The sequence below is a fragment of the Zavarzinella sp. genome, assembly GCA_041399155.1.
Classification (GTDB): Bacteria; Planctomycetota; Planctomycetia; order Gemmatales; family Gemmataceae; genus JAWKTI01.
This window is the reverse complement of record JAWKTI010000005.1, coordinates 115,344-173,014: the sequence shown is the minus strand read 5'-3', so window position 1 is coordinate 173,014 and position 57,671 is coordinate 115,344. Positions and strand designations below refer to the sequence as shown.

At 49.7% G+C, this 57,671-nt stretch carries 50 protein-coding genes, 1 other RNA gene and 1 pseudogene (2 of these 52 cut by a window edge); 29 read left to right on the top strand and 23 right to left on the bottom strand.

The window, feature by feature from the left end; all coding sequences use genetic code 11:
• The 3 genes from R3B84_21190 to R3B84_21180 form a co-directional block, all read right to left on the bottom strand.
• Positions 1–829: the 5' portion of an endonuclease/exonuclease/phosphatase family protein gene (locus R3B84_21190; protein MEZ6143086.1), read on the bottom strand. 779 nt of this gene lie to the left of the window's left edge; the window shows 829 of its 1,608 coding nt (coding positions 1–829); the start codon lies at positions 827–829; the stop codon falls past the left edge of the window.
• Between the two features lie 24 nt (positions 830–853).
• Positions 854–1,606, bottom strand: a complete 753-nt coding sequence (kdsB, locus tag R3B84_21185; GenBank protein MEZ6143085.1) for a 3-deoxy-manno-octulosonate cytidylyltransferase — start codon at positions 1,604–1,606, stop codon at positions 854–856.
• An 86-nt stretch (positions 1,607–1,692) separates the two neighbouring features.
• Positions 1,693–1,842: a hypothetical protein gene (locus R3B84_21180; protein MEZ6143084.1), complete on the bottom strand. Its 150-nt coding sequence runs from the start codon at positions 1,840–1,842 to the stop codon at positions 1,693–1,695.
• Between the two features lie 23 nt (positions 1,843–1,865).
• On the opposite strand from R3B84_21180, the gene R3B84_21175 reads away from it, so the two are divergent.
• Complete coding sequence (locus R3B84_21175) at positions 1,866–3,218, top strand: heterodisulfide reductase-related iron-sulfur binding cluster (protein MEZ6143083.1); 1,353 nt, start codon at positions 1,866–1,868, stop codon at positions 3,216–3,218.
• A 36-nt stretch (positions 3,219–3,254) separates the two neighbouring features.
• Here the strand turns inward: R3B84_21175 and R3B84_21170 are convergent, their stop codons facing one another.
• Entirely contained in the window at positions 3,255–4,772 is a 1,518-nt protein-coding gene (locus tag R3B84_21170) for an FAD-binding domain-containing protein (protein MEZ6143082.1), read from the bottom strand.
• 352 nt (positions 4,773–5,124) lie between these two features.
• On the opposite strand from R3B84_21170, the gene R3B84_21165 reads away from it, so the two are divergent.
• Both R3B84_21165 and R3B84_21160 read left to right on the top strand, forming a co-directional pair.
• Complete coding sequence (locus tag R3B84_21165) at positions 5,125–7,404, top strand: hypothetical protein (GenBank protein ID MEZ6143081.1); 2,280 nt, start codon at positions 5,125–5,127, stop codon at positions 7,402–7,404.
• Positions 7,405–7,998: 594 nt separating this feature from the next.
• Positions 7,999–8,571 carry a hypothetical protein gene (locus R3B84_21160; protein MEZ6143080.1) on the top strand — a complete coding sequence of 191 codons (573 nt, stop codon included), beginning with the start codon at positions 7,999–8,001 and terminating at the stop codon, positions 8,569–8,571.
• A gap of 32 nt (positions 8,572–8,603) precedes the next feature.
• Here the strand turns inward: R3B84_21160 and R3B84_21155 are convergent.
• Together R3B84_21155 and R3B84_21150 are read right to left on the bottom strand one after the other, a co-directional pair.
• Positions 8,604–8,756: pseudogene (locus tag R3B84_21155) on the bottom strand (ISKra4 family transposase).
• Between the two features lie 415 nt (positions 8,757–9,171).
• Complete coding sequence (locus R3B84_21150) at positions 9,172–10,146, bottom strand: hypothetical protein (GenBank protein MEZ6143079.1); 975 nt, start codon at positions 10,144–10,146, stop codon at positions 9,172–9,174.
• Between the two features lie 103 nt (positions 10,147–10,249).
• Between R3B84_21150 and R3B84_21145 the strand changes: the two genes are divergently transcribed.
• The 4 genes from R3B84_21145 to R3B84_21130 all read left to right on the top strand — a co-directional run bounded on the left by R3B84_21145 (position 10,250) and on the right by R3B84_21130 (position 11,748).
• Entirely contained in the window at positions 10,250–10,771 is a 522-nt protein-coding gene (locus R3B84_21145) for a hypothetical protein (protein MEZ6143078.1), read from the top strand.
• A 94-nt stretch (positions 10,772–10,865) separates the two neighbouring features.
• A complete protein-coding gene (locus R3B84_21140) occupies positions 10,866–11,096 on the top strand; it encodes a hypothetical protein (GenBank protein MEZ6143077.1) in 231 nt (76 codons plus the stop codon).
• The gene (locus R3B84_21135; protein MEZ6143076.1) at positions 11,090–11,416 is read left to right on the top strand and encodes a hypothetical protein; all 327 of its coding nucleotides are present in this window, start codon (positions 11,090–11,092) and stop codon (positions 11,414–11,416) included. Before R3B84_21140 ends, R3B84_21135 begins: the two co-directional genes overlap by 7 nt.
• The gene (locus tag R3B84_21130) at positions 11,413–11,748 is read left to right on the top strand and encodes a hypothetical protein (protein MEZ6143075.1); all 336 of its coding nucleotides are present in this window, start codon (positions 11,413–11,415) and stop codon (positions 11,746–11,748) included. Before R3B84_21135 ends, R3B84_21130 begins: the two co-directional genes overlap by 4 nt.
• On the opposite strand, the gene R3B84_21125 is transcribed toward R3B84_21130, so the two are convergent.
• The gene (locus R3B84_21125) at positions 11,714–12,229 is read right to left on the bottom strand and encodes a hypothetical protein (GenBank protein MEZ6143074.1); all 516 of its coding nucleotides are present in this window, start codon (positions 12,227–12,229) and stop codon (positions 11,714–11,716) included. The genes R3B84_21130 and R3B84_21125 overlap by 35 nt on opposite strands.
• Before the next feature lie 136 nt (positions 12,230–12,365).
• On the opposite strand from R3B84_21125, the gene R3B84_21120 reads away from it, so the two are divergent.
• The gene (locus tag R3B84_21120) at positions 12,366–12,611 is read left to right on the top strand and encodes a hypothetical protein (GenBank protein MEZ6143073.1); all 246 of its coding nucleotides are present in this window, start codon (positions 12,366–12,368) and stop codon (positions 12,609–12,611) included.
• An 80-nt stretch (positions 12,612–12,691) separates the two neighbouring features.
• Here R3B84_21120 and R3B84_21115 read toward each other — a convergent pair whose 3' ends face one another.
• Positions 12,692–14,233 (bottom strand): J domain-containing protein, encoded by a 1,542-nt coding sequence (locus R3B84_21115; protein ID MEZ6143072.1) that lies wholly within the window; start codon positions 14,231–14,233, stop codon positions 12,692–12,694.
• Between the two features lie 6 nt (positions 14,234–14,239).
• Positions 14,240–15,541, bottom strand: a complete 1,302-nt coding sequence (locus tag R3B84_21110) for a PhoPQ-activated protein PqaA family protein (protein ID MEZ6143071.1) — start codon at positions 15,539–15,541, stop codon at positions 14,240–14,242.
• A 345-nt stretch (positions 15,542–15,886) separates the two neighbouring features.
• On the opposite strand from R3B84_21110, the gene R3B84_21105 reads away from it, so the two are divergent.
• The 9 genes from R3B84_21105 to R3B84_21065 all read left to right on the top strand — a co-directional run bounded on the left by R3B84_21105 (position 15,887) and on the right by R3B84_21065 (position 29,843).
• The gene (locus R3B84_21105) at positions 15,887–16,891 is read left to right on the top strand and encodes a hypothetical protein (GenBank protein MEZ6143070.1); all 1,005 of its coding nucleotides are present in this window, start codon (positions 15,887–15,889) and stop codon (positions 16,889–16,891) included.
• Positions 16,892–17,087: 196 nt separating this feature from the next.
• Positions 17,088–18,287 (top strand): prenyltransferase/squalene oxidase repeat-containing protein, encoded by a 1,200-nt coding sequence (locus tag R3B84_21100; protein MEZ6143069.1) that lies wholly within the window; start codon positions 17,088–17,090, stop codon positions 18,285–18,287.
• 77 nt (positions 18,288–18,364) lie between these two features.
• Complete coding sequence (locus R3B84_21095; GenBank protein ID MEZ6143068.1) at positions 18,365–18,712, top strand: hypothetical protein; 348 nt, start codon at positions 18,365–18,367, stop codon at positions 18,710–18,712.
• A 324-nt stretch (positions 18,713–19,036) separates the two neighbouring features.
• Complete coding sequence (locus R3B84_21090; GenBank protein ID MEZ6143067.1) at positions 19,037–20,662, top strand: prenyltransferase/squalene oxidase repeat-containing protein; 1,626 nt, start codon at positions 19,037–19,039, stop codon at positions 20,660–20,662.
• A 1,000-nt stretch (positions 20,663–21,662) separates the two neighbouring features.
• The gene (locus R3B84_21085) at positions 21,663–23,951 is read left to right on the top strand and encodes a DUF1592 domain-containing protein (protein MEZ6143066.1); all 2,289 of its coding nucleotides are present in this window, start codon (positions 21,663–21,665) and stop codon (positions 23,949–23,951) included.
• A gap of 41 nt (positions 23,952–23,992) precedes the next feature.
• Positions 23,993–25,333 (top strand): DUF1552 domain-containing protein, encoded by a 1,341-nt coding sequence (locus R3B84_21080; protein MEZ6143065.1) that lies wholly within the window; start codon positions 23,993–23,995, stop codon positions 25,331–25,333.
• A gap of 486 nt (positions 25,334–25,819) precedes the next feature.
• Positions 25,820–27,274 (top strand): ribosome biogenesis GTPase Der, encoded by a 1,455-nt coding sequence (der, locus tag R3B84_21075; protein MEZ6143064.1) that lies wholly within the window; start codon positions 25,820–25,822, stop codon positions 27,272–27,274.
• Positions 27,274–29,307, top strand: a complete 2,034-nt coding sequence (locus R3B84_21070) for an FAD-dependent oxidoreductase (protein ID MEZ6143063.1) — start codon at positions 27,274–27,276, stop codon at positions 29,305–29,307. The genes der and R3B84_21070 overlap by 1 nt, the downstream gene beginning before the upstream one ends.
• A gap of 35 nt (positions 29,308–29,342) precedes the next feature.
• Positions 29,343–29,843, top strand: a complete 501-nt coding sequence (locus tag R3B84_21065; protein MEZ6143062.1) for a hypothetical protein — start codon at positions 29,343–29,345, stop codon at positions 29,841–29,843.
• Between the two features lie 40 nt (positions 29,844–29,883).
• Here the strand turns inward: R3B84_21065 and R3B84_21060 are convergent, their stop codons facing one another.
• Positions 29,884–30,654, bottom strand: a complete 771-nt coding sequence (locus tag R3B84_21060; GenBank protein ID MEZ6143061.1) for a hypothetical protein — start codon at positions 30,652–30,654, stop codon at positions 29,884–29,886.
• Between the two features lie 119 nt (positions 30,655–30,773).
• On the opposite strand from R3B84_21060, the gene R3B84_21055 reads away from it, so the two are divergent.
• On the top strand, positions 30,774–32,105 hold the full coding sequence (locus R3B84_21055; protein MEZ6143060.1) for a DUF1552 domain-containing protein: 1,332 nt from the start codon (positions 30,774–30,776) through the stop codon (positions 32,103–32,105).
• 26 nt (positions 32,106–32,131) lie between these two features.
• Here the strand turns inward: R3B84_21055 and R3B84_21050 are convergent, their stop codons facing one another.
• The 3 genes from R3B84_21050 to R3B84_21040 all read right to left on the bottom strand — a co-directional run bounded on the left by R3B84_21050 (position 32,132) and on the right by R3B84_21040 (position 34,430).
• On the bottom strand, positions 32,132–32,902 hold the full coding sequence (locus tag R3B84_21050) for a tRNA(His) guanylyltransferase Thg1 family protein (protein ID MEZ6143059.1): 771 nt from the start codon (positions 32,900–32,902) through the stop codon (positions 32,132–32,134).
• Positions 32,892–33,332 carry an ATP-binding protein gene (locus tag R3B84_21045; GenBank protein MEZ6143058.1) on the bottom strand — a complete coding sequence of 147 codons (441 nt, stop codon included), beginning with the start codon at positions 33,330–33,332 and terminating at the stop codon, positions 32,892–32,894. Before R3B84_21045 ends, R3B84_21050 begins: the two co-directional genes overlap by 11 nt.
• A 333-nt stretch (positions 33,333–33,665) precedes the next feature.
• Positions 33,666–34,430 carry a hypothetical protein gene (locus R3B84_21040; protein MEZ6143057.1) on the bottom strand — a complete coding sequence of 255 codons (765 nt, stop codon included), beginning with the start codon at positions 34,428–34,430 and terminating at the stop codon, positions 33,666–33,668.
• A 511-nt stretch (positions 34,431–34,941) separates the two neighbouring features.
• Here R3B84_21040 and R3B84_21035 point away from each other — a divergent pair.
• The 7 genes from R3B84_21035 to rnpB all read left to right on the top strand — a co-directional run bounded on the left by R3B84_21035 (position 34,942) and on the right by rnpB (position 39,040).
• On the top strand, positions 34,942–36,360 hold the full coding sequence (locus tag R3B84_21035) for a DUF1501 domain-containing protein (GenBank protein ID MEZ6143056.1): 1,419 nt from the start codon (positions 34,942–34,944) through the stop codon (positions 36,358–36,360).
• An 83-nt stretch (positions 36,361–36,443) separates the two neighbouring features.
• A complete protein-coding gene (locus R3B84_21030) occupies positions 36,444–36,746 on the top strand; it encodes a zinc ribbon domain-containing protein (GenBank protein MEZ6143055.1) in 303 nt (100 codons plus the stop codon).
• An 8-nt stretch (positions 36,747–36,754) separates the two neighbouring features.
• Positions 36,755–36,940: a DNA gyrase inhibitor YacG gene (gene yacG / locus R3B84_21025; GenBank protein MEZ6143054.1), complete on the top strand. Its 186-nt coding sequence runs from the start codon at positions 36,755–36,757 to the stop codon at positions 36,938–36,940.
• A gap of 4 nt (positions 36,941–36,944) precedes the next feature.
• Positions 36,945–37,475, top strand: coding sequence for an NYN domain-containing protein (locus R3B84_21020; GenBank protein ID MEZ6143053.1), 531 nt, complete (start codon positions 36,945–36,947; stop codon positions 37,473–37,475).
• A gap of 150 nt (positions 37,476–37,625) precedes the next feature.
• Positions 37,626–38,084, top strand: coding sequence for a DinB family protein (locus R3B84_21015; protein MEZ6143052.1), 459 nt, complete (start codon positions 37,626–37,628; stop codon positions 38,082–38,084).
• A gap of 41 nt (positions 38,085–38,125) precedes the next feature.
• Positions 38,126–38,617, top strand: coding sequence for a histidine phosphatase family protein (locus tag R3B84_21010; protein ID MEZ6143051.1), 492 nt, complete (start codon positions 38,126–38,128; stop codon positions 38,615–38,617).
• Positions 38,618–38,634: 17 nt separating this feature from the next.
• An RNA gene (rnpB, locus tag R3B84_21005) (RNase P RNA component class A) lies at positions 38,635–39,040 on the top strand.
• Between the two features lie 72 nt (positions 39,041–39,112).
• Here the strand turns inward: rnpB and R3B84_21000 are convergent.
• From R3B84_21000 to R3B84_20980, 5 genes are all read right to left on the bottom strand, one after another.
• Positions 39,113–39,634, bottom strand: a complete 522-nt coding sequence (locus R3B84_21000) for a hypothetical protein (GenBank protein MEZ6143050.1) — start codon at positions 39,632–39,634, stop codon at positions 39,113–39,115.
• 119 nt (positions 39,635–39,753) lie between these two features.
• Positions 39,754–40,680, bottom strand: a complete 927-nt coding sequence (locus tag R3B84_20995) for a PmoA family protein (protein MEZ6143049.1) — start codon at positions 40,678–40,680, stop codon at positions 39,754–39,756.
• An 85-nt stretch (positions 40,681–40,765) separates the two neighbouring features.
• Positions 40,766–43,594 carry a protein kinase gene (locus tag R3B84_20990; protein MEZ6143048.1) on the bottom strand — a complete coding sequence of 943 codons (2,829 nt, stop codon included), beginning with the start codon at positions 43,592–43,594 and terminating at the stop codon, positions 40,766–40,768.
• A gap of 188 nt (positions 43,595–43,782) precedes the next feature.
• Positions 43,783–44,646 carry a HEAT repeat domain-containing protein gene (locus R3B84_20985; protein MEZ6143047.1) on the bottom strand — a complete coding sequence of 288 codons (864 nt, stop codon included), beginning with the start codon at positions 44,644–44,646 and terminating at the stop codon, positions 43,783–43,785.
• A 167-nt stretch (positions 44,647–44,813) separates the two neighbouring features.
• Positions 44,814–45,338 carry a hypothetical protein gene (locus tag R3B84_20980; protein MEZ6143046.1) on the bottom strand — a complete coding sequence of 175 codons (525 nt, stop codon included), beginning with the start codon at positions 45,336–45,338 and terminating at the stop codon, positions 44,814–44,816.
• A gap of 447 nt (positions 45,339–45,785) precedes the next feature.
• On the opposite strand from R3B84_20980, the gene R3B84_20975 reads away from it, so the two are divergent.
• Both R3B84_20975 and R3B84_20970 read left to right on the top strand, forming a co-directional pair.
• The gene (locus R3B84_20975; protein ID MEZ6143045.1) at positions 45,786–46,901 is read left to right on the top strand and encodes a hypothetical protein; all 1,116 of its coding nucleotides are present in this window, start codon (positions 45,786–45,788) and stop codon (positions 46,899–46,901) included.
• A 29-nt stretch (positions 46,902–46,930) separates the two neighbouring features.
• Positions 46,931–47,824 carry a DUF1559 domain-containing protein gene (locus R3B84_20970; protein ID MEZ6143044.1) on the top strand — a complete coding sequence of 298 codons (894 nt, stop codon included), beginning with the start codon at positions 46,931–46,933 and terminating at the stop codon, positions 47,822–47,824.
• A gap of 6 nt (positions 47,825–47,830) precedes the next feature.
• Here R3B84_20970 and dnaE read toward each other — a convergent pair whose 3' ends face one another.
• Together dnaE and R3B84_20960 are read right to left on the bottom strand one after the other, a co-directional pair.
• Entirely contained in the window at positions 47,831–51,331 is a 3,501-nt protein-coding gene (dnaE, locus tag R3B84_20965; protein ID MEZ6143043.1) for a DNA polymerase III subunit alpha, read from the bottom strand.
• 100 nt (positions 51,332–51,431) lie between these two features.
• The gene (locus R3B84_20960; GenBank protein MEZ6143042.1) at positions 51,432–52,154 is read right to left on the bottom strand and encodes a hypothetical protein; all 723 of its coding nucleotides are present in this window, start codon (positions 52,152–52,154) and stop codon (positions 51,432–51,434) included.
• Positions 52,155–52,487: 333 nt separating this feature from the next.
• Here R3B84_20960 and R3B84_20955 point away from each other — a divergent pair, with 333 nt between their 5' ends.
• Positions 52,488–52,934 (top strand): GNAT family N-acetyltransferase, encoded by a 447-nt coding sequence (locus R3B84_20955; protein MEZ6143041.1) that lies wholly within the window; start codon positions 52,488–52,490, stop codon positions 52,932–52,934.
• Between the two features lie 3 nt (positions 52,935–52,937).
• On the opposite strand, the gene R3B84_20950 is transcribed toward R3B84_20955, so the two are convergent.
• The 3 genes from R3B84_20950 to R3B84_20940 all read right to left on the bottom strand — a co-directional run bounded on the left by R3B84_20950 (position 52,938) and on the right by R3B84_20940 (position 56,647).
• Positions 52,938–54,488, bottom strand: a complete 1,551-nt coding sequence (locus tag R3B84_20950; protein ID MEZ6143040.1) for a sigma-70 family RNA polymerase sigma factor — start codon at positions 54,486–54,488, stop codon at positions 52,938–52,940.
• A 234-nt stretch (positions 54,489–54,722) separates the two neighbouring features.
• The gene (locus R3B84_20945; GenBank protein ID MEZ6143039.1) at positions 54,723–55,007 is read right to left on the bottom strand and encodes a hypothetical protein; all 285 of its coding nucleotides are present in this window, start codon (positions 55,005–55,007) and stop codon (positions 54,723–54,725) included.
• Between the two features lie 386 nt (positions 55,008–55,393).
• Complete coding sequence (locus tag R3B84_20940) at positions 55,394–56,647, bottom strand: sigma-70 family RNA polymerase sigma factor (GenBank protein MEZ6143038.1); 1,254 nt, start codon at positions 56,645–56,647, stop codon at positions 55,394–55,396.
• Positions 56,648–56,829: 182 nt separating this feature from the next.
• On the opposite strand from R3B84_20940, the gene R3B84_20935 reads away from it, so the two are divergent.
• A protein-coding gene (locus R3B84_20935) for an ABC transporter permease (GenBank protein MEZ6143037.1) crosses the window boundary here: on the top strand, positions 56,830–57,671 show its 5' portion. The gene runs 538 nt beyond the window's last position; the window shows 842 of its 1,380 coding nt (coding positions 1–842); the start codon lies at positions 56,830–56,832; its stop codon lies beyond the right edge, outside the window.

Sequence of the window (57,671 nt, the reverse complement as noted above, 5' to 3'; positions counted from 1 at the left end):
TCCAGGCTGCCCGCACTTCCCACGTGGGGCTGCAGGCGATCCAGTCGATCCGTGCACCGGTACTTTTCTTCACTTCAAATGTGGAAGTCGAGGTGCCTTCGTTGGGCAGCACTTTCGGCTGATAAATGCGGTAACTGTCTTGTACAGGAGAAGTTACGTCGTTCTGTGCTGAAAAAAGTGCCTGATAGGGTTCACTGTTTTCGGCAGAGTTAAAATCACCGGTCAGAATCAGCCGACAATCTTTGCCCAATTCCAGCAGTTTCCTGCGAACCAGCACACTCGATTCTTTGCGGGCTACCTTGCCAATGTGGTCAAAGTGGGTGTTCATGAACAGAATCGGCTCGGTCACCAATTTACTTCGGTCTCGCAGTTTTACCCACGTGACCATCCGTGGGAGCGAACTATCCCAGCTTTTACTCCCTGCCACCTCGGGGGTTTCACTCAGCCAGAAATGGCCGCTGTCCAATAACTCAAATCGTGCGGTGCGAAAGAACACGGCAGTCATTTCGCCTTTTTCTTTGCCGTCTTCGCGTCCCACACCCACAGTGGTGAATTCCGGCAGACCTTTCGCCAGAAAATCACGCTGAAAACCGAGCGTTTCCTGCGTACCCAACAGATCGACATCGTGTTCCTGAATGGTAGCCAGCAGGAAATCCTTCCGTTTGTCCCAGGCGTTCGCCCCATCACGGGCGGTGCCGTAGCGAATGTTGTAACTCATTACGCGTACAGTGCTTGCACTGATTTCCATGGGTGCTTTCTCCTGAGCATCGGTGCTGCAAACACCACCCACGAACAGGCTAACCCAGATCCAAAACGTGCGACGAAACATCGTGCCACCTCAAATGATGAAAAATCAATGAAAACGCCCGGTACGGACATCTTCCACAAAACGCTGGTAATCTTCAGGCGTATCAATGCCTCTGCCGAAGTGCTGCACCACACCCACCTGGATGGTCCAGCCCGCAGCAATAGCACGCAACTGTTCCAGTTTTTCAATCAGTTCCAGCGGGTGGGGTGGCATTCCTGCTAATTTCAGCAAAGCCTCCCGCCGATAGGCATAAATCCCCAGGTGGTGCAGGTAGCGTGGGGGCTGAACTGTAAAATCTGCTGCCACATCACGTGAATAGGGAATGGGGCTGCGGCTGAAATATAACGCTTTGCCACCTTCTGTGCATACCACCTTCACACAGTTAGGATTGTGGTAGACTTCTTCGGTTTGAATTGGCGTTGCCAGAGTGCCCATTTCCGCACTTGGGTGGGCGTGCATCTGTTCGACCAATAACGAGACTGCTTCCGGAGGAGTGTAAGGCTCGTCGCCTTGTAGATTGACGTAACAATCGGCAGGATAAGAATTTGCGACTTCTGCAATTCGATCAGTGCCAGAAACATGGTCGGCACTTGTCATCACAACGGTGCCGCCAAACTGCTGCACCGCATTCATAATTTTCTGATGATCGGTGGCCACAATCACATCAGCCACGTTCGGCACTCGGATCGCACGCTCATAGACATGTTGAATTAATGTTTTGCCCGTTTCTGCCAACAATGCCTTTTCCGGCAAACGCGACGATGCCAGACGTGCGGGAATTATGATGACCGTTTTCAAGCGAATACTCGCAAAATTATGAGTTTGTTATCACATTTACCAGGTGGACAACCGACTGCACCGCTTTCGAGGACGATGCAGCTATCCTACGAAAAGATCGACAGCAAATAGGGTGGTGCGTATCCTGAACTGAAAGCAGAAGTATGTGTCTGCCTGCGCACGTTTGTGGCAGCGGCATCCTGCCGCTGGTTTTTCTTTTTCAGCGGCAGGATGCCGCTGCCACGAATTGCAAACAATTAGCCAACCCCACGGACCTCTCATGACAGTTGCTGCCGAAAAACACCCACTTCCCGTGGTTGCTGGGCACGGACCAAAGATCGATTATCAGTTGATTCTCGATTGTGTCCATTGTGGCCTATGTACCAGTGCCTGCCCGACTTACGTCGAAAATGGCAACGAAGCCGACAGCCCACGTGGGCGAATTTATCTGATGCGGAATGTGATTGATGGGAAGCTGCCACTCGACAATGGTGTGAAGCAACACCTTGACCTCTGCCTGAACTGCCGGGCTTGTGAAACAGCATGCCCTTCCGGGGTGCAGTACGGCAAACTGATCGAACCATTCCGAACTTACATGGGCGAACTGGAACCCGGTCGCCAGGTGGCAACGCTCAGCCGGCTACAACGTTGGTTGCTGTTCAACGTTTTTCCATCGCGTTTCCGCACCCGGCTGGCGCTGGCACCTGCCCGACTGGCACAATGGACTGGCCTCGACTGGTTGTGCCGCACCACAGGTGTGTACCGGTTGTTGCCAAAGAAATTACGCACCATGCAGGCAATGCTTCCCCCACTGCATGTGCACTATGGAAAATTGCCCGAAGTTCTGCCTGCAGAAGGAGTTCGGCGGGCCAGGGTGGGCTTGTTTCTGGGCTGTGTGGCCGATGCGATTTATCCGGAAACACAACTAGCCACTGCCCGTGTGCTGCAAAAAAATGGCTGTGAAGTGGTGATCCCACGTTCCCAGACCTGTTGTGGGGCCTTGCACTACCACGCTGCGTATGAGGATCCTGCCAAAGAATATGCCGCACAGAATCTGGCGGCGTTTGGCTTCAGCTCCGACCAAATGAATGATCTGGATGCGGTTATCATTAACGCTGCCGGTTGTGGGGCGATGGTTCAGGACTATGGCCATTTACTGCACGATACCCCCCATGCGAGTGCGGCAGAGCAATTTGTGAAAAAAGCGAAAGATATTTCTCAATTTCTGATCGATCTTGGCCCAGTTCGCCCCACAAGATCATTACCGATCAAAGCAACTTACCACGATGCCTGTCATCTGCGGCACGCCCAACAGATAGCCAGTGCCCCACGGCAATTACTTGAAATGATTCCCGGGCTGGAACTGATCCCACTGCCGGAAAGCGAAATCTGTTGTGGAGCAGCCGGAAGCTATAATTTGACGCAACCACAGATGGCACAACAACTGGGGGATCGCAAAGCGGCAAAAATTGTGGACACAGGTGCCCAGGCGGTGTTGATGGGCAATGTGGGCTGTTTAATGCAGGTGACAAAGCACTTGCAGGCACTGAAACCAGACATCTGGGTGGCCCACACGATCGATGCACTATGGGCAGCCTATGGTGGCCCACTGCCCAGGCAGTTTGAACAATAGCACTCAAACGATGCCAGCGGTTGTTTGAGCGGGCACTTAATCATCAAACAATGTGGGCTGATTCTTTGACTTCTTCTTCGGTGTGCGTCGCACGCGAAAACTGGTTTCTTTCTTCCGTGAACCATGTTTCTGATACACCGCTTTTGTGGCAGCAATCGCTGCAGTTGTTTTCCGAATGCTGTATAACCATTTACTCATCTGTTGACTGCGTCTGGCAAAGTCAACCACGGGTGGGGCGTAGTGCTCAACAGGCTCTTCCACATGATGCAGAATTCTGTGTGCTTGCACTGTCCGCAACTCTGGTAGCCAGCGTTTCACAAACCGACATTGGTTATCCCAATCCTGCAACTGCTTCGTTGGATTGTAAACCCGAATCGCGTTCCAGCCCACGACACCTGCCTGCATCTGCAGTTGGTTCAAGTGAATCCCAGGATCGTAATCTCGAAATACCCGCGCCAGGTGGGGATGGATTACACGCCAATCGAGGTGCAGCACATGGCAGGCAAAACTGACCACCATTGCCCGCATCCGAAAGTTCACAAAACCAGTTCTTGCCAGGCATCGCATCACCGCATCAACCAACGGATAACCGGTGGTGCCCTGTTCCCACGCTACCTGCAAGGTGGGGGCGTTTTCATAAGGAACATCACGATAGCTGGGATGGATGCTGCGAAATTCCAATTCTGGCTCACTTTCCAATCGTTGAGTAAAGTGATCCCGCCAGTGCAGACGGCTAAGGAATGCGTGCAGACTTGCCCGCCAGCGTGCGGTGTCCGGATCTTCAGGATCCATGTGTTGCAAGCGATGCTGCACTGCATGCCATATCTGGCGTGTGCTGATGGTGCCCCAGGCCAGATGCACGCTCAACCGAGAGCCGGCACGGTCCGCAGTGTTCGGCGAACTGATTCCCCCACGATACCACTTGCCACGGTGGGTGAGAAAATCGTTTAACGTCGCGTGGGCATCTGCTTCCGAAACTGACTGCCATTCGGGATGATCCCGAAACGCACGCCACCTGGGAAAACCAGTTGCCTGGGCAATCGCTGTTTCTTCAGGTATCTGTCTGATTTCCGGAATGGGCAATGGGGCTACATCGACAACCCTTTGTTGCCACCAGCGTTGCAAATGATCGCGATTCACTCCCCCACGTTTTACACTGCTTTGGGGAAATTCAATGTAACTCACACCTGCTTCGTGGCACCATTGTGCCACAGCACGGTCTCGCTGGTAGGTCAGATTGTTACCCACTTCCTCATGACTGCCCATGTGGGTAAATGGCAGCACCGCGTGCAGTTTGGCCAGTTTTTCTACCACGTCGCCGTGGGCAATCAGCAGATCCAGATTTCTGGCACGTAGTTGCTGTCGCAGCGAGCGTACCGCCTGCCACTGGGCATGGCAGTGCATGTCCGAATAATCGCTCGCATTGATGATCGTGGGTTCCCAGCAGAAGATAGGCAGCACCGTGGCACGCAACTGCTGTGCAGCGTGCAACACCGCATTATCGTGCAGGCGGGCATCGCGCTTGACCCACCAAATCATTCTGGGAGCAGTCATCGTAGCCCACAATTTCAGGTAAAAGATTCATAGTTTCCCACTCCATCACAAATATCTGAAATTTAATTCAGTATAATATAATAACGTACATACATCGAAAAAGTTTGTACACAAAGTTCGATTTTGACAAAATTTTTCATTCATCCTCGTAAGTTCATTGAAATTAAGAACTTACGGATAAAGATTTTTCTGGTACTTCATTTTCCACCACCAGTTCCGTGCCCGGAGCTGGGCTTGTCATAACTTCATAACTGGTGTATTTCGCCAACGTTTACTGTTTTGTCCCAAGGGAATGCTTCCGGTGAAGTGCAGCGTTTTCCATCCACGATGGCTGTTGGTCGCATGGGTTCCCATGCTGGCTGGAATCGTTGGTTGCGCGGGCAATCCCGTATATTTTCCGTACTTTTTGCCACCTGGCACCGCAGAACAGACCCACGCCAAGCCACCCGGAATAGGTTATTACAGCGATTACGATCCAAAAGCCTGCCAGATTCAGGTGCGGCCAGATGCGGTCACCAGTCCGGTGCGTGGGACGCAACTTCTAGTGGCGACCGTGTTTGATGCGGATGGCTTGCCACTGCGGAACCGTCGTGTGGAATGGACCATTGAAGGGCCTGGCAGCATTGTGGAAGTGGATGAGAGTGGCTATCTGCCCGGTCGCGGTATGAAAGTAGACAGTAAATATGCCTACAGTCACACCGATTATTTCACCCACACCTTACCAGGCAGTGCGAACAAACAGGAAATCACCCCCGGCCAGACCTGGTGTTTAATTACATCGCCCGTGGAAGGCCAAACCAACGTCATTGTGCATGTGCCTGCCATTGCCAACTGGCAGAAAAATAAGGCATTTGTGAAAATCTTCTGGCTGAATGGCGAAGTAGTCTATCCCGATCCTGCGAAAGCGCGTTCGGGCAGTGCCTATACGTTTCGCACGAAATTGCCCAATTCTGCCAGTGCCCGGGACTACCGCGTTCGTTACCGCGTCATTGACGGCCCACCTGTTCTCATTCGCACCGCACAAGCGAACGATAGCAGTAAATCGGAATTGTTAACGACAGCCGACGACCAGGGGGTTGCCCCACTGCAAATCAGCCAGGTGCAGCAGGCTAAAGGCACCAACCGCATCGCTATCGAAGTGGTGAAGCCCGATCCAGTAAAGCCAGACCAGATGGTGGTGGTATCCAAGGGCGAAACCACTATCCAGTGGCTGGAACCGGAGCTTTCGGTGCAGGTGAACGCACCCAAATCGGCGGGTTTGAACAACGAATTACCAGTGAAATACGACATTCGCAGCACCGGCGACCTGGAGTTGGGTTCAGTCACGGTGAATGCCACGATTCCAGCTGGTATGGAACTGGTGCGGACAGAACCAAAAGCAGTTGCAGATGGAAACCTGCTGATCTGGAATATCAACCAATTGCCCGCGGGACAGTCAAAAACGGTCGAAGCAATCTATCGGCCGGTAAAACTTGGCCCCACAGTGCTGCAGGCCCATGTGCGATCTTCCGATGGCCTGTCTTCTGATGGTGAAACCAATGTCGATGTCAGTCAGACGGACATTAAACTGTCGATAACTGGTCCCAGCGAGGGGATTGTGGGGCAATTGTTGCCGTTCGATCTGGTGGTCACCAATGATGGGGGTGCCACCGCACGGAATGTGCGTGTCCGGGTGAAACTGGGCGATGGACTGGAAACGGAACAGAAAAAAGTGATTTTTGAAGATACAATTGAAGAACTAGCCCCAGGTGGCAACCGTGCGTACCAGTTAAAGTTCTACGGAATCAAACCGGGTGAAACGAAAGTTTACGCTGGCACGATGGCGGACAATGGCAAACCTTCGCCCACGCAGGAAAAGGGGCTGGTAATTCACGAATCGAAGCTGAATACCGCATTATATGGTCCAGAATCAGCCCAGGTGGGGCAGGAATTCACCTGGCAGATTGCAGTACGCAACAGTGGCCAGACTCCTGTTGGCAATGTGGTCCTGAAAGCGGATGTACCTGCCAACTTTACGTTTCTGAAAGCATCAGATGGTGGTACGCTTCAAGGAAACGTAGTGACCTGGAATCTGGGCACCGCACCGGAACGGCAGGACCGCCTGGTTTCGATCACTGCAAAGGCAATTCAAGCGGGGGAAACGATCCGTTTCCGTTCCGCAGTGCGTGCCGAACCACTGGACAGTGCCTCGAAAGTCATCTCCACGGTAAAGCCGTTGGAGCATTCGGCAGAAAAGAACATTACGGTGACGGGGATTCCCGCAGTAGAATTGTCGCTGCGTGATCGTGATGATCCCTTAAGTACTGGTGCAATAACACTTTACACAGTAAAAGTGAAGAACACTGGCACCGCACCGACCAAGCTGGTGGAGGTAACGATTTACTTCCCACCTGAATTGAAACCGGTTCAGGCGGACGGACGCGGGGTGAAATCAAACGTCGATCTGGGTAAGGTGACGTTTGCCGTTCCCCCACTGGCACCCGGGCAGGAGCAGGTATTGGATGTGCAGGCCCAGGCGATGTGGCCCGGGGATGCTCGTATTTCGGCAGTCGCTGTGACAGCCACCCAGCGAGAACCGATCCGCGTCGAACAGTCAACGAAAATCATTTCCAAAGAAAACAGACCACGATAAGCCGACAGCCTTCGCAGTGGGGTTTTATCAAAACGATTTTGCCAACAATCCTCATTCCCGCGCACGCGGAAATCTGTTTTTGTGAGCCGACGGCGTTAGCCGCGATTGCTTGCTTCCATAGCCCACCGCGCGAGCAAGGGAATCTCTTAATTTTCCGCACACAAAGCAGCAAAGAAAACACGGGGGCAGGATGCGCTGGAATCGTGACCGACAGAATTTACTTTCTGGCCGCTTGCACAACGATCGTCATCCCCGCGTAAGCTGAATCAAGTGTGTATAAGTTCCATGGTAATAGAATAACGGGCACTCATTTAGGGATTTGAATGATGACATACTTGGAAGTACTATACACCACAATGGAGATGTGCTGTCTTGTAGACTTTATCGTCTTGATAATTGTATTTCGATATCATTCGAAATTGGTAAGGTTATTGCACTTGCTTACGTTTATTGCTACAAATCTTCAGATTGCATTGAGTGCAACCGGTCATTCGGGAGGATTGGGTAACTGATTTAGCAAATTGGGGTGTAAAAAGATGGGTCTTTCTGCGATATTAGGGGTTCTGACAACCAAACATCGCAGGAGACCCAATAATGATTATCCCAGACACATCTTCTTCAATCAACCCCAACTTCCTGTTTGGCCTATTTGATCGACTCGCATCAGAAGTCAATCGTGCTGTACAGGAATGCATGCCGATTCGTGATTTCGAGCAACATGTTCAACAATCGGTTGCTCAAATTGGTGCTTCAGCAATCTCGTTGTACCTGGAAATGCTTGGCGATGGCGACGTGGGAGAAAAGATCCAGACAGAAACAGGTGAAGTGCTTCATCGCAGCGAAGAACCCCGACAACGGTCCATCCGAACGATCTTTGGTGAGCATCGGTTTGAGCAGTATGTTTATGGCGTTGATCTTGGCCGCAAGATTGATTTGTATCCTGTGGATGTCATGATTCAGATGCCAGCAAACACATATTCTCCGTGGTTTCGCGAGGTCATGCATTATCTCAGCACAAAGATGTCGTATCAGGAATCATCAGATGTGATTTCTTTGTTGTATCTGCAAAAGAGTGCAACCGGTCATCCGGGCAAGGGTAATAAGTGGGATAGATTGAGCTGTTTGCGGAACCTGTCTGTTCTTTGGTATTCCTGGTTAGCCAGGTAAATATGAAAATCTCTGGTTCGACCTGCCAGATCAATTGCTCGGGCGTGTAGCATTGCCTGGGCTCCTTTCGTTTTCCAGCGCATTCCCGTGCGGCACATTCGATCCATCACCAGGTGCCGACAATCCCCTTCAATCACCCCGGTTGCAATCGGCAGCCCCTGCTGCAAATAGCTGTCATATCTCATCCGGTGGTAGTTCTTTTCAAAGTAGTTGCAAACCTGATTAATCTTCTTTAACTTTTCTGCTTTCAATTGAGTGCAACCGGTCATCCGGGCAAGGGTAATAAGTGGGACAGATTGAGCTGTTTGCGGAACCTGTCTGTTCTTTGGTATTCCTGGTTAGCCAGGTAAACCTAAATCATTTTGAAATTCGGTGTTTCTGATATTTTTCCAACCAACCGCGGCTAACGCCGTCGGCTCACAAGACATCATGTTGAATTGCCAATTCAAGCGTTTAGCACTGGATTCCCGCCTTCGCGGGAATGACGGTTGTGGGCACAAGCGTCTGAAACCCAACCGTGGTTGGGCAGGTGAGTCGACGGCGTTAGCCGCGCTTCGCTTGATCGATGTTGAAAAGACCGATTTTCGTACGAATTCGGGTTTAAATATGAAAATCTCTGGTTCGACCTGCCAGATCAATTGCTCGGGCGTGTAGCATTGCCTGGGCCCCTTTCGTTTTCCATCTCATTCCCGTGCGGCACATTCGATCCATCACCAGGTGCCGACAAGCCCCTTCAATCACCCCAGTTGCAATCGGCAGCCCTTGCTGCAAATAGCTGTCATATCTCATCCGGTGGTAGTTCTTTTCAAAGTAGTTGCAAACCTGATTAATCTTCTTTAACTTTTCTGCTTTCAATTCGCTTTTTGTCGCTTTCTGACGGATTCCCGAAACCACACTTTTCACATCTCCCTTCAGGATTCTCAATAGGCGGTCTCGAGCAAACGCTTCCTGATGTTCACGGTGAGACTCAAACACTTTTGCCGCATCCCACACATAACTGGCAACATGAATGATATCCAGGATATCAATTGTTTCGTATGAATCGAAATTGACATCAGATGCTTCCCACAAACTGGTCTGACCATCCATCAGCCGTACCAAAGGCTGACCTGATTGGTGGCGACGTTCGACCTGTTCTGCTGCCCACACCATCGCGTGGTGCGTGCCTCTGATCAGCACCCCCTCCGCATCACATTGCGACAAAAATCCCGCAACCACTTTGCCCACCGGTTCGGGGCGTTTCTCCTCACGATTCGAGTTTTCTCGAAATAACGCTGCGACAATCTCTTCAGCCGTTCGAAAATATTCATTCACGGAATATACGGTCGCCAGCGTCGCCATACGCCGATTACCAGGAAAATACCGTTGATCAAACGCTGGAATCGCCTTCGTCTTGCGAACCATGGGGACTCCTTTGGCATCGGCACTCACCACCAGAATCTTTCCCTCTGCTGTTGGTGCAGGAATTGGGATCTCATTCAGAAACTGTTCTGCAGATTCACTCAGATTGTGGATATTTCGTTCCAGAGTATCGACCGGACTCTTTTGCAGATACAACAGAGTGCAACCGGTCATTCGGGAGGGTTGGGTAACTGATTTAGCAAATTGGGGTGTAAAAAGATGGGTCTTTCTGCGATATCAGGGGTTCTGACAACCAAACATCGCAGGAGACCCAATAATGATTATCCCAGACACATCTTCTTCAATCAACCCCAACTTCCTGTTTGGCCTATTTGATCGACTCGCATCAGAAGTCAATCGTGCTGTACAGGAATGCATGCCGATTCGTGATTTCGAGCAACATGTTCAACAATCGGTTGCTCAAATTGGTGCTTCAGCAATCTCGTTGTACCTGGAAATGCTTGGCGATGGCGACGTGGGAGAAAAGATCCAGACAGAAACAGGTGAAGTGCTTCATCGCAGCGAAGAACCCCGACAACGGTCCATCCGAACGATCTTTGGTGAGCATCGGTTTGAGCAGTATGTTTATGGCGTCGATCTTGGCCGCAAGATTGATTTGTATCCTGTGGATGTCATGATTCAGATGCCAGCAAACACATATTCTCCGTGGTTTCGCGAGGTCATGCATTATCTCAGCACAAAGATGTCGTATCAGGAATCATCAGATGTGATTTCTTTGTTGTATCTGCAAAAGAGTCCGGTCGATACTCTGGAACGAAATATCCACAATTCTGAGTGAATCTGCAGAACAGTTTCTGAATGAGATCCCAATTCCTGCACCAACAGCAGAGGGAAAGATTCTGGTGGTGAGTGCCAATGCCAAAGGAGTCCCCATGGTTCGCAAGACGAAGGCGATTCCAGCGTTTGATCAACGGTATTTTCCTGGTAATCGGCGTATGGCGACGCTGGCGACCGTATATTCCGTGAATGAATATTTTCGAACGGCTGAAGAGATTGTCGCAGCGTTATTTCGAGAAAACTCGAATCGTGAGGAGAAACGCCCCGAACCGGTGGGCAAAGTGGTTGCGGGATTTTTGTCGCAATGTGATGCGGAGGGGTGCTGATCAGAGGCACGCACCACGCGATGGTGTGGGCAGCAGAACAGGTCGAACGTCGCCACCAATCAGGTCAGCCTTTGGTACGGCTGATGGATGGTCAGACCAGTTTGTGGGAAGCATCTGATGTCAATTTCGATTCATACGAAACAATTGATATCCTGGATATCATTCATGTTGCCAGTTATGTGTGGGATGCGGCAAAAGTGTTTGAGTCTCACCGTGAACATCAGGAAGCGTTTGCTCGAGACCGCCTATTGAGAATCCTGAAGGGAGATGTGAAAAGTGTGGTTTCGGGATCCGTCAGAAAGCGACAAAAAGCGAATTGAAAGCAGAAAAGTTAAAGAAGATTAATCAGGTTTGCAACTACTTTGAAAAGAACTACCACCGGATGAGATATGACAGCTATTTGCAGCAAGGGCTGCCGATTGCAACTGGGGTGATTGAAGGGGCTTGTCGGCACCTGGTGATGGATCGAATGTGCCGCACGGGAATGAGATGGAAAACGAAAGGGGCCCAGGCAATGCTACACGCCCGAGCAATTGATCTGGCAGGTCGAACCAGAGATTTTCATATTTACCTGGCTAACCAGGAATACCAAAGAACAGACAGGTTCCGCAAACAGCTCAATCTGTCCCACTTATTACCCTTGCCCGGATGACCGGTTGCACTCGATACAACAAAGAAATCACATCTGATGATTCCTGATACGACATCTTTGTGCTGAGATAATGCATGACCTCGCGAAACCACGGAGAATATGTGTTTGCTGGCATCTGAATCATGACATCCACAGGATACAAATCAATCTTGCGGCCAAGATCGACGCCATAAACATACTGCTCAAACCGATGCTCACCAAAGATCGTTCGGATGGACCGTTGTCGGGGTTCTTCGCTGCGATGAAGCACTTCACCTGTTTCTGTCTGGATCTTTTCTCCCACGTCGCCATCGCCAAGCATTTCCAGGTACAACGAGATTGCTGAAGCACCAATTTGAGCAACCGATTGTTGAACATGTTGCTCGAAATCACGAATCGGCATGCATTCCTGTACAGCACGATTGACTTCTGATGCGAGTCGATCAAATAGGCCAAACAGGAAGTTGGGGTTGATTGAAGAAGATGTGTCTGGGATAATCATTATTGGGTCTCCTGCGATGTTTGGTTGTCAGAACCCCTGATATCGCAGAAAGACCCATCTTTTTACACCCCAATTTGCTAAATCAGTTACCCAACCCTCCCGAATGACCGGTTGCACTCGATACAACAATTATCACATGCAAGCAATTACCAATGAAGCCGGGAAAAAGGCATACGAAAATGCGATAGGAAATGAAAAGGCGAAAGAAACCGCAGCAAATCACGCAATGAGGACAAAATCTAAAGAGCTTTATCAGAAAATAAAACACGATCTGTTAATTCAGAGAATTGAATTCGAGAATAGCATTCATGGCACACCGATTGTTGCTAATGGCTTGTTATATATTCAGACAGATAAGTATCTTTTCGTTATCAAAAAATAATCGATCCACTGATTACCATCGGTATGGATACAAATGCAAAATAACAAGATTTGACCTTAGCCAAGTAACATTGCAACAGCCTATCCCATTGCGATCATCTGGGCATAGCTGAGGATTCGCAATGGTACATCGCCGTATATCGCAGCACTCAGGTGGCAGCCTTCTTCACCCACCTGAACCAGTGTTTCCGAATATTCCTGAGCAATCGCATCGACTGAAACACCCCAGGTGAATGCAATGTCGACGATTTGTTTCCGCAAATCCAGCAGGTACCGGCGGGAATGTTTCAAAGCCTGGCGCATTTCCCGTTTCCAGGTGGCGGGTACCGGGTTGCCTTCCCACTTCAGGTTCAGCGTATAAAAGTGAGATTCCAGGTTCACCTGCATAAATGCCAGTGCGGTGATTCCCCCATCATAATACATGCGATCAAATCGATTCAGCCAGACAATTGGTTCACGCATTACTTCAGCTGCAAATTGCTCCACCAAGTGGCCAATCTGGAAGTGCATCTTCGACCATGCTTCCCGCATCAGCAACACGGCTGATTTCGCATTCCGGTTTGGAACACACTTCAGCCAACTGCTGACCGTTTCCCGCAGATAATCCAGGTCGTCAAAAGTCTGCGACGCCTGCACCGACAGGTGCTCTAAATCTCGAATGCTTTGCAGACAGAACTTTCGTACTTCAACACATTCCGGTCGCTGGGGAAACCAGACCACCCGCCCCATGATTTTTACAAGCAGATTCAGCAATTCCAGTTCATTATCAATGCTGATCGCGGCAGAATACAACTTCAGCAGGTCCAATACCACCTCATATTCGCGTAAATCGCAGAGCACTTCGATGCGAAAAGTAAGCAATTTGCACAAATCGGATGATCTGGGCAATTTGGGCAGCATTGCTTCCCACTGATCAGACAGTGCGGCTTCCGGCGATTTGTTCAATTCCTGCTGCACCGCCTGAATAACACGGTGGCTGGAAGCATCGATTTCCAGCAATCGGATCAAATACTCTATCGGCTGACGGGTGGGGTCGAGTTCCGGATGGAAGGTCAGAAGCCAGTAAAGCTGAAAATAGGCCTCGGCTTTGCGTGAAGGTTTCTCGAGAAGTTGTTGGAGTAACTGATAAGCCTCGACGGTCTCCCCCGCCATCACCATATTCCAACAGATATCAGAAGGTTTCTCCACCTCAGGCGGTGGGGGCAAATCCTTTACAGGTGGTGGTTTGTCGGATGCAGTTCGCCCAAATAACTGGTCCAGATCGGATGCCAGCAGAGGTTTGTCGGGTGGTAATGGGTTTTCGGCAAACTCATTAATGAAAGAGTTTTCATCAATCGGCGTGCTTGTCTGTTCTGGCTCAGAAATCGGTGCCGGTAATTCTTCGGTTTCTGTAGTGGCAGGCTCTGGTGCGTACAACTTCAGGTACCACTGCACGCTTTCGTAGGCTTTCCGAATCAGTTGAAACTGTTCGGGTGCATGTTCGGGCTTGTACTGCTTGATGAGTCGTGTATACGCACGTTTTGCGTCTTTCTCGGTAGAACTGCGCGTGACACCGAGTAATTCGAAAGGATCGACTGGCCATTTGCGGTGATCCGCAGGTAAATGTTCCGATTCTTGGGCCACCGCAGGTTACTTCTCCGTACCCACAATTCGTAATTGGGTACTCAAATGTAGTGGATGTTCATCGATATTGTAATCACTTTCCAGAAACAGGCAGCGAAAACCGGTGCTCGGTTTGCCCACACTGGCAGAAACTTCTTTGGTGCAATCGGTGCATTCCACGCTTTTCCATTGTGATTTGCGGAAGTCTCTGGTGGCAGAATCGGCATACCAGAGCCTTGCACCGATGGGCTTGGTCGTGCTGGCTACTTTCACCGTCAACTGATCCCCCTTCGTGGCATGTTCCCACGATAATTTGGGGAATGATTTCTTATTTGCCTGCACATAAGCATACGCAGCCACCGTGCTGATCGCCTTAATGCGGGATTTGGAACCATCGGGGAGCGTTTCTTCCAGACCGTGGCCAGCGTTTGGAACGTAAAGCACCCATTTGTCGCCTTTCAGGTCATCCCAATACAGATTCAGTGCGTCCTGCGTCCAATATGGGTCATTGCAGCCATTCACGATCAACTTGGGCATTTCCAGGTCTTTGCGGTACACCCACGGATCGATCATCTGCCATAGTTTTTCGGCAATCGGTGTATTGGGAATTGGCACCAGGCCCCGCAGGGTATACGGTGCGATCATGTCGCTAGGTTTGCCGTACGACTTCATCTGGTGGGGCAATTGCTTCTGAAAATTCAGCGTATCAATAACCATCGGGCTGATCGCCTTCACGCGGGAGTCAATTGCACCCGTCAGCCAGGCGGTCCAGCCACGTTTAGAAGCACCCGCCACGACGAAGCTTTTCACATCGGTTTTCCATTCTTTTTTGGAAAACTCTTCCAGGCAGTCCATCGCCCGCACTAGACTTTTGACCATTGGGAACAACAGCGGCCAGCTTTCATCCTTCGATTGCAGGTAACGCACAAAAGTTTCCGCAATCAGGTGGTCTTCGCGTTTTCCTTCGAATAGTGGCTGTTTGGGTATTCCGTAAAGAAAGGCCATTGGAACTTTGCTCCGCCGAGCCAGTTCGAATGTCACCAACGACGAAATGCTGCTCGGTTTGCCGCCATCATTCCACAAAAAGATCGTATCACCCGGTTTGCTGCCTTTGGGCATTACAACTACAAGGGTGTGGTCCCAGACAATGCCCTGCCATTTCTGGGAAACCAGATCAATCGTGTACGCAGTGCCTGATTCCGCTTCCACCGTGCGGACCAACTTCCACTGGAAGGCCGCGTCTTTTTTCTGGACATATTCTTTCAGGTCGGCGTAACTGGAATGCGTAAAGCAACTTACGGCGATTAGTGCAACTAGGAGTCTATTCATCAGATGATTTCTCAGTGTGGGGTAACCCGCACCTTCAATTTAGCCGAATATGTGCCGCTAGGGAACCATTCATTAAATTTTCATTTTCACTGAAACTCTCACGAACGTCCTTTGTAGTGCCACTCCTTCTCATCAAAAACTCATTAATAAACGATGAGTGGACAATTTTTGCTCATTTTAAATATTTTGTGGAACTATTTTATCCTTCATCTCGTCTCATATGCACTTCACAGGGGAGGGTTTTGAACTGACCCCACGTGAAGGCGGGGGTCAAGCAGTCTTAAGTTCTTCTATAATAAGAATTTAGGCTGAATCATTCCCCAGGTGGTGGGCAGGAGGGATACTGTGGGCAACAATCGCACATCCACGTTCAACATTCGGGCAGCGGGCACATTCTGCTTGGTTGCAGTGTTGCTTGTACCCGTGCTATTCGCCCAGGAACCCAAAAAAGGTGGGGAACAACCTGAACCGAAGTACGAATCTCCCGGACTGAATCCCAACCAGCCACCTGTCGTAGAGCCTGGGCTGATTGACCCTGCTACACCTGCGGTGCCTTCGAAGGAAGATCCCGCGAAGGTTGAAGAGCGTAAAGTACGGCTGGAAAAGAACTTACCGTGGTTTGAGGCGGTGCTGGACGATGGCGAATTTCGCCAGACCACTGAGTTTGTAGGGCTAGAACAGGTCGCACTCGCACGGCAGGAAGCTCGAGCGTTTGACTATACAGTTGTGTATGCTTCTTCCCGCGATCAGGAGTTGATGAAGAAATATGCTTACCGCGATGTGCGGTTCAGCGATCTGTTCACCAACGCACGGTTTGATTATCTGCGGGAACTCCTCCACTTCGAAGGGGAACTGTTCATGGTTCTCCGCGTGGGGGCACCCGATGGGGTAAAAGCCGATCTGAATACGGAGTGGCTCTATCAGGCATGGATTAAACCGAAAGGGTTTAATGAGTATTTGACCCTGATTGTGACAGAACTGCCCGAAGGCATTGAATTGGGCAAGGAAGATCTGCGAAAAAAAGTGAGCTTTGATGGATACTTTTTTAAGTTTTCGCATCAAAAGTTTCAGACCAAGAAAGGGAATGATCCCGCGAAAGTGAAGCGGGTTCCGATGCTGATTGGGAAAACCTTCGACATCTTTCCGGAGGCCCCACCAGCAAAGCCGAGTATCTGGCCAGCAATGACGGTGATTGGGTTTGTTATTGGACTTTTATTGCTGGTGATTGGATTGACGATCTGGTTTCGGCGGAGTGATCGGGAAGTGAAACAATCCCTGCCACAACCAGTGATTGATCAGGAATTATTCCGCGACGAACTTGACGGTAACGGAGATGGTGGGATGAAATAAGCCCAACTAAGCAAAAACGTGGCAGCGTTATCCTGCCGCTGATTTATTGAAGCACCAGCTGGAAGCAGGTGCCAAGTGCGTGAAACTGTTTGAAAAAATGGATTTGAAGCCCACGATGAGAACGTAAAGTTCTCTATAATGATATTACCTGTCTTACTGTTTTTTATTTCATGATTGCTCGTTTAAGGAGGAGATCATGGCTCGAGAAAAAGAACCTGTCAAAACACCCAAGGGGGGACCATCGGTCATCCGCCCGTTGGAAGTTGCCGAAGTGCCCACCAGCACACGGGTCATGACCGTTTATGTACCAGCATTCGTCATCAGCGGTGGGGTTCACCTGATCCTGGTGGTGGTGATGCTGTTCACCAACCTGTTTAAAGACGCGGAACTGGAAGCAAAGCCAGCCGATGCGATTACCGCTGCTGAAGTGAATGAAGCGGAGGAAAAGCCAGAAGCGGAACTGACCAACGAAGACCTGGGTTTGGATCCAGAACTGGAAGCTTCGGTTGAAGTGGAACGTGAAGAAGAAAAATTGGTTGAAAACGTGGTTACCGATGAAGCCATCGGTATTGCGGATGCCACCTTGATGGATGCCAACCAGACCCAGGCCATTGGACCTGCGTTGAATCTGGATGCCGCATCCGGTTTCACGGGTCTGGAATCACCAGACGGCGTTGCAGCCATGGGTGCTGGCGGTGGCATGGGGAACTTTTCAACCCCAGGGATGATGGGCCGTTCCGGCGCCACCCGCGACAAACTGCTGAAAGCAGGTGGTGGTAATTCTGAATCCGAAGCTGCAGTGGCCAAAGGTCTGACCTGGCTGGCACGCAAGCAGATTAAAGATGGTTCCAATAAAGGTTATTGGGAATACGATACCGCTGACGGTAAAGAGCACAACTACAAGATTGCTGCGACCGGCATGGCACTGCTCCCCTTCCTGGCTGCGGGCGAAACCCACAAGTCGGGCAAGAAATATCGCGAAGTGGTTGCACGTGGTGTCGAATGGCTTTCTTCTCAGGTGAGCCTCGATGGTTCCATGGTGAAGAAAGTGGGCATCAGTACTCCTTACTCACACGCGATCGGAACGGTGGCCCTGTGCGAAGCCGTGGGGATGACCAAAGACCCCAGCCTGAAACAGATTGCCACCCGCGCGGTGAACTTCATTATCAACACCCAGGCAGGTGATGGTAGCTGGGGTTACGGCATGAGCCGGGCCAGCGAAGGTGATACTTCGATCGTGGGCTGGATGGTGCAGGCACTGAAAAGTGCGGACATTGCCGAAATCCGCTTTGACAAAGCGAAAGCTTACAAGGCGATTACCGGCTTTCTGAACAAAGTGCAGGAAGACTCGGGTGCTGCATATGGCTATCGCACCCTGGGAATTCTCCCACGCTGACTTCGGTAGGTTTGCTCTCCCGCCAGTACACTGGTTGGACACCTGCCCACCCAGCACTGCAAAAGGGTGTCAAACGTTTGACGGAACTTTCACGACAGTTGCCAGCCGCCAAACCTGCAACGGTGAATCGGGTTCCGATCAACATGTATACCTTCTACTATGCCACTCAGGTGATCCATTTTTATGATGGTCCCGAGTGGAAAGCGTTCAATCCGAAGATGCGTGATTCGCTGATTGGCTGGCAGAACAAATCGGGTGACAAAAACCTCGATGGGAGCTGGGCACCAGACGGCAGTCACATTGGTGGTCAGTGCGGTCGCCTGGGCACCACCTGTATGTGCCTGCTGACCCTGGAAGTCTATTACCGCCACCTGCCACTGTACAAACGCAGTTCCGCAGGCGGTATCGTCGAACTCGACCGATAATTTCTGTCGGATAATGTTGACTGATTGCCCACCATTCTGTCCTTTCGGATATTCTTGAAAATCCTTGCCTGCCCACAGTCAGCAAGGAAACTTCGAAATTTAATTAACCACTGATAACGATCCCAAATTGGGATTCTGAACTTCTACGTATTTGCGCCCGCTTGCGCATAAACGTGACAGTGGCGTATTGCTACTGATTGAATGCACTGAAAGCTGGTGCCACATTGCTAAGTGTGTGCACGCTGATGAAAGAAACCAACGTCAGCGAGGCGTAGTCCTGCGCTAACAAAAATGAGATCAATCGAATACTTACTGAGAAGAAGCATGCTACTGGAAAAAAGAACTATTCAACCACCCAACGGCGGGCAATCGGTCATCCGCCCATTGGAAGTCGCCGAAGTACCCACCAGCACACGACTGATGACTGTTTATGTGCCAGCATTCGTCATCAGCGGTGGGGTACACCTTATCCTGGTAGTGGTAATGCTGTTCACCAACCTGTTACAGGATCAACTGCTCATTGCAAAACCAGCCGATGTGTTCACTGCTGCGGAAGTGAATGATGCAGAAAAAAAGCCCGAAGCAGAATTGACCAACCAGGATTTAGGGCTTGATCCCGAATTGGAAGCAGCAGTGGAAGTGATGCGTGAAGAAGAAAAGCTCGTGGAAAATATAGTCAGTACAGAGCCGATCGGCCTTGCAGATGCGTTATTACTGGATGCCAACCAGTCCCAGTCTGTCGGCCCAGCACTCGATCTCAGCGTAACTACAGGCACTTCGGGACAGGAAAAGCCAGATGGTTCCGCAATGATTGGGATGGTGTGCAATACGAGTAGCCTTGCTACACCAGGAATGAGAGGAAGGTCTGGTTCTGATAAATTACAACTGGTGAAGGATCGCGGTGGGAACACCGAATCCGAAGCTTCAGTGGCCAAAGGTCTGACCTGGCTGGCACGCAAGCAGATTAAAGATGGTTCCAATAAAGGTTATTGGGAATACGATACCGCTGACGGGAAAGAGCACAACTACAAGATTGCTGCGACGGGTATGGCACTCCTCCCCTTCCTGGCTGCGGGCGAAACCCACAAGTCGGGCAAGAAATATCGCGAAGTGGTTGCACGTGGTGTCGAATGGCTTTCTTCTCAGGTGAGCCTCGATGGTTCCATGGTGAAGAAAGTGGGCATCAGTACTCCTTACTCACACGCGATCGGAACGGTGGCCCTGTGCGAAGCCGTGGGGATGACCAAAGACCCCAGCCTGAAACAGATTGCCACCCGCGCGGTGAACTTCATTATCAACACCCAGGCAGGTGATGGTAGCTGGGGTTACGGCATGAGCCGGGCCAGCGAAGGTGATACTTCGATCGTGGGCTGGATGGTGCAGGCACTGAAAAGTGCGGACATTGCCGAAATCCGCTTTGACAAAGCGAAAGCTTACAAGGCGATTACCGGCTTTCTGAACAAAGTGCAGGAAGACTCGGGTGCTGCATATGGCTATCGCACCCCTGGGAATTCTCCCACGCTGACTTCGGTAGGTTTGCTCTCCCGCCAGTACACTGGTTGGACACCAGCCCACCCAGCACTGCAAAAGGGTGTCAAACGTTTGACGGAACTTTCACGACAGTTGCCAGCCACCAAGCCTGCCACGGTGAATCGGGTTCCGATCAACATGTATACCTTCTACTATGCCACTCAGGTGATCCATTTTTATGATGGTCCCGAGTGGAAAGCGTTCAATCCAAAGATGCGTGATTCGCTGATTGGCTGGCAGAACAAATCGGGTGACAAAAACCTCGATGGGAGCTGGGCTCCAGACGGCAGTCATATCGGTGGTCAGTGCGGTCGCCTGGGCACCACCTGTATGTGCCTGCTGACCCTGGAAGTCTATTACCGCCACCTGCCACTTTACAAACGCAGTTCCGCAGGCGGTATCGTCGAACTCGACCGATAATTTCTGTCGGATAATGTTGACTGATTGCCCACCATTCTGTCCTTTCGGATATTCTTGAAAATCCTTGCCTGCCCACAGTCAGCAAGGAAACTTCGAAATTTAATTAACCACTCAATACGATCCCAAATTGGGATTCCACTTCATACCATTCTGTTCTGCAGTAACTGCTTCTTGCAGGCAACACATTAGAGAGTGGCTACCTAAATTGAGACTTCACTGAAAATCGTGTCAGCAAAACAGCGATTTGCGGACATAATTTTGAAAAACACTGGGTAAGATAACATTTTTACAATTATGGTCATCTACCACACCATGTGGGAGAACTCTGAAGCCGTCAGGAGAATTCGAATGCAACAATGCCCGAAATGTGGACAGACTCTTCCGATGATCAGGGATGCATTTTGTCCGAATTGCCGGCAACCATTCGAACCAGAACTACCTGACGCACCAACATCACAACAAAATAGGAAAAGCACATTCAGCGTGCCACTGCTGCCAACATTCGGCGTCGTGATCGCAGTAATTGGGTTTTTCGTGCGTTGCGGTGCACGTTGGTTAGCATGGCCACCAAAATGGTCTTACAGTGGTGATCGGGCGAATACACTGTGGGCATACAACGAGGCACTTTATTCGGATTTGGGCAACATTACAATGGCATTTGGCTTAGCACTGATCTGTATCGCTGTTGCCAAATGGAAGCACAAACCCGTTCCGAATGCGCAATAATATCCACTTCGTTCGGAGCCAAAAAACAGCAACTTTCGGCGAATCACTTTGACATACCAGGAATTGAGAATCGGCAAAGTTTCGATGCAACTGGTGAATCATTTTGCATTGATGCAATTGCAGATCAATCGAAATAGAATTGTTTCTGCCAAAACAGTTCCAGAGAGTTTCTCACTTGGAAACAATTCAAAACCGTGGTAGAATATCCACGACATACCTTCCCTGAAATTTCATTTTTACACGGTAGTTCATGGTACACAGGCTTTTATTCTTGATGCTGCTTTTATTAGGAAACTCTCATCTTTGTGGTGCGGAGTTTGCCAAAGAGGGCACTGCGTTTCTGCAAAAATACTGCATCAGTTGCCATGGTGAAAAGAAACAGAGTGCGGAACTGGCACTACATACGATTGTAGATGAAAAAAGCCTGTTGGCCGCACGCAAAAAAATGGGCAGTGTGCAGCGGGTGCTGCACGCAGGCGAAATGCCACCAAAAAATCGACCCCAGCCCACCGTGGCAGAGCGGGAAGAGTTTCTGAAACTCGTGAAAACCACTTTTGAGCTGGCCGACCGCAATGCCAAGCCCGATCCCGGGCAGGTAACGGTGCGTCGTCTCAACAAGGTGGAGTATGCCAATACCGTGCGTGATCTGGTGGGTATCGATTTCAATCCCGCCGAAGATTTTCCTGCAGATGACATCGGCTACGGTTTCGACAACATTGGCGATGTTTTGACCGTTTCACCGGTATTGTTTGAACGGTATCTTGCTGCGGCAGAATCGATCATGTCGAGGGCAATTATCGTCAACCCACCGAAATCGCCAGAGCGCTATCAGGCGGGGAAATATCTGGAACCAGGTACCGATCCGAGCAAGATTGGGAAGTTCCGAGCGATCAATAAAGGGAATTTGAACACCCCTTACCGCCTGACCTCAGGTGGGGAGTATCTCTTCAAATGTCGTTGTTATTCGCAAACTCCCGGCAGCAAAGAACTTACGGCGAAAATTACGATTAATGGCAAAGAAATTAAAACCGTTATGGTGCCCGCAGGTGATGAGAAAAAACCAACCGTGCTGGAACTGCCACTGACTCTGCCCAAAGGGGAGCACCGTGTTGCGGTACAGTTGGTGGATGAGGCACCGGACATAACGCTGCATGTGGAATGGTTTTACCTGAAGGGACCAATGGACACCCGCCCAGAAACACAACAGAAATTGCTAGCAGTCGACCCCACGTGGGCTACCGACAAGCACGTGGAAAAAATAATGGAGAGGTTTGCCAGCCGCGCTTATCGTCGCCCCACAACACCGGATGAAGTTCAACGCTTAGTGAAACTGGTGCAGGCTATTGAGCAGCAAGGTAAGCCCCGGGAGGCAGGCTTCCAACTGGCGATGCAGGCGGTGCTGGTTTCGCCGAAGTTCTTATTCCGCATTGAGTTAGATCTTCGGCCCGACAGCAAAGATCCCCACCCCATCAGCGAATATCAACTTGCCAGTCGGCTTTCCTACTTTTTATGGGCCAGCATGCCCGATGAGGAGCTGTTTCAACTGGCCCAACGTGGGCAACTTTCCCAAAATCTGGAAGCCCAGGTAGCACGGATGTTGAAAGACCCCAAGGCGAAATCGCTAGTGGACCAGTTTGTGATGCAGTGGCTGCAGTTACAACGGCTGTACAGTTTTTCGCCTGACAGCAAACAGTTTCCCAAGTTCGATGAACGGCTGCGGTCGGCGATGATTCAGGAAACCCGCATGTTCTTTGAGGAGCTGATTCGCGAAGATCGTTCGATTCTGGATATGATTGACGGGAATTACACTTACTTAAATGGCCGACTGGCCACCCACTATGGGATTGCCGACACCAAGGGCAATCGGTGGGATAAGCGATTCAAGACGCCAGGTGCCAAAGAGATTCCCTGGGATCAATTTGTGCGGGTGGAATTGCCTCCAGGCCACCTGCGTGGGGGAATTTTAACCCACGCCAGTATTCTCACTGTTACTTCCAATCCCACGCGTACTTCACCAGTGAAACGTGGCAAGTTTGTGCTGGAACAGATCATGGGCACTCCTCCACCGCCAGCACCAGCAGATGTACCACCGTTGAAGGAAGATTCCGCCGCTGTGGCAGCAGCCTCTCTTCGGGAACGGATGATCGAACACCGCAAGAACCCAGCCTGTGCCAATTGCCACGTTAAAATGGACGATATGGGCTTTGCGTTCGAAAACTTTGATGCGGTGGGAGGTTTCCGAACCAAAGATGGCAATTTCGATATCGATCCCGCTGGCATTTTGCCAGATGGGCAGAAATTTGCGAATCCGAATGAACTGAAGACGATTCTGAAAGGGAAGCAGGACTTAATTACCCACAATCTTGCTGAGAAAATGCTCATTTATGCGATTGGACGCGGAACAGACTGGTACGACAAACGAAGTTTGGACCAAATTGTCCGCACCACCGCAAGTAAGGAACACCGATTCTCCGCACTCGTGGGTGCCATTGTCCAAAGTGATCCGTTCCGGCTGAGAAGAGGATCAGCACAGAAAGAAATGTCGCTTAATTCAGAAAAATAAAGAACTTACGAAAAATTACTCAATGAAAATATGGTGATATTATGAATATTCAAGCATTAGATCGTCGAACGGTTCTGAAAGGTATTGGTGCAGCAATTGCCATCCCCTGGCTGGAAGCAATGGCACCACAGTCGGCATGGGCGAATCCCGGCTCCGCACCCAAAATCCCGAATCGGCTGGCTTTCCTGTATGTGCCTAACGGCGTGAATATGGCTGACTGGACACCCAAAGCAGAAGGTAAGCTGTCCGCAGCCGATCTTCCAGCAATTCTTAAACCATTAGAAAAGCATTTGAATAACATCAACGTGCTGACCAATCTGACCGCAGACAAAGCACGTGCCCACGGAGATGGTGGTGGGGATCACGCACGGGCGCTGGCTGCGTTTTTGACTGGGTGCCAGCCACGGAAAACCGATGGTTTGGATATTCGGGCGGGTATCTCTGTAGACCAGGTTGCTGCAGGCCGCATTGGCCACCAGACGCGGCTTCCTTCGATTGAAATCGGGGCTGAAGGTGGGGCCATGGCAGGCAACTGCGACAGTGGTTATTCGTGCGTCTATTCATCCACCATGTCGTGGAAATCGGGCACCCAGCCATTACCAAAGGAAATTAACCCGAAGCTGGTGTTCGAACGATTGTTTGGCAATGGCAATGATGCAGCACGTGCGGAACGGGATGCCAAACGAAAGAGTATTCTCGATTTCATTAAAGAAGACTCATCAGATTTAACCCGCAAACTGGGCACCAACGATCAACGCAAGCTGAATGAGTATTTTTCTGCATTGCGAGATGTGGAAGTGCGGATTGCTCAGGCCGAAAAACTGCCACCAGTGAAGGCACCGGACCAAAAAGCCCCCACTGGTATTCCGGCAAATTATGAAGAGCACCTGCAGCTACTGGCCGATCTGCTGGTGCTGGCATTTCAGGCAGATGTCACGCGGGTGGCAACCTATGTGTTTGCGAATGAAGGCAGCAACAAACCTTACCCCTTCATTGGCGTGCGGGAAGGCCACCACGACCTGTCTCACCACGAAAACAAGCAGGAAAAGAAGGACAAAATCCGCCAGATTAATGAGTTTCACACAAAACAACTGGCCTACTTCCTGACCAGACTACAAAACACACCTGAAGGTGCTGGTACATTGCTGGATCATGCGATGGTGGCCTATGGCAGTGGGAATTCCGATGGAAATGCCCACAACCACGATAATTTACCCATCGTCATGGCTGGCCGCGCGGGTGGCAAGGTCAGCACCGGTCGCCACCTGATATATGGTAAAGAAACCCCACTGAATAATCTGTGGCTGGCACTGTTACAGCGTCTGGATGTGCAATTGGAACAACTCGGCGACAGCACCGGGATTCTGAATGGGTTGAATTAATATCCCTTACGGGACAACGGGTTAGGTCCAGGCGGTTTCCATCACGGTTTTGTCGTAGGGTCGCAAGTGGAAATTTGTCGATACCAATTGCCCTTCGACAGCACCACAGCATCTATCAAACAGTCTTTTGATCGTTATTTTCAGAAAATCATCGAAATAATTGGCATTGTCGTAATTGCTTACAAATCAAAGACTTACGACAAAAGTAATACGTGTAAGTGATCTCATTTTTCACAAAAATTGACACTGAACAAAATTTACATGGATATATTAATATGTGCATGGAAATAATTTCATGCTTTTTTGGCATATGGTCGTCGCGGCTCAGTATACATGGGGTAGCACAAAAGAATCCAGCGTTCCGTTGAGGTATGCCCAAAGACGCAAAAACCCTACAGTGTAATTCGTTTGAACCTGTGAACGTGATATAATGCCAGATTGTTCCAAATGACTTTAGCAGGAAAGTAAATCTTTCCCAGGCGTGAGATGGCTTTACCGATTGTTGCAATTGTAGGACGCCCCAACGTGGGCAAATCGTCGTTGTTCAACTGGCTGACAGGGAAACGAATCAGCATCGTTGACCCCACCGCTGGCGTGACACGCGATCGGGTGTCGTACATGGTGGAAGCCAGTGGACGTTTCTTCGAACTGTTCGATACCGGGGGGATTGGCATTGTCGATTCCGATGAGTTATCGGCCGATGTGGAACGCCAGATTAATACGGCCATCGATGTCGCAGATGTAATTCTGTTCGTGACCGATGCCCGCACAGGTATTGTGGCACTGGATGAAGTTGTTGTAGAACAGTTGCGGCAACTCAAAAAACCGATCATCTGTGTGGTGAATAAGTGCGATACAGAAGTGATTGAATCGAACGCGTACGATTTTCACCGATTTGGCTTTGATCCGGTGGTTCCTGTCAGTGCGGAACAGGATCGTGGTGCGTACGATCTACTGGAAGCAATTCTGGCAAAGCTGCCACCGGATACTGAAGAATCCCCGAGCGATGTTTCGCTGAAATTAGCGATTGTGGGCAAACGCAACGCAGGCAAAAGCACGTTTATCAACGCCCTGGCGGAAGAAGACAGGGTGATTGTCAGCGAGATTCCTGGCACAACGCGGGACAGCGTGGATGTGCGGTTTGAGCGGGATGGCAAAACCATCATTGCTATTGATACTGCCGGTGTGCGGCACAAAAGCAGCCTGGCCAACAGCATCGAATTTTACAGCATGGCACGTGCAGAACGATCGATCCGCCGGGCCGATGTGGTGATGATGTTTTTTGATGCCACCGTGCCAATTGGTCGGATCGATAAACAATTGACAGGCTATATTCTGGATCACATGAAGCCGGCAATCTTCGTATTCAACAAATGGGATCTGGTGGTGAATCAGGTTTCATCCGAAGAATTTGGTGATTACACCTCGAAGATGTTTCCCATGCTCGATTATGTGCCGTTGGCATTTATTACGGCAAAAGAAGGGAAAAATGTGCACCGCCTGCTGAACCTTGCCCAGCACCTGCATAAGCAGGCACAGATGCGGGTGACCACCGGGGAACTTAACCGAGTGCTCCGGGCTGCTATTGAACAGAACCCACCTGCACAAAAAGCGAAACGCCAGCCGAAGATCTATTTTGCTTCTCAGGTGGCTGTGCAGCCACCCACCATTGTGCTGTTTACTAACGGCCCCGATTTGTTTGACGAACCCTATCAGCGGTATTTGCTGGGGTACTTCCGCAAACACCTGCCATTTGCAGAAGTGCCGATCAAACTGGATTTTCGCCACCGCAGCACTATTGCTGGGAAAGGCAACAAAATGCCTGCGATGGACGATGTGTTTTCCACGAAAGCAGAAAAGGAAACTGCGGCAGGGACTGAAAGCAAAAAGAAGCCACGCCCCCCTAAAAAGAGTAAAAAATCCGAATTGTGGGATGTCTGATGATTCAAAAAATCCTCTTATCAATCACAACATTTTTTGCCACATTTCTTTGTTCGTGGGCGGCACCACCGAATCCGAATCGTATCGAATGTGACCTGCTCATTGTCGGTGGTACAGAATCTGGCTGTGCAGCAGCACTTCAGGCCGCACGGATGGGTGTGAAGCACATTGTGCTGGTAAACGATACCAGGTGGCTCGGTGGGCAGTTTTCATCAGAAGCATTAGGAGCAATTGATGAAAACCGTGGCCGCACCGGAACGAACGATACACCTTTCCCACGCTCGGGATTGTTTCTCGAAGTGATTCAACGGATTGAAAAGAAGAATTTCGAAAAGTACGGTGTCGCACGCCCAGGCAATACTGTGGTGAAGAATACTGTGCTGCCACACGATGCGGCAGAGATTTTCAATGAAATGCTTCAACCCTACAGCGAAAGCGGACAGATCAGGATCTTATCTGCATTCCAGCCTGTTAAATGTTTCGTTGATCAGGATCAATTGTTGGGAGTTCACTTTCAGGAGTTGGGTGATTCCAGCACTCCATCCACCGTTTCTGTGCATGCAACAATCACTATTGATGCCAGCGACTGGGGTGATGTGATTCGATTGTCAAAAGCGGGGCATCGCTGTGGGCCAGAATTAAAGAGCGAGTTTCAGGAACCAACCGCTCCCACTGATCGTGAAACGTACCCACTGACAGATATGAATCCGATCAACTGGGGACTGGTAATTGAAGAGACCGATCAGGAAGCAGTAATCCCAAAGCCGGATCGGTACGATGAAAGGCGCTACTTGATGGCCACCGCACTGACCTATGATGACTGGACGAAGGTGGGCTGGAAACACCCACGACTATTTGGCAAAGGGTTCCCAATGCCGGATCGAATTTACACCGGCAGACGGTTGCTAGATGCGAAAAAATACGACCTGAAAACGAAGCACGATATGATTTTGATCAACATCCCGCCGATCAATTATCCCCTGGATCACCTCCCACTACACGTGGTCGATGAGTTGGAAAAATTAAGCAAAGGATCTTCAAAAAAGAACATTGCTGAAATGACACGTGCGGAGCGGGATGTCATCTATCGCGATTGCCAATTGCATACTCTCGGCTACTTATACCACTTGCAGACAACAGTTTACGAGCGATCTACACCCCAGCAGCGGGCACAGGTCAACTTTCGTAAGTTTCGCCTGCCCGATTATTTTGGTACAGCCAACAAGTTGCCACCGAAGCCCTATTTGCGGGAATCGTTGCATTTGAAGGCACAATACATCATGAAGGAACAGGACACGCTGAAAACGGATCGAGCGAAAGACCAGTATGCCACAGTGATGTATGAAGATGGCATCGCTTGCTGGCAATTCGAGTATGATTTTCATCCCACGGGGCGGGCATTTCACCCCACGTTGGGTACGGCAGGACCTTGGGAATGTTATGGCAAGCCCGGCCGAGGCTGGGGACCATATAGCGACCGTGCTCTGTTACCTATCCGCAGCATGATACCAGAAAAACTGGATCGTCTGATTGCGGCCCAGAAAAACCTGGGTTATACCAGCATTGTCAGCAGTGCCGTGCGGTTGCACGATCAATCAATGATGATTGGTCAATCTGCAGGTGCTACGTCAGCAACGGGTATCGAACAGCAATTACCACTGCAGAAAATCTATCAGTCACCGAAGGCGTTAAATCGCATTCGCAGCAGTCTGTGCAGTCCCACTGGGGGGCAACCATTGGTTATCTGGCCATTCGCTGATCTTCAACCAGACGATGTGGGCTTTGCTGCTGCCAACATGCTGGCAATGAATCGCCTGATCCCATTGAATCGCACAGAAGTAAATATTCAGCCGAAACTGTCAGCCGATTTGCAATGGATGAGAAAACTGCTTGAACATGCACAGGGTAAATTGCCCAAAAACGCAAAAGTACTCACGATGCCAGCAACAACCCCGCAAACAACTCGTGGGGAATACCTGAAGGCGTGGTACGATCTCCTCCGCCAGAATTTCGATCTACCAGTATTGAAATAATGCATGACCGGTTACATTGCATCTGGGACAAAAGCATGACACCACTTTTCAAAAAGTTGAACCTGGGCACCCACCGTACAATGCTGGTGGTCAATGCCCCAGATAGCTTCGAAAAAGAACTGCAGGCCTTGGAAGAGGTTGTGATCGATCGACTTCCAGAGCAACTGGAACAATTCCATTTTGCCATAGTGTTTGCCAGCACACTTGCAGAAGTAGAAACTGTTGCAGGCTGGCTTGGCAAAGCCAGCACCGATGCCATTCTGTGGATTTGCTATCCCAAAGGAAGTTCGAAACGCTACCAATGCGAATTTCATCGCAATACAGGCTGGGCAGCACTGGGTGCTGTGGGCTGGGAACCTGTCCGCCAGGTGGCAGTTGATGAAGACTGGTCGGCACTCCGATTTCGAAAGCTGGAAAATATCGCAAAATTTACTCGAAGCGAAGAGAACGCCATCAGTGAAGGTGGGAAAGCCAAAGCAAGGCAACGCAAACCTGCTGGTACTAAAAGAAAGCATGACACAGGCCAGACTGGTTGACAGCATTCAAGTCTGTCTGGCTCGCACCAGCAATAGGCCCTTAGTTCAGTTTGGTTGCACGGATCAATGCAATTTTCACGATAGCAACGTCCATAGTTTTTGGTTTGGCATTTTCATCAAACCCATTGGCTTCGACAACCTCATCAGCAAGACGAATCAACATGTAATCACCAGAAGCAAGACTGCGTGTCACCTTCACGGTCCGTTCGGTATCATGAGGTTGTACTTCTACCAGATTCCCGATACCACCCAGCTTATTGGTACTGATTCCCATGCCAATACTCAATTGGCGAGGTCGTTCATTTGTCAGATCGGAATAGGTAGCTGTTAATTTGATGTTGTCTTTTTTTTCCAATACAGGCTGCAGAGTGAACCGTGATCCTGTTTGTACCTTTGTGATCTTAGGCTTCAGGAAAAAGCCATGGGTAGTAATCATGAATTGTACATTCGAAAGCCGTTTGTCCTGACTGCCAACAAAAACTTCCCCTTCCTTTCCAGCAGAGACAACAAGTTTCGGAGCTGACAATCGAATAATATTCTTCGAATTCCAGTGTTCAGAAGTTGCATCCACTTGATTGCGGGTCAAAGTTGTACACGTCTTGTGAGGAAACATGTTCAATGTTTTTTCGATCTTTTTCCATTCCTCATGCGGGAATTGAAATACTTGACATTCTATTGTGACCTGATTCTCGATCATTTCAGGTGTGCTCTTTGCGAGCTTACCAGAAAACATCGATAGTGCGATCATGATTGCGGCGTACATCTTTCTCTCCATAACTTGAGATAGTGTGCCAATAACGATTAATCGCAAAAAGGTCAATGCCAGCGAAAACCGTTAAAACAACGCTGCACCATTGGCCATTTTCCATGCCATTGGGGGCCGAGGATCTTCTATAATGCAGGAGAAGAAAATTATTCGGAATGAACCTGATGCAACCTCTTTCCCGCAGAGCTCTCCTACGTGGTGCTGGTGCTGCACTGGCGTTACCTTTTCTCGATGCCATGTTGCCGAAATTGCAGTCGGCACCATCCACATTCAAACCATGGCCAAAATCTCAGGTCAGCAATGTCCCACGGATGATTTGTTGTTACGTGCCCAACGGTGTGAACATTCTGCAGTGGGTGCCGAAAGATACCGGTGCCAATTACACGCTTTCTCCCACGCTGGAAGTGCTGAAAGAGTTTCGCAACGACTTCACCGTGTGCACTGGGCTGGGTCACCCTGCTTCCGAAGGTGGTCACAGTGGGGCAGATACCTGGTTGACTGCTGCCTACCTGAAAGCAAAGCCGGGTGCTGATTACACTAATACGATTTCTGCGGATCAGATTGCCGCAGATTTCCATGGCAAACATACCCGCTTTTCTTCGCTACAACTTGGCGACATGAGTGGCACGGGTAGTGCGGGGCATTCGCACACGCTCTCTTTTGACATCACAGGCGTGCCACAACCATCTGAAAATTCCCCACGCCGTCTGTTTGAGCGGCTGTTTGTACCAGAAACTGCCAAAGATCGCGAAGCATTACTGTTGCGTTACCAGCAGCGGCGGTCGATTCTGGACGATCTTGCGTCTGAAACTGCCGCACTGAACAAGAAGCTGGGTATCACGGATCGACGCAAACTGGATGAATATCTTGCCAGTGTGCGGGCCACCGAAAAGCAGATTGAACGGATGCAACGCTGGATGGATATTCCGAAACCCAAGGTGGGTGATACCGGTTTGCAGTTAAACAGCCAGCCAATGAATGGCCATGATCGCCCAATGTGGCTGGATGTGATGCTGGAGCTGAGCTACCTGGCATTCATTACCGATACCACGCGGGTGATTACCTTTGAATGGAGCCGCGAAGCAGGTGGTTACGGCGGCGGTGGGGAAAACCATCATGAACTTTCCCACCACGGTGGGGATGCAGGGATGTTGCAGAAACTTGCTGCAATTAACCGCTTTCACCTTGAACGGCTAGGCCGCTTCATGGGGATGTTGAAATCGACTGCTGAAGGCGAAGGCAACATGCTGGATAACACCACGATTATGTTTGGTTCCGGTATGAACAGTGGCACCGGTGGGGAACATTCACCGAAAAATCTGCCACTGCTCGTGGCAGGTGGGCATCGTCTGGGGATGAAACTTGGACAGCACCTGGCATTCCCTATTGAAAAACACCCACCCATGTCCAACGTGCTGTTAAGCATGTTACAAAAAATGGGTATCGAAACAGATCGCTTTGCCGACAGCACCAGCACACTCAGTGGCCTGGTATAATCTGCAAGCAAGTCCCAACGATTTCTCTACGCTGGCTGCAGTGGGCAGATCATCTGCTGCAAGAAGCGATGATATTCCTCTTTCATCGGCAAATGATCTTCCGTTCGAATCCGCTTCCGGCGTGCAGTGGTCGTCTCGTTAGTCTTGCGATTCACAGCAATTTTATCGTATTGCTCCCACAGTAGACCCACCCCACGTTTTTGCCAGTGGGGCAGATCATTAAAGTTAATCCCATACTCAAACAACAACTCGTTCTTTTGACGAGTTGATCGACCAAGTAGCTCGGATGTTGCCTGAGCAACACTGAGCCCTTCTTTCCGGAGTGTCCAATAGCACCAGGCGTTCAGGGCATTGCGGGCAGCATCTTCCTGTCGCCAGCGAAAATAATCCAGAACCAGTTCGATGCTGGGCATTTGTGAAATCCGGCAGTCGAAACTGGCCGGTTGTCCAAGTTTCAGAGAAAACTGTGCACTCGCCTCACCAGCCAACGTCGAGTGGTATTTGCGAAGCTTTCTGCCAAACAATTGCTCATCCGGATCAAAAAGCAGTGAAATTTCGTCGCTTTCGGTGTAAGCGTAACGCACCTGAAAGCCACATGTCATCAGTGCTTCTGTCGTGGCGACCATCAAATCGCGGAATCGCACATCAAATGGTGCTTCAAAATCGCAAATTTCTTTGGTCAACCGGGTAAAACTACGACCATCCAGTCGAGCAATCATGTACATGCCAGGCAGCACGCACATGTCGGCAGCGGTTTCAAAAACGCGCATTTTCCTGTCGAGATCATCAAACTTCATCGGTCCATTCCTCAACCACAAAACCTGTGCTGGTGAGTTGCACATACTTCAGCGTGTCAAATCCTTCCGAATAACTGGGCAATACCAGCTTTCCGGACGTAGCAAGCAAAGCGACCACTGGAACCGGATTCGGGCGATGCTGGTTCCGTTCCAAACAGTCAGCGATGCGGGATTGAAAATAGTACCCCACTACCGTGAATCCAGCTTCTTTCGCATCCTTGAGATATCGCCCACGATCTGCCAGCATGGGGTTGGTATTATCCACCACAAATGGCTGGTTTGTTTCCAGACACATTGCCAACAAGCGCTTTTCGCGGTGCCGTGTTTTCAGGAGGTCCAGGCTGATCCGTACGTGCGACGTGAAAAATCGTTCTTTGTAATAGCTCGATTTTCCCGAAGCCTGCAGACCAATAAAGAGAACCGCCTCCATGACTTTCCTTCCCGTTTTTCCCTTTCATCACGTGGATAACTCACCGTAGATGACAGGAGTCGACTAAAAAGGTTCATGCAATGGTAAAAGGAGCCATTGAGCCTTTTCGTGGGTAGGAAAAAAGAGGTAGCGATCCAGACGGTTGTTTCTCGAAAATGTGCAATGATCCAGAAACAGAATAGTACCTGCATTCTGATGTGAGGTGTCAATTTTCTGGTAGCTGCTTAGGTTTTTCAGTCGTGGATTACCGCCTACTCGGGAATGACGGTTTTCGGAAGGTACGAATAACTGAATACCCGTTTGGGTTTTCTGCCGTTACTGGCAAATCAGCCACTACTTTTTGTTGCTGAGATCGCGCTTCAACGCTTCGAGTTGTTTGATCAAAGAATCGATTCGGGCTTCCACACTGGGCATCCGTGGGGAACGCTCACGGCTCCTTCCTGGGCTGAAACTGGGTGGGCCACCACGACCGGACATCCCAAAGCCACCACGCCCAGGTCCACCTGGACCGAACATACCGAAACCCCGCCCTGGTCCACCCGGACGCCTATCGGTGCTGGGGCCACGATCACGGGTGCGGTCACCTTCCCCCATGCGGTTTGAAAGTTCTTTCCGCATTTGTTCGACCATCTTGCGAAGTTCCTCGAAGTTCCGGTCTTCCAGGTTACCACCACGCATTGGTGGACCTTTTTTCTCTTCTGCACGCCCTTCGGGTCTGGGTTCTTTTTTGTCGTCCGACTTGCGGAAGAATTGCATCCGCTCTTCAATTTCCTTCCGTAATTTGGCCATATCTTCTTGTGATCTGGGTGCCATCGGGCCTTTGAAACCGGGTCCCATTGGCCCAAATCCTGGTCCTTTGGGGCCTTTGGAATCAGGTCCTCTGTTGCTTTCTTTTGCAGGTGGCATGGGATTACGCTTCGCTTCCGCGGCATTACGTAGTGCTTCTTCTGCCCGCTTCAACTGTGCTCTGGTCGAATCCAGATTCTGTTCAAGCCGCTTGATTTCTTCCCGAAGGCGATCAGCATCGCCACGTGGTTGGGCATTGGCACCCACACCGATCAGTACCGCAAGGGCACCGCTTAATAACAACTTAGACATGGAAACCTCTTCTGTGGAAAATTGTCTTACTCAGTACTGTACTGTCTGCACCACAGCACGTGGGACAATTTAAATAATCGCTTGAATGTTATATCGTTCTTCCAAAGCTACTTTTCAGATGATAACATGCTTCATGTGTTTAAATTTTGTTAAAATATCTTTTAGCACTTGTGGAGATATTCTACTTCAAGAGGACGCCCTGTGCATGTGGTTGATACATGGAACTACTTTGCAAAGAGCAAAGGGTATCATCGAGAATGAGCCCGATTTTATTTCAAAGAACCTGGAGATCAAGACCAGTTGTCGTGTGATTTTTTCCAACACTCCTGCAGAACAATGGGTGGAGCTATCACACAGCAACCAGGATTGTAAGAAAATATCTGGTTATCCGCACAGCAATCGCTTGATTTTCGAAATAAATTGCGTGACTTTTATTCCATGAATGCAGACAATGCAGCTAGCGGCAGCGTAGCAAATTAACCAGCAAGCTGGGTGATTCAGGAGTATTACTGTGGACGACCAGACACGTCGATCGTTTTTCGAAAACGTATACACCGCAATGGCTGGGCTGGGTGTAATGCACCTTTCTGGTGCATTACATGCCAAAGAAAACCCAACCTGGAAGCCAGGCACCACCCACCATCCCGCGAAAGCGAAGCGGGTGCTGCAGATCTTCTGCCCAGGAGCAGCTTCCCACATTGACCTGTGGGATTACAAGCCAGAATTGCTGAAACGCCATGGTCAGGCGATGCCCGGCCAGGAAAAACTGGTTTCATTTCAAGGCCCCAATGGACCTCTGATGCGCAGTCCGTGGGATTTTGTCCCTTGTGGGCAATCGGGCAAGCATATTTCCAGCCTGCTACCCAACATGGCAAAACATGTGGACGACATGGCATTTATCCATTCCATGACATCGAAAAGCAACACCCACGGCCCGGGGTGCATCTTCATGAATACTGGCCACGTTTCAGAAGGCTTTCCGGCCGCAGGTGCGTGGGTAAGCTATGCGCTTGGTTCGATGAATGATAACCTGCCCACGTATGTTGCCCTGGTTGACACGCGGGGCGAGCCACCGAACGGGAAAGCAAACTGGTCCAACGGGTTTTTGCCAGCCACCTACCAGGGGATTGAAATGGCAGCCCACATGCCGGTGCGAAATCTGCAGCCACCAGCGGGGTTTACCGCGAAAGATCAGGATGCGGTAAGAGATCTGCTAAGCACGTTGAACAAAAATCATGCAGCCGCAGACCCTGGCCATACGGAACTGCAGGCACGCATGGCTGCGTACGAGTTAGCAGCGAAAATGCAGTTATCGGCTCCCGAAGTGATGGATTTGACGCGGGAAACCGCCAAAACTCATGAAGCCTACGGCACCACCGATGGGAATAAATATAAGGCAGCGTATGCTAAAAACTGCCTTCTGGCACGCCGTTTGCTAGAAAAAGGTGTTCGCTATGTCAACCTTTACTGTGCGTCGCGTGCGTCTGGTGTCGATGGGCTGCTCAATTGGGATGCCCACAAGACGTTGAAAGCCGATTATGAGCGGCACTGCCCGATTTTCGACCAGCCGACAGCCGCACTGCTGTCCGATTTGAAGCAAACGGGTTTGCTGGAAGACACGCTGGTGCTCTGGACAACCGAATTTGGCCGGATGCCCACCCAACAGTTGAAAACACCCGGTCGAGACCACAATCCGGATGGGTTTACCTGCTGGATGATGGGTGCGGGCGTTCGTGGGGGCGTTTCCCACGGTGCAACAGACGAATTTGGTCGAAAGTCGGTTGAATCCGTATCCACCGTGTGGGATTTTTACGCCACCGTGCTGCACCTGCTGGGCTTTGAGCACACCCGCCTGACCTGGCGTTACAATGGCCTGGATCGTCGCCTGACCGATGTACACGGAAACCTGATCAAGACCGTCATTCGATAGCACCGATTGAAATCCCGGTTCTATAATACTGGAAAATATTTCCGCTAACTTGTTACAATTGAGTTACATTCAGGAATACGGCGATGCCAACTTACGATTATGTGTGCGATGGCTGTGGACATCGGTTTGAAGAATTTCAATCGTTCAGTGCGGATACCTTAAAAACATGCCCCAAGTGCAATGAAGACAAATTGCGACGCCTGTTTGGAACTGGTGCTGCGATTCTCTTCAAAGGTTCCGGATTTTACGAAACTGATTACCGCAGCGAAGGTTACAAAGATTCTGCGAAAGCGGACACCCCACCTGCGGCCAGTGATAAACCTGCAGCACCCGCCACGCCACCTGCCGCACCTGCAACCGGTGGCTCCAGTGACAGTAAATCATGAAAAAGTCGATGAACAAGTGCGACATTTGTGACTTGCCCATGCCCGGGCCGATGAACGAGTGGCCTGAATACCCGTTTTGCTCCAAACGTTGCCGCACCATTGATCTGGGTCGGTGGCTGGGGGAATCGTACCGCTTCAGCTCGGAACCTGTCGATCAATCCACGATCGATGAATCCCACGATTCGGATACCTGATGCCATGGAACAATTTCTGATCGATGGGTACAACCTGCTGCATGCAATCGGTACTCGCATCGATGAAAAGGCGGGGCAATCTGGCCTGCACCGTGCCCGAGAAGAGATGCTTTCCTGGATCGCAGACCATCTTTCGGGCAAACAGTGGGAAATTCGTATCGTTTTCGATGCACAGAACTCTTACGGTGGGGCCAGAGAAACCACCCGATTTGGGATGCGGGTGATTGTCGTGCACGGCAGTTGCGCCGATTCTTACATCGAAGAAGAATTGAGCCATCTGCGCACACCTGAAAAATGGACCGTTGTATCGAACGACAGGCGGGTTCGGGATGCTGCCCATATCCACGGTGCCAGACAGGTCAGATGTCAGGGGTTTGTCGATCTGCTGCTATCAAATCCCCCACCAGCGGACGAGTTGCCTGCAGATATTGAAAAAGAAATTCCAGATACTTCACCAGAACTTGAACAGGAATTGCTGGCGGCTTTTTCGCAGAAATCCCAGCCGCACCGACGTAACAAACGCACTTCAAAATAACTGAAAATCAACCCTGCCTAAGACTCTCGACGCTTTTCAAAACAACAACACCAATTAATTGATGAATCAGCAAGTGAAGACTAAGTAACTTAAACAAAAGTAACTTTCATATAAGATATTGGTGCTGTACTGCTTTTGTGGGTGCCACCGATGATCGACTATTTTCAACGCTTGTTTCGTTATGCTGCCTGGGCTAACAGGCGAATCTGTGCCACCTTGCGTGCCACACCAGAGGCACTGCCAGATGGGGGCCCGCTTTTTTCGCATGTGCTTGCTGCCGAAGAAGTTTGGTTAAGTCGACTCTTGCAGCGACCATCTCTTTTGCAGGTATGGCCTACATTGACGCTGGACGAATGCGAGCAATGGATTGTGAACAACGAGAACGGCTATCAGGAATATCTCAGCAGTATTACGAATGAGCAATTGAGTAACACGCTGAACTTTCGTAACTTTGCTGGGCAGGAATTTGTCCACCCGATCGCGGATATTCTGACGCACGTGGTGACGCACGGTGGGTATCATCGTGGGCAGGTGGCAAAAATCACTGGCAGGTCCGGTGGCACCACGCCCAGCACTGATTTTATTATGTTTGTTCGGGAAGGATTCTGAAAACAGGTTTTTAGCAAATACCTGCCCATAGGAACTGATTCATGATCCTGCGTTTATTAATGATTCGACATGCAGAAGCCGTCGATCCTGCCCTTACCCAGGGAATTGACGGGGAACGTTACCTGACCGAAACAGGAATTGCCCAGTCCCGCGCGGTTGCAGGCTTTCTGGCAAAGCACCACCTGATCCCAAGTTACGTGGGGAGCAGTCCGCTCGTGCGTGCAGTCCAGACAGCCGATATTCTGGCCAGTACCTGGGGAATTGAAGGACCCCACCGTGTCGTGCTGCCCACGCTCGATCTGAATGGCGACAATAAAGAGATGGCGGGTGAAATATCCACGAGCGTGCAGGAGTCTGCGGCACTCGTGGGCCACGAACCCACGATCAGTCGTTTTGTGGCCTGGCTGATTGGCAATGCGGGTGTTCGAATCCACTACAAAAAAGCTGCAATTGCGTTGCTGGATTGCCAGTTGCCACTGCAAAAAGGCTGTGGAAAACTTCGTATGTTGCTGCCACCAGAATTTCTGGAATGAATATAATATTTTTATCGCAGGTCGGATGGGTAGTCGCTGCTGGTGAATGGCCAGGAGAGGAAAGTCCGGGCTTCGCAGAGCAGAGTGATGGATAACGTCCACCGCAACTAGCCTGATTTCGGCGAATTGGGAGTGGTTGCAGGGAAAGTGCAACAGAAAGGATACCGCCACCGTTGGCAACAACAGTGGTAAGGGTGAAATGGTGGGGGAAGCAATTCCTGAAAGTAAGAGCCCACCAGCAATCAGGCGACTGATTGGCTCGGCAAACCCCACTCGAAGCAAGGCCAAACAGAGGGGAGAACCTGCTCGGTTCATTTGACTCTCGGGTAGGCTGCTCGACCCACCTGGCAACAGATGGGCTAGATAAATGACTACTGCCAGGCTTGCCTGGTACAAAACCCGGCTTACATTCCGGCCTGCGAAGCCGATATTTCTGATTTCTGTTTAATGCAATTTACCCGCTGTTGCCCAAAAAGCTAACTTTGTTCGCGTGATTCAACTGTCTTCATGCGGATGGGTCGAGGCCAGTTGGGCATCCGCCAGTTGTACCACGTTGTTCAGAAACTGTTCCAGTGCATTGGTGGTATTCTGCATGATCTTGCCGCCAACAAGTTTTCCCACGATGGAAAATATGACGACATCCACTGCAAAGATACCCAGCAGAATATATACCCACACTCCCATTGGCGTGGTCAGGGAGAGAACAATACTGACAATCCCCAAGATCACAACGGTTAAAATCATCGGAAAAGTGCTGACAAATTTCTGCAACCAGCGAGCACTGCTGAGATCGGCTGAGAGTTGTAAGTTGTTATAGCCCGCACGCAGTTCAATTTGAGACGCCCCAAGCAGTGGGTCCTGACGATTATTGTTATAGCCACTGCTGGTGGCCAGAACGTGCTGTTCACTATGTTCCTGCAACGAAAATCCACGAGAAACCAGAATGGTCATCGCTTTTTCAATCGCTGTTGCACCCCGTCCGTGGTATTCCATCTGGGTTTCATAATCGCCGAGCATGATTCCAGCCTCTTTATTACCGTTTTAACGTTATTCGCCCCACGGTGCGTGAGATTTCGCAAAAACGGATTTTCATCGGTTTCCGCCCATAGAAAATGATATTTTTCTCATTTTTTTCGTTAGCCACGGACTGGCAGGCGTTTGACACCCCACATGGTGTGTTTGACGGGTTGTTTCACCAACTCCCACATGCCCAGATTAGAAAAATCCTGAAAAACTTTGGCTGCCTTATCCAGCTTATGTTGCCCACGGTGGGCCCAAAGCAGGTAACGCAACGTCAGGGGGCCTTCTTTGGAAATCGTGTGGGGCCCATCCATGCATACAGACGCACCCATCCAGCCATCTTCGCGGACGTGCCACTTCACCGGGTGACCGGGATTGCCTGGATGGTCGAAATAGGTAATCCCTTCCTGATCCCCACCTGGTGCGGGCCCAGAATAGTCCATCCAGCGGAACGCTTTGCCAAACAGGGCAGGTTCTCCCTTCGTGCCATCCGATCCGGTCAATTCCCCACCGCCAAAGTGGGCGGAAAGGTGCTTTGCCACCCGCACGGCCAGAAAGCCAAAATTAGTTTTGCCGAATTCCAGTTCTGCCGCCACCGGTTTGAAGGTGGTCTGGATTTCCAGAAACAGCTCTTTATCTGGTCCGGGCCGCACCGCCACAATCACGTCCTGTACCAGCAGATCTTTTGGGTCGTGGCCATCCTGCCAGCCCAGTTGTACTGCCATCACCGCTTCATCCGCACCATCGACGTAGCAGTACCAATCTTTCTGATAAATTTTCGGCGGTTTGCGATCTGCCCAGAAATCGATGCCCAGCACCTTATTGTGGGCGAACCAGATTGAACGATGATGATCGTGGTTTGGAGCACCCGGATGTCCCATCCGTGTCAGCACGGTGCCAGATGGCCCCACCAGCGGATAGAGAAACGGCCGTGGGTAATCGGGACCGTAATGCCAACGCAGGCGTTCTTCACCATCAATGCGAAAAACGGCCTGATGATCGGCTGTGGGCACTACTTCACAACGGGGAAATTGAAACGCCATCTGCTTACTCCGTGCGGAATTTTATCCTGAAGTATGGTACCAGACCCGCACGAACTTAGCGAAGGGAAAAATTGGCGGGGCTTTATTACTTGATCTTCGGTTCAAAGACTCCAAAGTCGCTGATGATTCGGCATTGGGGCATCGCAGCCGCGAATGTCTTTACCCCTTCTGCAGTCACTTTCGTATGATTCAAATCAAGATGTTTAAGCTTTTTGCAATCTTTCAGGTGGACTAGTCCTTCGTCACTTACTCTCGTGCTGCCCAGGAATAACAGACCGAGATTGTTGAAATCCTTGATGTGGACCAGTCCTTCATCCGTTACTGGGGTTGCCTCCATTTGTATTGCTTGAAGAGACGGGATTTCTTTCAGATACTCCAGTCCAGCATCTCCAACTTTAGTGCCACTCACGTTTAACCATTCAAGATTAGGCAAGCCCTTCAACTGTGCCAAACCGACATCAGTAACAATCGATCCGAGGAGAGTTATCTCTTTTAGTGAAGTGATGTTCTTTAAATGTGCTAGTCCATCATCGGTTATTAATGCAACCTGTGTCTGGAAGGAAACAAGCGACTTTAAATTTTTAAGGATTAATAATTCATCATCGTTAATTCTCATCCAATGCATTTTAATGTGTGTAATTTCAAAATCTGCTTTTGGAAGATCGATCATTGCTTTAATATCACCGACATTTTTAATTCCTACCGTTCCACCATGGCAGAGCACCCACTCGGCTGCTCGACGATCTGCCGCCGGGCCTTCTACTGGGGGTAGCTGGCTCAGTTCCATGGTCTTCCAGAAATCTGCTGCAGGTCGGTCATTAATTTTCTCCAGTGTTTTGATCTCACGAAGCAACTGGCAATCGCGCTGATAGTTGAAATTGCAGCGGATGGTTTTTAAAGGCATTCCTTTGACTGGTGCTAAATTGGTTACTTTCGAGCCATCACACTCCAGAAAAACCAAGCTTAACTCTTTGATCGGCGACAAATCTGCAACGAGTGTATTTGTTAATGTTAACTTCTGAAGCTTCATGTTTTCCAGCGGCTTTAAACTTTGGACTTTTGTATTTGAACAATGAAGCGTTTTGAGAGGAAGCGAAGTCAAAGGTTCAAGATCGCTGACTTGCGATGTGTTCATACCCAGGAATTCAAGTGGTAATTTCTTCAACAGCGACAGATCAGGGTTCTGATTCGCACCACCCAGATTTAACCATGTCAGCGGCATACCCTCCAGTGGCATCAAATCTTTGTAAGGGCAGGCCCAGAGATCCAGCCATTTGATCGGCATCCCTTGTAGTGGAGACAGATCAGTGATGGGATTAGATCCAATATAAAGCACTTCTAATTTCAGTCCTTTAAGTGGGGAAATATCTGCTAATTTCCCCGGATCATAAGCATTAGCTCCAGTCATTTGTAAACTAACAAGACTATTTATAGCCTTCAATGGAGCAATATTTGAAACTTTCATCGTAAAAAATTTCAGGTAAATTACTTTATTTTTCTCGATGGTCGGTTCCAGCTTCCCATCAAAGCCAGGATTGAGTCGCTTCAATTCTTCGCTGAGTTCTTTTACCTGCTCTTCTGCAGGTAGAGCTGCCAGCCACTTGTATTCAGGATCGTAATCACGAATGAGTTTCTTGGGTTCTGGCTTCGGTGGTTCAGGCGTCACAATCCTGCCATCGATTTCGATCTTCGATTGATCGTCGACCTTTAACTCGGTTACCGTGCCATCCTTGTTAGTGATTTTGATGATGATGTAGCCACCCGCTACCACGATCAGCAGTGGAACGAGAAAAAGTAGTATTCGAAAAAAAGTATTTTTCTTTACGCTGGACGGCATGTCGACAGTAGGTTTATTGGCAATAGAGTCTACTGCTGTTGCCTGTCCTGCCAGTGGAAGTACTGTGGATGTAATGTTTGCGGAAGTTACTGTTCGATTCTCCAAAGGCTCCCAAAATCGCAACAACTGGCTCAATTCGCTTTCAACATCCTGAGCAGTCTGGGGACGCTGATCAGGATTCTTAGCCAACAGTCGATGAATGAAATTTGCCAGTTCTGGTGGAATATTCGGTTGTAAATCTAGAATCGGTGTTGGTTCTTTTATTAGTAAATCCTTCAGCACCTGACCTGGATGATTACCAGGAAATGGAGTTTGACCTGTAACAAGTCGATAGAGAACTGCACCCAGGCTGAAGAGATCCGAGCGTCCGTCGAGCTGTTCGCCACTTGCCTGCTCCACCGACATATAGGCAGGTGTCCCCAGAATTGAACCATTACTGGTTACCTCTGGGCCATTATCTGCAAAAGATTTCGCCAGCCCAAAATCCAATATTTTGATGCGGCCATCAGGAACTTCGCACCAGAGGTTTCCTGGTTTAATGTCGCGGTGGATTAACCCAAGTTCGTGTGCTTTTGCCAAACCACGGGCCACATCACGTCCGATCCGAATAATCTCTGGAATTGAAAGTGAGCCCTTGCTGACCAGATATTCATCGAGAGGACAACCTTTCAGCAATTGTTGCGAAATGTAGGGAACGCCGTCAATTTCGGCTGCTTCATAGATGGCAACAACGTAATCACTGTCAATTTTTGCGGCAGCCCGTGCTTCTCTCAAAAATCGGGTTTTCGCAATCTCTTTCTTTGCAGCAGTGGGTAGCATTACTTTCAGTGCGACATCACGGTCAAGGTGCTCATCGTGTGCCTGATATACTGCCCCCATACCACCATGGCCCAGTTCTCTGATAATACGATACTTGCCCAATCTGCCAAGTTCCCCCGCAGCTAACGGTGGGGCAAAAGGAATGGCATCATGTGCTGATTCCGTCGTGTGCCCCAGATGCGTTTCAAGCTGCTGTGGTGGTGCAATGGGACGATTGGTCAGTGTTTCTGTAACCGGTTCATTATTTGGATTCGACATGTTTCCTGCTTGGGGCTATCTGTCCCAGGAAAAGCAATTTGAGATATTGTAGCAGAATAGTACGATCAAGTACTACTCATTGCAACACAAAAGGAACTGAGTATGCTGGTTGGGCTATTCCAGGAAACAATGAATGTATTTAGAATTAATCAGGATTCAAAAAGTCAACGTGCCAAGGGATCTGCCCCCTATCGGGTGCCTTGTTTACTATTCAGCCACTCTTTCCAAGGTTTGGGATCGGCGGGGAAGCTCTGGCCGGACATCATTTCTAATGATTCGTGGGCCCGGCTTCGCAGTGCGACATCCCGTTCTGATTCCATAATCTCGACCAGGGCCTGCATCGCAGCGGGGTCATTCCGGTATTCACCAAGAGAGCGGATTGCTGCCAGACGCACGGTCTGGTGGTCGGTTTCGTTTGTCCCCACGGTGGCATTGAAGCGGGCGAGCGACAGGCTGTCCAGATTCTGTTGTGGGTTGATGTTAGTTTGTTGCTGTTTGGCAACTTCAATCAATAATTCACGTGCTTTGGGGCTTTGGATTTTGCCCAACCCCGCCAGACTGCGACAACGAATCGTTGTGATCGTATCGGGTGTGAATGATGCCACTTCGTTTGCTTTTTCCAGACCAGCAACGGGTTGAACATCCGCCGATCCTGTCGTCGGTGGGGCATTAAATGCGGCATTTCGATAGGCGTCGACCAGAATATCGGCGGCCTGGGGATCTTTAAAGTTGGCAGCAGCCTCAATTGCTGCGAGACGCACCAACGCCCGACGGTCAGTCGTGGCACCAGTACGCACCCACTGCACTGCTTTGGCCTGCTGGGCCGCATCGCCACCATTGTGGATTGGTTCTTCGAGATCGCGGAATGCTTTTTCCCGCCGATCCCCTTCTGGTGCGTTTTCCAGCACCCACATGGGCTCTTCTGCAGGTGTAAAGACTGCTTCTACCGGGTTCGACAGGAACCGTTCCCCAGTAACAAAATCGATTGTACTCGCGCAACCACTTGCACCACAAATAGTTACAGCGAAAAGTCGCATGAGCCATCGACGCATGAAATCCCCCCTGCGTATCAGATGCCAGCACTCGCGAAAGGTGCCAGCACGCCACCCAATACCACAGTGGGCGGAAAGGTCAAGGGAAACTTCGTGGGTGAAAATCAACCAAAGTGGATGGAATCAAAATAGATAGGAATATCCATCGTTGTACGCACGGTGGGGAATTATTTTTTCTTATCGACAGGTGGTAGTGGGTGTTCCTTGTGGGCTTCGTCGAAACCATTCGCGACGAACTTGGAAACCACTTCCGCATGGGCCTGGATCACCTTAACCACCGCAGGGTCTTCTGCGGTTTCCACCACTTTCACACCAGTTTTGGTCTTGGTGATTTCCATTTTCATCTTTTTGCCGTGGCGAAACGCTTCCGCAAAAAGAGGATCCCAGTACCGCACGCCTTTACCGGATTTCAACCGTTCGTACATCGCGGGCACATGTTCCTGAATCTTTTTCGCCACCTCGGGATTCTTCGATTCGGTAAATGTTTCCACGCCATTGTCCAGCATTTTCACCGTGCGGGTGATCTCTTTGTGGTTGCTCAGCAGGAAGTGAAACGTGTCGCGATCACGCACAAATTCCTTATCCCCTGCTTTCCCTTTTGGCTGCCCCGCGGCTGGATTCTTTGCCGGCTCGTCTGCTAACAGGGAAACCATTCCCACCGCCAGCAACATCATCGCTACTACTCGTTTCATGTCCAACCCCCTTATCTCTTAGGTACAGTTATTGTATCCCAAACAACAAGGGCAGATCCGTATTGGTGAGACAAGTAAACTCTCCTGTAGAAATTTTTCCGACGCGATAATAGCTGAGTAAAGCAGTTTGTGAAAAAAATGGGGAAAATCGAAAAAAGGTTGCAAAACCCGTCAGAATTGTTACTATCGAGGATGAGTATTTAAGTGCTGTTGCTCAGATGCCAGGACGATCAGAATATGCTGCTGTCATTTCGCTGGCTTTCAAAAAAATCGGATGAAGAAGATGCAGTGGATGCTGTAGACTAACTCGACAAATTATCAACAACCTTCAAAATTGGCGAAGGTTTGGGATGAAAGCAAGTCGGTAAGGAAAATGAAGTTGGAAGACAAAAATGCGAAGTAACATTGATCGACATGCCCATGCCCTAAGTTCCATTGGATAGAGCAATGCATAGATTTATACTGTTTGTATGGTTGATCGTCCATAATTTTGTAGTGGCCTCTTTTGGGGCTGCCCAGGATCATGATCCAGAAATTCTCAAAGCAATCTCTGCCTGGAAACGGAGGCAGCATGAGTATCCAATTTTCCAGTACCAGTATACGCCATTCAATACATCATATGATTCTGGTGTCAAACGCAAACCCTTCAGTCTGGGCGATATCACGATGGCAGTAGACTTTGCTAACGAACGAACAAAGATTGCGACAAAGAAAATTGACAAAAAAGATCGAACAGGCAAGAGATTCACTGAATCAATCGAAATCTATAATGGTAAATTTAATTCTTTAGTTGGATCGATTTATTTTGATGGAAAACTCGATACCACTATTGCAGACAACCCAAAATACATGATACAAAAGGGGGTTGTTAGCAGCTCCTTAATGTATAGTCAGTATCATTGCATCTTGAATTCGTATGCATGCTTATTACTACAACCTGGAGATGACACACGATTAAAAATTAACTACACGCCAGATCCCAGCTGGCTTAGCGTGCATCGTATATTACCAGAGAATCACATAGAATTTCAAACTCGTCCTTACGGAAAGTTCGGTACGTACTACAACATTATTGTTGACAGCACTAAAGATTACGCGATCAAAGAGATTCGTAGATTTCGAAAATCACCTGGTGAACAGCCTATCTTGCAGGAAGCGATGCAATTTGACTATCAATATACAGAATCGTACTGGCTGCCAAAAAGTATGGTGTTAACTACATTCAACACCAATGGCACCCCTAGTGTTGTATCTGAAGTGAAGGAATTTATTGCAACAAAAATTTCGGATCCCAATTCTCTATTTCGTTCACCCATACCGGAAGGCACTCCAATTGATCAATGGGTGATTCCAGATGGTGGTGGGAACACCAGATTTGTCTTAGACAAATCAAAATTGTCTAAAGCAGTTGTTAAAGATGAGGAATTGCTGCAAGTAGAAGTAAATAGGGATGGTACTTACGAAATTATTTATCCTCCATGGCGAAAATATCTTATTTTTGGGCTGTTATCAGCGAATCTTTTTCTAGTGTTACTGTTGGTTTATCGAAGATATTCCAAGTAGCATCCTGATTTGCAAAGGATATTCTTTCGATGTCGCGACGTGCTTTTAGTTTGGTTGAATTGCTGGTAATTATCGCAATTATCGCCATTCTTGCTGGTCTGATTATTCCAGCTGTCCAACGTGTGCGTTCTGCCAGTGAGCGTACCATCTGTATCAATCAGTTAAAACAGCTCGGTCTGGCATTTCATTCATTTCATGCATCGCACGGAAGTTTCCCCCCTGGCTCAACCTCATTTAACGATCCTCATCAACCTTTACTTGGTTGGGTTCCCAGGATTTCCCCTCATTTTGAGCAGGACAAGATCTGGCAACGTGCTGTAGTTGCTTATCAGCATTCACCATGGCATTTACAGCAAGTTGCAGGCTATCAGCATCCTGACACAGAACAGTTAAGGATGGTTAGTTGTCCATCGGACCCACGGTTCAGCGATTTCGTATGCCGTGATCCCGAGTTTGAGTTACCTCATTCTCTGACATCTTACATTGCTGTATCAGGCGAGGCTGCTGATCGCACAACCGGTGTGATGTACATCGATTCAAAAACGCGTATAGCCGACATTACGGATGGCACCAGCACTACCTTGTTAGTAGGTGAACGTCCACCTTCTAAGGATAATCGCTATGGTTGGTGGTATTCTGGATTAGGCCTGGAGGGATTGGGAACTGCTGACATGCACCTGGGTGTTCACGAAATAAATTCGTATCCCAAAGATAACTACAAGGATTGTTCTTTAGGTCCTTATCAATACTCCCTCGGTGATTCAGACAATATTTGCTCTATGTTTCACTATTGGTCATTTCATACTGGTGGGGCCAATTTTCTGATGTGCGATGGCAGTGTTCGCATGATTAGATATGCTGGTAACTCATCATTGTTGTCGCTAGCTACTCGCGCCAGTCAAGATATTGTCAACGATCAGTAGTGTTCTTTACACCCCTGTGAACAGCACGGAGCCCATGCCAAGGACGCTTTCAATTTCATCCACCGGGATGGTGCTGGGGTTCACCAGGTATTCCCCACCCAGGCGGAAGCGGGCCTTTTTACCCAGGGCATCGTTTACCTGAACGAACACCGGGCAGTTGCCGCGGGCACGGGTCAGCACACTTTGCAGAAAAGGCAATTGCTCTGGACCGTGCTGCCCCAGGGTCAGGTTAATGATTAAGCCTTTCGTCAATTCCTGGCGGGCCTGTTCCATCGTCATCAGTTTTTTCAGAATCACCACTTTGCCACTGCCGCGGGCATCGTCTTCCACGTTGGCTTCAAACAGGTAAACCGCATCGTCCGTGAAATGTTCGGCAAACGTGATAAAGGAATCCGGCCACATCACACACTCGACCTGGCTGGTAAAATCCTCTACTTTGCAACGCACATAGCGGGCACCTTTCTTGGTGGTCATCTGGCGAATCTGGGACAGCATCCCACCAAAACGAACTTCGGTGCCGTGGCGGGCTTCATTCACCTGATTACAGGTGTGGGTGCTGAATCGCCGTAACTGTGCTTCATGTTCTGCCAGTGGGTGGCTGGAAAAGTAGAAGTCCAGGGCTTCTTTTTCAAACTTTAACTGTTCCGTGTTCGACCAGCGATCAACGACCGGTAAATCATCTGCACCATCCCCTCCTGTCGTGCCCGCTTCTTCAGCAAACATGTCAAACAGGTCGCCTTGGCCACGTTCGCGGTCGCGTTGTTTCTGTTCTGCAGACTGGATGGCACCGGAAAGCACCGCAATCAACTGAGCACGGTGGGCAAACGGTTTGGAGAATGAATCGAACGCACCAGCTTTGATTGCTCGTTCAATCGCTGATCGCGAGGTAATTTTGGTGTCTACCCGTTCGCAGAAATCGTAAATGCTTTTGAACGGCCCACCTTCAGCTCGAGCACGGGAAATTTCTTCTGCAGCATTGCGACCGAGGCCCTTGATGGCCACCAGGCCGAAAATGACCTGGCCGTTCTTTACCGTAAAATCTGGCTCCCCACGGTTCACATCCGGTGGGAGAACCTGCACGCCATATTTGCGGGTATCGGCAATGTGGTCGACCAGCATTTCGCGCTTATTGCCATCTTCAATTTCTGAAGAGAGCAGTGCGGCCATAAATTCTGCGGTGTAGTGCCGTTTTAAGTAGGCAGTCTGGTACGAAACCTGAGCATATGCTGCGGAGTGCGATTTATTGAAGCCGTAGCCACCGAACTTCACAATCAGATTGAAGATTTCTTCCGCTTTCTGATCTGACAGGCCTTTAGTGGTGGCACCTTTAATGAAATCGATCTTGCGGGCATCAATAATTTCCTGCTTTTTCTTGCTGATCGCCTTGATACATGCATACGCACTGGAAAGTTCAATCCCACCCAGGCGGTTGAGGATACGCATGACCTGTTCCTGGTATACCATCACGCCGAACGTTTCCGACAGCACCTCTTCCATGATGGGGTGGGGATAATTTGGCTGCCGACGACCATGTTTGCATTCGATGTATTCATCCACCATCCCACCTTCCAGTGGGCCAGGACGATACAGTGCCGTACAGGCGATGATATCACGAATGTTGTCGGGCCGCAGGCGTTTCAACAGTTCGCGAATGCCATCCGATTCAAATTGAAATACCCCCTTGGCATCCCCACGCTGCAACAGTTGATACGTGGGCAGATCGTCCATCGGGATGGCAAATATATCCAGATCCAGTTTGTGGTTCTGTTTGATCAGTTTCAGGGCATTATCAATCAGGCTGAGCGTGCGTAAGCCCAGGAAGTCCATCTTGAGCATACCGATCTGTTCCAGGTCGCCCATCACCCATTGTGTGGTAATGGCCTGCCGCACCTCGCCAGCATCATCTTTCCGTTTGATCACCTGAATCGGCACATAATCGGTAATGGGCCCGTTGGCAATCACCACGCCGGCTGCGTGGGTGCCTGCGTTACGATTGGTGCCTTCCAGTTTCAGGGCAATATCAATCCACTCCCGCACATTGCGGTCCGATTCATATTCCTTGCGGAACTCCACTGAGCTTTTCAGTGTGTCTTCAATGGTGGTGCCAGGTTTAGCACTGACCCACTTGGTCATGAAGTTCACCCGCTCCAGTGGGATATCCAGCACGCGGCCCACGTCTTTGATGGCTGCCTTGGCTGCCATGGTGCCAAAGGTGCCAATCTGGGCGACGCTTTGTTCGCCGTAGCGTCGTTTCACATAATCAATGACCATTTCCCGCCGATCCTGGCAGAAATCGATATCGATATCGGGTGCTTCACTTCGATTGGGATCCAGGAACCGTTCGAACAGCAAGTCGTATTCAATCGGATCGACGTGGCTGAGGTATAACACGAACGATACCACGGCACCACAACCGGAACCACGGGCGGAACAGGGAATGCCGTTTTCACGTGCGAAGCGAACAAAGTCCCACACAATCAGGAAGTAGCCAGCAAAGCCCATCTTGCAGATGATGCCCAATTCGTGCTCCAGGCGATCTTTCGCCACCTGGCTGGGTTCGGCACCATAGCGTTCCACCATCCCTGCCGCACAGAGTTCCCGCAGGTAGTCTTCGGGTGTTTTGCCTGAAGGTGGGGTAAACACCGGGAAATGCCGCTGTTTGAAGTTGATCTGAATATCAACACCATCGGCGATCTTCTGCGATTGCGCCACCGCTTCCAATTGATCGGGAAACAGCCGGGCCATATCTTCTGGCGAACGCACATAGTATGGGTTGGGCAGTTTTCCTTCGGGATACTGCTTCTTGGCTGGGTTACGCTTGCGACCCGTGTTAATACAGAACAGCACGTCGTGGGCTTCTGCATCATCCGCACTCAGATAGTGGGCATCGGCAGTGGCCACCAGTGGAATCCCGGCTTTTTTGGCGATCCGAATCGCTTCGGGTGTTACCTGATCCTGCAAATCCAGGCCGTTGTTCTGCAACTCAATGTAGTAATCATCGCCAAAGACCTTTTGAAACCACTGTGCGGAGTTCAGTGCTTTCCGCACATCGCCTTTGAGGATGAAATCGTTTAATTCACCTGCGAGACACCCACTGAGACACACCAGTCCTTCGCAGTGGGCTTCCAGCAACTCCCGATCGATCCGTGGATGACGATAAAAACCTTCCGTGTAAGCAATGGAAGCCATTTTGATCAGGTTTTTAAAGCCTTGCAGATTTTTTGCCAGCAAGGTCAGGTGCGTCGAAGCATCCCCCTGTTTCAGATTTTTGTCCAGGCGATGACCCGTCGCCAGATATGCTTCATAACCAATGATCGGCTTGATCCCACCTTTGGTACATTCGTTGTAAAACTCGATAGCACCAAACAGGTTACCGTGGTCGGTAATGGCAAGGGCATTCATGCCCTGCTTTTTTGTTTGTGCCACCAGTTCTGGAATGCGGTTGGCCCCATCCAGCAGACTGTAGTGAGTATGGCAATGTAAATGCACAAAAGACGGTTGAGTCATCAATCTGTTATCCGTGGGATTTCGATCTGGGCAAAACACAAAACAACTGAAAAGTTATTTTAGCGATGATCCCACGTGAGGGTATCGATGGAACGCATTATCAGTCGGGAAACATGGCCCGGTACTTGTTGTAAGTCGTCCAATCCATCAATGGGCTGGGATCGCCCTGCTTGAAGCCAGGATTCAGCCGACGCACGTTGTAAGCGGCACGGGTTTCTGCGGGCATCAGATTCTGGAAGTTAGCAGCATTGTTCTGCACATTATTCTGTTGGCGGGCCATGAATGCCTGACGTTGTTGATTCACAATCATCTGGTTGTTCTGCATCTGCGCCTGAAGCTGCTGCATCTGCATTTGCTGCATTTGCATCTGATTCATCTGGCCGCCACCCTGCATTCCACGCATGCCGCCTTGCATCCCCATCTGACCACCACCCATGCCACCTCGACCACCACCCATCATGCCGCCCTGTTGGCCTCCACCCTGGCAATTGCCACCACCCATACCACCTCGGCCTCCGCCCATCTGGCCGCCTCCTCCCATCATTCCTCCACCCATTCCACCGCGACCACCCATCTGGCCGCCTCCCATGCCACCTCGGCCTCCACCCATCTGGCCGCCTCCGCCGCCCATCATTCCACCGCGACCCCCCATCTGGCCGCCTCCTCCCATCATTCCTCCACCCATTCCACCGCGACCTCCGCCTCCGCCGCCACCTGGGCCACCACGACCACCTCTACCCTGTGCGTGGGCATCCAGCGCCCAGGAACCAAAAATTGCTACCGTTGCCAACGCTGTTGACAGAAACCATTTGCGATGTGACATTACCAATTCTCCCGTTGATAGAAAGGATGTGCCCCACGACACTATGCTGCACAAAAGAACCAATTTGCAATCTCTGTGCCAAAGCAGGAAAATAAAATCAAGAATTTCTTCAAGTATCAATAAATTAAGGACTTATGAAAGTATCCCGCATGGAAATTGGTTGTTCAGGCGGATGATATTGCTGTTGCAGAATCGGTCACTGTATCAAAATACACCACAAAAAGTGTTCGATTTTGCTACACTTTCGACGTTATGGCAAAAAAATTTGCGGAATTGTAGATTTTTTCTCAAGATTCGCGCAAGTCGGTAGAATTGGTACGTTCTGTGGTACTCATGAGGGCTTTACCGTTGATGGAATATCGGGAAATGCTGGAAAAGGATATTCCAGCCGCACTGGAACTTTGGGAAGGGTGCCGTGGCATTCGCTTACGGGATGTTGATTCCCACAGTAACCTGGTGACTTTTTTACAGCGTAACCCCACGTGCAGTCAGGTGGCTCTGGAAAATTGCATCCTGGTTGGGGTGGCGATGGCCGGCCACGATGGGCGACGGGGTTTCCTTTACCACGTGGCAGTAAAAACCGATCGCCGTCGCAAAGGTGTGGGCACCCAATTGGTCGAACGGTGTCTGCAGGCACTTGCCACCCAGGGGATCTTAAAGTGCAATATTCTCATCGAAGCCGACAATCAATCGGGTGAAGAGTTCTGGCGAGCTATCGGCTGGCAAACTCAACCTTCGCTGCTCTTCATGAACATCAACCGAGGCCCGGAAAACGCGTAAGAATTAATCTTTCGGCTTACTGTTACGGGTGTCCTTTTTCAGAACTTCAATCGCTTTCTCACGCATTTCTGCGGGAACCATGACTTGATACTCCTTCTCACCCACAAAATGATGAGGTATCAACGCCGTTTGGAATATTCGTTCTAATAGAGATGCATCTTTCGGATCAATGGTTTTCAGCAGCACATAAGACTTCCGTGGATCAGGGACGACAACAAACGTATATTCATGCGGTTGCTTATTAATGGTGATCGTTACCTTCTCTTCCCCTACTTTTGTCGCTTCGAAATAGAATTGTACTTCTCTCTCGTATTTGAACTGATTGCGAGGATTCAAATTTGGTGCCGGCAATGCATCAATTTTTTTTAATTCAAGTAACCCTCTCTCAAACTGACTTGCATTTTCATAATCAACTGCACGTATCCCATGCGGTGACAGCATGACAATCCCTTTTTTTTCCGTTGTAACTTCCAATTCTTTTACATACGGAGTTGCATTGTTTGAAAAAATCATGTGCGTATACTTTAATTCAATCAAAGTACCCTCGCGAAGTTCATATCTACCTGGTTTGGAAATTTCACCTCCGCGTAACCGACTTGCCTCGATGTTTGGCCGGAAAACTTCTGGCAATGCTTTCCCATTCACTTTGTAGAAATCCAATAGTCGAAAGGGGTAATCATTTTGTTCTTCTTTTGGCAAAATCTTTGATGGTTTTTCCTGAACAATTTCTTTTTCCTGTACCGTGGGTTGTTGTGCGGCAGATTGCGTCAGCCAGCGATTGCCTACCGTCAGAACCAACGTGGTGGCGATGATGCATGCCAGCGCCATTTTCCCTGTTGAATACATTGTGAAAGCTCCCTGGGCGAATTGTGAAATATTTGCTGGAATGTTCATTTGATGAATGAGCATCTCTGCTGTGCGTGCGGGCAGTGCTGCAGCAGGTGTGGCCAGACCAATCGTCGCAAGTACCGGCAGGCAAAGTCCTTTCGATTGCAATTCCCGGACGACTTTTGCTTTAGCACGGCTTAACCGACCAGAAAGTGTGCCGAGTTTCCAGCCTAGCTGTTCTGCCGCTTCTGTTAAGCCTTTCCCTTCCAGACAGCACAGAACAAACGCGGTGCGATAGGTTTCCGGCATGCCCGAAACGATTTCATATACCTGCTGCAAGGTTTCATCCCACAGTTGGTTGGCAACAACTTCGCTCCCTTCAGCACGTGCGGCACCATGTTCATGGTGCTGACGCCGATTTTGGGCACGGCGAATCCTGGCACAGATGCGAAAAGCAACCTGATACAACCAGGATCCAATCTGTTCGGGTTTTCGGATTGATGTATGTCGCTGGTAGAGCACCAGAAAGGCAGACTGGTAAGCATCTTCCGCATCCGCTTCGCACGCCAATTGACTGCGACAAACCGCCCACACCAGCCTGCTGTAACGGTGCACCAGTTCCTGAAAGGCCACTTGGTCGTTTGAACGTAACCGCTCCAGCAACGCCTGATCGGTGCTGGCCGGGGTGCGAATTTGCTGCACCAGGTGCTGAATCGATTGCTTCACCGCCTCACCCACATTTGAACACTCATCTAGTTAGTACCCGCCATGGGCTATGTTGTACCATTGCGGCAAAAAATTGTGGGAAATTCATGTAGTTAGTGCATTATTGAAACAGAGGAGTTCATCTGGCAAACTTGGGGATTTTAATGTGTAACATTCTCATCGAAGTCGACAACCAATCCGGTGAAGAGTTCTAGAAACAACAACGATTAAGGTCCGTGTTTCGCGCAAATGTTACTAAACCCGCCGCCACGTGGCACATCTACCGCGATTCCGGAAGATATCTTCGCTAGCAGCATCTCCAGTATGCTTAACCAACGTAGGGAAGTCGCTAAGCGCCTGCGAGAGCTGACCGTGGAGTGCCTGGAACGGAGCCCCACCTGCGGTGTAATTCGATAGTCCAGCAACGTAGGCAGCCTGATTACGCTGGGCGAGTGCAAGAATAAACTCGTGGCTGGTGAATTCACGATCTGTTGGCATCAAACTGATGATCGTCTCGAATTCGGCAATTAGTTCGTCCATAGAAAATCTCCTGGTAGCTGTGTTGCAAATTAGTCTTCGGTAAAACATTCTCAAAACGTTCTGTACTTGAGAAATGTGGATATTCAGTAGTCAGACATACCTCGCACATTTAAAACGTACTGATTAAATCTAAACCGATAAAATAATAACTGTATATTAATTTTATTGATATTTAGATGATGTTTTACCAAATCGTCCCACATAACGATAATGGCACTTTAACAGAATCTTTACAGCAAGTGCAAGTATTTATGCCACATTTTTGGAAGTTTTTCTCAAAATAGGTCACAGTCGAAAAACCAAATTTAAAATAAAATTGTTCTTTATCTAAAGAGTTTAGCCAAATAGAATCTGAGTGAGGAAACTTGTTTCCCATCGCCAGTTTTTTACTTTGACTTGGGCTTTGTTGCATTCATACGTGCTGTCAACATCAACAATTTTATCTGGGCATCGTAATTCATTGCTTTGGCGCGATGAAGCTCAACGCTGTTAACAAGACCGGCGTTGAATTGCTTTTGAACTTTATTCTGGATTTTATTGGCGAGTTCAAGATAAGCCTCAAAGTACGGCTTTTGCTTTGCCAGATTATCCGCGTATAGTTCAGTTACTGCAGTAAGTAATCGTTCATGTACATTGCGTAATTCTATTTCAGATATTAATCCAAGTTGCTGTTGCTGGGTCAGCTCTTTTAATTCGGCTTCTATTTCGTTGAAACGCAATTGAAACAGTTGCAACAACGTTTCTTCAACATTTTTCAGTTTGTCCTCATTTGAAGTTGGGCTATCGGAATTTTTTGGCTTCTGGGTGGGTGAAGGTGTCTGCACCGTGGGTTGTTGTGCGGCAGATTGCGTCAGCCAGCGATTGCCTACCGTCAGAACCAGAGTGGTGGCGATGATGAACGCCACCACCATTTTCCCTGTTGAATACATCGTCAATGCTCCCTGGGCGAATTGTGAAATATTTGCTGGAATGTTCATCCTGTTGATAAGCATCTCTGCTGTGCGTGCGGGTAAAGCTGCGGCAGGTGTCGCCAGACCGATTGTTGCCAGCACTGGCATGCACAGTCCTTTGGACTGCAATTCCTTGATCACTTTTGCTTTTGCCCGGCTTAAACGACCAGAAAGTGTGCCCAGTTTCCAGCCAAGCTGTTCAGCCGTTTCTGTTAAACCTTTCCCTTCCAGACAGCACAGCACAAACGCAGTGCGGTAGGTTTCCGGCAAGCCAGCAACGATTTCGTAGACCTGCTGCAGGGTTTCATCCCACAGTTGGGTGGCAACTACAACCTCACTCCCCTCGGCACGCGCGGCACCAATTTCATATCGCTGGCGTCGCTGTTGGGCACGGCGAACTTTGACACAGATTCGAAAAGCAACCTGATACAACCAGGATCCAATCTGTTCGGGTTTTCGGATTGATGTATGTCGCTGGTAGAGCACCAGAAAGGCAGACTGGTAAGCATCTTCCGCATCCGCTTCGCACGCCAATTGACTACGACAAACCGCCCACACTAACCTGCTGTAACGGTGCACCAGTTCCTGAAAGGCTGCAGGGTCGTTTGACCGCAACTGTTCCAGTAACACCTGATCAGTACTTGCCGGCGTGCGAATCTGTTGCACCAGGTGCTGTATCGATTGCTTCAACGTTTTATCCGCATTTGAACATTCATGGAGTAAGTACCCACCACGGGCAATGTTGTACCACTGCTGCAAAAAAATGTGGTGGAGAAAATAAAAATGAGATAACTTTCATTAATTGTACCGGATTCCTCCCCTGATCTGGGTGCGTACTACCTTCCCCGCGTGGGCCGTTCTAGAATGAGATTATGAAAAAGCCAATCGTCATCCTGATTGCCAGGCGGGAGATCCTCGATCTCTTGCGGGATCGTCGCACGCTGATGCTGATCCTGTTACTTCCTGCCATTATTTACCCCGCCTTTGCTGCGGTGGGCTTTCTGTTCGCCAGCACGCTGATGGGCCAGAAGTCGATCGTGGGCGTAGTGCGACCCGCCACTGCAGATCCCAACAACTTCGCTCTGGCGGTGGGGGGCCTTGCCAGCACGCAACTGCCAGAAACCCGCTGGCCCGCACTGTTTCAGGACGAACAATTTCATCCAGAACTGCTTGGTCAATCATCAAAACCCACGCAGGCTGCTGGTTCCGACCAACTGGCGGTTCGCTGGCTCGATTCCGATGATCCGGCCCCACTGCAAAATCGAGAAGTAGACACCATGCTGGTGCTGCCGTCGGATTTTGAACGACTGATTATTGCTGGCAAAAAACCAGAAATTCGCCTGATGCGACGCGAAAGCGACGAAACTTCCAAGCTGGCGATGGGGCGGGTAGAATCGATTCTGGGTGCGTACCGCAACAAACTGAACGCCACCCGCTTTGAACAGGCAGGCTTAACCAATTCCTTCGACCAACCGTTTCAAATTGTCACACCAGAACAAGGCAAACCGCTTTCCCAGCTAACTGCAAACGAACTGCGGGATACACTGGTAAAATTCCTACCCCTGCTGATTGTCATGTGGACGATGGCTGGTGCCCTGCACCCCGCGATTGACCTGACCGCGGGCGAAAAAGAACGTGGGACCATGGAAACCCTTCTGATCTGCCCCGCCCGCCGATCGGAAATTGTGGCGGGCAAGTTTCTGGCTGTGTTCGT

What these genes read in the sequence shown, in the direction of transcription:
- R3B84_20985 (MEZ6143047.1), bottom strand. Translation starts at nt 44,646, where the DNA reads ATGCGTCGATGGCTCATGCGACTTTTCGCTGTAACTATTTGTGGTGCA.
- R3B84_21090 (MEZ6143067.1), top strand. Translation starts at nt 19,037, where the DNA reads ATGCTACTGGAAAAAAGAACTATTCAACCACCCAACGGCGGGCAATCG.
- R3B84_21120 (MEZ6143073.1), top strand. Translation starts at nt 12,366, where the DNA reads ATGCAAGCAATTACCAATGAAGCCGGGAAAAAGGCATACGAAAATGCG.
- R3B84_21165 (MEZ6143081.1), top strand. Translation starts at nt 5,125, where the DNA reads ATGCTGGCTGGAATCGTTGGTTGCGCGGGCAATCCCGTATATTTTCCG.
- R3B84_20955 (MEZ6143041.1), top strand. Translation starts at nt 52,488, where the DNA reads ATGAGGGCTTTACCGTTGATGGAATATCGGGAAATGCTGGAAAAGGAT.
- R3B84_21045 (MEZ6143058.1), bottom strand. Translation starts at nt 33,332, where the DNA reads ATGGAGGCGGTTCTCTTTATTGGTCTGCAGGCTTCGGGAAAATCGAGC.
- R3B84_21175 (MEZ6143083.1), top strand. Translation starts at nt 1,866, where the DNA reads ATGACAGTTGCTGCCGAAAAACACCCACTTCCCGTGGTTGCTGGGCAC.
- R3B84_21100 (MEZ6143069.1), top strand. Translation starts at nt 17,088, where the DNA reads ATGGCTCGAGAAAAAGAACCTGTCAAAACACCCAAGGGGGGACCATCG.
- R3B84_21030 (MEZ6143055.1), top strand. Translation starts at nt 36,444, where the DNA reads ATGCCAACTTACGATTATGTGTGCGATGGCTGTGGACATCGGTTTGAA.
- R3B84_20980 (MEZ6143046.1), bottom strand. Translation starts at nt 45,338, where the DNA reads ATGAAACGAGTAGTAGCGATGATGTTGCTGGCGGTGGGAATGGTTTCC.
- R3B84_20945 (MEZ6143039.1), bottom strand. Translation starts at nt 55,007, where the DNA reads ATGGACGAACTAATTGCCGAATTCGAGACGATCATCAGTTTGATGCCA.
- R3B84_20975 (MEZ6143045.1), top strand. Translation starts at nt 45,786, where the DNA reads ATGCATAGATTTATACTGTTTGTATGGTTGATCGTCCATAATTTTGTA.
- der (MEZ6143064.1), top strand. Translation starts at nt 25,820, where the DNA reads ATGGCTTTACCGATTGTTGCAATTGTAGGACGCCCCAACGTGGGCAAA.
- R3B84_21015 (MEZ6143052.1), top strand. Translation starts at nt 37,626, where the DNA reads ATGATCGACTATTTTCAACGCTTGTTTCGTTATGCTGCCTGGGCTAAC.
- R3B84_21145 (MEZ6143078.1), top strand. Translation starts at nt 10,250, where the DNA reads ATGATTATCCCAGACACATCTTCTTCAATCAACCCCAACTTCCTGTTT.
- R3B84_20990 (MEZ6143048.1), bottom strand. Translation starts at nt 43,594, where the DNA reads ATGTCGAATCCAAATAATGAACCGGTTACAGAAACACTGACCAATCGT.
- R3B84_20995 (MEZ6143049.1), bottom strand. Translation starts at nt 40,680, where the DNA reads ATGGCGTTTCAATTTCCCCGTTGTGAAGTAGTGCCCACAGCCGATCAT.
- R3B84_21110 (MEZ6143071.1), bottom strand. Translation starts at nt 15,541, where the DNA reads ATGAATAGACTCCTAGTTGCACTAATCGCCGTAAGTTGCTTTACGCAT.
- R3B84_21150 (MEZ6143079.1), bottom strand. Translation starts at nt 10,146, where the DNA reads ATGACCGGTTGCACTCTGTTGTATCTGCAAAAGAGTCCGGTCGATACT.
- R3B84_21055 (MEZ6143060.1), top strand. Translation starts at nt 30,774, where the DNA reads ATGCAACCTCTTTCCCGCAGAGCTCTCCTACGTGGTGCTGGTGCTGCA.
- R3B84_20970 (MEZ6143044.1), top strand. Translation starts at nt 46,931, where the DNA reads ATGTCGCGACGTGCTTTTAGTTTGGTTGAATTGCTGGTAATTATCGCA.
- R3B84_21040 (MEZ6143057.1), bottom strand. Translation starts at nt 34,430, where the DNA reads ATGTCTAAGTTGTTATTAAGCGGTGCCCTTGCGGTACTGATCGGTGTG.
- yacG (MEZ6143054.1), top strand. Translation starts at nt 36,755, where the DNA reads ATGAACAAGTGCGACATTTGTGACTTGCCCATGCCCGGGCCGATGAAC.
- R3B84_21125 (MEZ6143074.1), bottom strand. Translation starts at nt 12,229, where the DNA reads ATGATTATCCCAGACACATCTTCTTCAATCAACCCCAACTTCCTGTTT.
- R3B84_21080 (MEZ6143065.1), top strand. Translation starts at nt 23,993, where the DNA reads ATGAATATTCAAGCATTAGATCGTCGAACGGTTCTGAAAGGTATTGGT.
- R3B84_21070 (MEZ6143063.1), top strand. Translation starts at nt 27,274, where the DNA reads ATGATTCAAAAAATCCTCTTATCAATCACAACATTTTTTGCCACATTT.
- R3B84_21000 (MEZ6143050.1), bottom strand. Translation starts at nt 39,634, where the DNA reads ATGCTCGGCGATTATGAAACCCAGATGGAATACCACGGACGGGGTGCA.
- R3B84_21010 (MEZ6143051.1), top strand. Translation starts at nt 38,126, where the DNA reads ATGATCCTGCGTTTATTAATGATTCGACATGCAGAAGCCGTCGATCCT.
- R3B84_20960 (MEZ6143042.1), bottom strand. Translation starts at nt 52,154, where the DNA reads ATGTCACATCGCAAATGGTTTCTGTCAACAGCGTTGGCAACGGTAGCA.
- R3B84_21050 (MEZ6143059.1), bottom strand. Translation starts at nt 32,902, where the DNA reads ATGAAGTTTGATGATCTCGACAGGAAAATGCGCGTTTTTGAAACCGCT.
- R3B84_21160 (MEZ6143080.1), top strand. Translation starts at nt 7,999, where the DNA reads ATGATTATCCCAGACACATCTTCTTCAATCAACCCCAACTTCCTGTTT.
- R3B84_21170 (MEZ6143082.1), bottom strand. Translation starts at nt 4,772, where the DNA reads ATGACTGCTCCCAGAATGATTTGGTGGGTCAAGCGCGATGCCCGCCTG.
- R3B84_21140 (MEZ6143077.1), top strand. Translation starts at nt 10,866, where the DNA reads ATGGTTCGCAAGACGAAGGCGATTCCAGCGTTTGATCAACGGTATTTT.
- R3B84_21020 (MEZ6143053.1), top strand. Translation starts at nt 36,945, where the DNA reads ATGGAACAATTTCTGATCGATGGGTACAACCTGCTGCATGCAATCGGT.
- dnaE (MEZ6143043.1), bottom strand. Translation starts at nt 51,331, where the DNA reads ATGACTCAACCGTCTTTTGTGCATTTACATTGCCATACTCACTACAGT.
- R3B84_21065 (MEZ6143062.1), top strand. Translation starts at nt 29,343, where the DNA reads ATGACACCACTTTTCAAAAAGTTGAACCTGGGCACCCACCGTACAATG.
- R3B84_21085 (MEZ6143066.1), top strand. Translation starts at nt 21,663, where the DNA reads ATGCTGCTTTTATTAGGAAACTCTCATCTTTGTGGTGCGGAGTTTGCC.